This window comes from Bdellovibrio sp. CKG001 (assembly GCF_055397465.1).
Genome location: NZ_AP029173.1, coordinates 1,893,493 through 1,950,188, shown reverse-complemented (window position 1 = coordinate 1,950,188; position 56,696 = coordinate 1,893,493). Strand labels below are relative to the sequence as shown.

Annotated in this window: 55 protein-coding genes and 1 riboswitch (2 of these 56 only partly in view); of the genes, 41 read left to right on the top strand and 14 right to left on the bottom strand. The window is 48.8% G+C overall.

Features of this window, described 5'->3' with window-relative positions; genetic code table 11:
- Both ACZ50P_RS09410 and ACZ50P_RS09405 read left to right on the top strand, forming a co-directional pair.
- A protein-coding gene (locus tag ACZ50P_RS09410) for an ABC transporter permease (RefSeq protein ID WP_464130773.1) crosses the window boundary here: on the top strand, positions 1-642 show its 3' portion. Its footprint begins 132 nt before the window's first position; only the last 642 of its 774 coding nucleotides appear in the window; its start codon lies beyond the left edge, outside the window; it ends in the stop codon at positions 640-642.
- Between the two features lie 4 nt (positions 643-646).
- Positions 647-901, top strand: coding sequence for a hypervirulence associated TUDOR domain-containing protein (locus tag ACZ50P_RS09405; RefSeq protein WP_464130772.1), 255 nt, complete (start codon positions 647-649; stop codon positions 899-901).
- 48 nt (positions 902-949) lie between these two features.
- Here ACZ50P_RS09405 and ACZ50P_RS09400 read toward each other — a convergent pair whose 3' ends face one another.
- Both ACZ50P_RS09400 and ACZ50P_RS09395 read right to left on the bottom strand, forming a co-directional pair.
- Positions 950-1,183 (bottom strand): hypothetical protein, encoded by a 234-nt coding sequence (locus tag ACZ50P_RS09400; protein ID WP_464130771.1) that lies wholly within the window; start codon positions 1,181-1,183, stop codon positions 950-952.
- 209 nt (positions 1,184-1,392) lie between these two features.
- Entirely contained in the window at positions 1,393-1,665 is a 273-nt protein-coding gene (locus tag ACZ50P_RS09395; protein ID WP_464130769.1) for a hypothetical protein, read from the bottom strand.
- Positions 1,666-1,808: 143 nt separating this feature from the next.
- Between ACZ50P_RS09395 and ffh the strand changes: the two genes are divergently transcribed.
- The 10 genes from ffh to ACZ50P_RS09345 all read left to right on the top strand — a co-directional run bounded on the left by ffh (position 1,809) and on the right by ACZ50P_RS09345 (position 7,736).
- A complete protein-coding gene (ffh, locus tag ACZ50P_RS09390; protein WP_464130768.1) occupies positions 1,809-3,140 on the top strand; it encodes a signal recognition particle protein in 1,332 nt (443 codons plus the stop codon).
- Positions 3,141-3,208: 68 nt separating this feature from the next.
- Positions 3,209-3,457: a 30S ribosomal protein S16 gene (gene rpsP / locus ACZ50P_RS09385; RefSeq protein WP_262551976.1), complete on the top strand. Its 249-nt coding sequence runs from the start codon at positions 3,209-3,211 to the stop codon at positions 3,455-3,457.
- Between the two features lie 62 nt (positions 3,458-3,519).
- On the top strand, positions 3,520-3,759 hold the full coding sequence (locus tag ACZ50P_RS09380; protein ID WP_038446499.1) for a KH domain-containing protein: 240 nt from the start codon (positions 3,520-3,522) through the stop codon (positions 3,757-3,759).
- Between the two features lie 141 nt (positions 3,760-3,900).
- Positions 3,901-4,419 carry a ribosome maturation factor RimM gene (rimM, locus tag ACZ50P_RS09375; protein WP_464130767.1) on the top strand — a complete coding sequence of 173 codons (519 nt, stop codon included), beginning with the start codon at positions 3,901-3,903 and terminating at the stop codon, positions 4,417-4,419.
- The gene (gene trmD / locus ACZ50P_RS09370; RefSeq protein WP_464130765.1) at positions 4,412-5,239 is read left to right on the top strand and encodes a tRNA (guanosine(37)-N1)-methyltransferase TrmD; all 828 of its coding nucleotides are present in this window, start codon (positions 4,412-4,414) and stop codon (positions 5,237-5,239) included. Before rimM ends, trmD begins: the two co-directional genes overlap by 8 nt.
- Positions 5,232-5,816: an RNA methyltransferase gene (locus ACZ50P_RS09365; RefSeq protein ID WP_464130763.1), complete on the top strand. Its 585-nt coding sequence runs from the start codon at positions 5,232-5,234 to the stop codon at positions 5,814-5,816. Before trmD ends, ACZ50P_RS09365 begins: the two co-directional genes overlap by 8 nt.
- A 50-nt stretch (positions 5,817-5,866) precedes the next feature.
- Entirely contained in the window at positions 5,867-6,238 is a 372-nt protein-coding gene (gene rplS / locus ACZ50P_RS09360; protein WP_464121332.1) for a 50S ribosomal protein L19, read from the top strand.
- 139 nt (positions 6,239-6,377) lie between these two features.
- Positions 6,378-7,004: a ribonuclease HII gene (locus tag ACZ50P_RS09355; protein WP_464130761.1), complete on the top strand. Its 627-nt coding sequence runs from the start codon at positions 6,378-6,380 to the stop codon at positions 7,002-7,004.
- Positions 7,005-7,020: 16 nt separating this feature from the next.
- Positions 7,021-7,365, top strand: coding sequence for a YraN family protein (locus ACZ50P_RS09350; RefSeq protein ID WP_464130759.1), 345 nt, complete (start codon positions 7,021-7,023; stop codon positions 7,363-7,365).
- A 32-nt stretch (positions 7,366-7,397) separates the two neighbouring features.
- Positions 7,398-7,736, top strand: coding sequence for a hypothetical protein (locus ACZ50P_RS09345; RefSeq protein ID WP_464130758.1), 339 nt, complete (start codon positions 7,398-7,400; stop codon positions 7,734-7,736).
- A 49-nt stretch (positions 7,737-7,785) separates the two neighbouring features.
- On the opposite strand, the gene ACZ50P_RS09340 is transcribed toward ACZ50P_RS09345, so the two are convergent.
- On the bottom strand, positions 7,786-10,194 hold the full coding sequence (locus tag ACZ50P_RS09340) for an LPS-assembly protein LptD (protein ID WP_464121328.1): 2,409 nt from the start codon (positions 10,192-10,194) through the stop codon (positions 7,786-7,788).
- A 123-nt stretch (positions 10,195-10,317) separates the two neighbouring features.
- Here ACZ50P_RS09340 and ACZ50P_RS09335 point away from each other — a divergent pair, with 123 nt between their 5' ends.
- Complete coding sequence (locus tag ACZ50P_RS09335; RefSeq protein WP_464121327.1) at positions 10,318-10,644, top strand: STAS domain-containing protein; 327 nt, start codon at positions 10,318-10,320, stop codon at positions 10,642-10,644.
- On the opposite strand, the gene ACZ50P_RS09330 is transcribed toward ACZ50P_RS09335, so the two are convergent.
- Complete coding sequence (locus tag ACZ50P_RS09330) at positions 10,641-11,774, bottom strand: hypothetical protein (protein WP_464121326.1); 1,134 nt, start codon at positions 11,772-11,774, stop codon at positions 10,641-10,643. The two genes, ACZ50P_RS09335 and ACZ50P_RS09330, sit on opposite strands and share 4 nt — an antisense overlap.
- Before the next feature lie 142 nt (positions 11,775-11,916).
- Between ACZ50P_RS09330 and ACZ50P_RS09325 the strand changes: the two genes are divergently transcribed.
- Positions 11,917-12,507 carry a hypothetical protein gene (locus ACZ50P_RS09325; protein ID WP_464130756.1) on the top strand — a complete coding sequence of 197 codons (591 nt, stop codon included), beginning with the start codon at positions 11,917-11,919 and terminating at the stop codon, positions 12,505-12,507.
- A 117-nt stretch (positions 12,508-12,624) separates the two neighbouring features.
- Here ACZ50P_RS09325 and ACZ50P_RS09320 read toward each other — a convergent pair whose 3' ends face one another.
- Positions 12,625-13,830, bottom strand: coding sequence for a vitamin K epoxide reductase/DsbA family protein (locus ACZ50P_RS09320; protein WP_464130755.1), 1,206 nt, complete (start codon positions 13,828-13,830; stop codon positions 12,625-12,627).
- An 81-nt stretch (positions 13,831-13,911) separates the two neighbouring features.
- Here ACZ50P_RS09320 and ACZ50P_RS09315 point away from each other — a divergent pair, with 81 nt between their 5' ends.
- Both ACZ50P_RS09315 and ACZ50P_RS09310 read left to right on the top strand, forming a co-directional pair.
- Positions 13,912-15,546, top strand: a complete 1,635-nt coding sequence (locus ACZ50P_RS09315; protein WP_464130753.1) for a ChaN family lipoprotein — start codon at positions 13,912-13,914, stop codon at positions 15,544-15,546.
- Positions 15,543-15,950, top strand: coding sequence for a DUF4339 domain-containing protein (locus ACZ50P_RS09310; protein ID WP_464121322.1), 408 nt, complete (start codon positions 15,543-15,545; stop codon positions 15,948-15,950). Before ACZ50P_RS09315 ends, ACZ50P_RS09310 begins: the two co-directional genes overlap by 4 nt.
- Here the strand turns inward: ACZ50P_RS09310 and ACZ50P_RS09305 are convergent.
- Positions 15,947-16,219 carry an HU family DNA-binding protein gene (locus ACZ50P_RS09305; RefSeq protein ID WP_347356264.1) on the bottom strand — a complete coding sequence of 91 codons (273 nt, stop codon included), beginning with the start codon at positions 16,217-16,219 and terminating at the stop codon, positions 15,947-15,949. The genes ACZ50P_RS09310 and ACZ50P_RS09305 overlap by 4 nt on opposite strands.
- A gap of 178 nt (positions 16,220-16,397) precedes the next feature.
- Between ACZ50P_RS09305 and ACZ50P_RS09300 the strand changes: the two genes are divergently transcribed.
- The 5 genes from ACZ50P_RS09300 to pyk all read left to right on the top strand — a co-directional run bounded on the left by ACZ50P_RS09300 (position 16,398) and on the right by pyk (position 21,820).
- The gene (locus tag ACZ50P_RS09300) at positions 16,398-17,108 is read left to right on the top strand and encodes a hypothetical protein (protein ID WP_464135202.1); all 711 of its coding nucleotides are present in this window, start codon (positions 16,398-16,400) and stop codon (positions 17,106-17,108) included.
- A 41-nt stretch (positions 17,109-17,149) separates the two neighbouring features.
- Entirely contained in the window at positions 17,150-17,824 is a 675-nt protein-coding gene (locus ACZ50P_RS09295) for a tetratricopeptide repeat protein (RefSeq protein WP_464130752.1), read from the top strand.
- A 2-nt stretch (positions 17,825-17,826) separates the two neighbouring features.
- Complete coding sequence (locus ACZ50P_RS09290; protein ID WP_464130750.1) at positions 17,827-18,564, top strand: hypothetical protein; 738 nt, start codon at positions 17,827-17,829, stop codon at positions 18,562-18,564.
- Between the two features lie 86 nt (positions 18,565-18,650).
- The gene (locus ACZ50P_RS09285; protein ID WP_464130749.1) at positions 18,651-20,327 is read left to right on the top strand and encodes a hypothetical protein; all 1,677 of its coding nucleotides are present in this window, start codon (positions 18,651-18,653) and stop codon (positions 20,325-20,327) included.
- A 5-nt stretch (positions 20,328-20,332) separates the two neighbouring features.
- Complete coding sequence (gene pyk / locus ACZ50P_RS09280) at positions 20,333-21,820, top strand: pyruvate kinase (protein WP_464130748.1); 1,488 nt, start codon at positions 20,333-20,335, stop codon at positions 21,818-21,820.
- 63 nt (positions 21,821-21,883) lie between these two features.
- Here the strand turns inward: pyk and ACZ50P_RS09275 are convergent, their stop codons facing one another.
- The 4 genes from ACZ50P_RS09275 to ACZ50P_RS09260 all read right to left on the bottom strand — a co-directional run bounded on the left by ACZ50P_RS09275 (position 21,884) and on the right by ACZ50P_RS09260 (position 25,557).
- Positions 21,884-22,867, bottom strand: coding sequence for a cyclic nucleotide-binding domain-containing protein (locus tag ACZ50P_RS09275; protein WP_464121315.1), 984 nt, complete (start codon positions 22,865-22,867; stop codon positions 21,884-21,886).
- 148 nt (positions 22,868-23,015) lie between these two features.
- Positions 23,016-23,672 carry a CoA transferase subunit B gene (locus ACZ50P_RS09270; RefSeq protein WP_464130746.1) on the bottom strand — a complete coding sequence of 219 codons (657 nt, stop codon included), beginning with the start codon at positions 23,670-23,672 and terminating at the stop codon, positions 23,016-23,018.
- Positions 23,673-23,680: 8 nt separating this feature from the next.
- Complete coding sequence (locus ACZ50P_RS09265) at positions 23,681-24,379, bottom strand: CoA transferase subunit A (protein ID WP_464130745.1); 699 nt, start codon at positions 24,377-24,379, stop codon at positions 23,681-23,683.
- 2 nt (positions 24,380-24,381) lie between these two features.
- The gene (locus tag ACZ50P_RS09260; RefSeq protein ID WP_464121312.1) at positions 24,382-25,557 is read right to left on the bottom strand and encodes a thiolase family protein; all 1,176 of its coding nucleotides are present in this window, start codon (positions 25,555-25,557) and stop codon (positions 24,382-24,384) included.
- 132 nt (positions 25,558-25,689) lie between these two features.
- Here ACZ50P_RS09260 and ACZ50P_RS09255 point away from each other — a divergent pair, with 132 nt between their 5' ends.
- From ACZ50P_RS09255 to ACZ50P_RS09245, 3 genes are all read left to right on the top strand, one after another.
- The gene (locus tag ACZ50P_RS09255) at positions 25,690-26,670 is read left to right on the top strand and encodes a DUF4097 family beta strand repeat-containing protein (RefSeq protein WP_464130744.1); all 981 of its coding nucleotides are present in this window, start codon (positions 25,690-25,692) and stop codon (positions 26,668-26,670) included.
- A gap of 65 nt (positions 26,671-26,735) precedes the next feature.
- The gene (locus ACZ50P_RS09250) at positions 26,736-27,635 is read left to right on the top strand and encodes a hypothetical protein (RefSeq protein ID WP_464130742.1); all 900 of its coding nucleotides are present in this window, start codon (positions 26,736-26,738) and stop codon (positions 27,633-27,635) included.
- Between the two features lie 267 nt (positions 27,636-27,902).
- Positions 27,903-28,000: riboswitch (purine riboswitch) on the top strand.
- On the top strand, positions 27,993-28,472 hold the full coding sequence (locus tag ACZ50P_RS09245; RefSeq protein WP_464121309.1) for a hypothetical protein: 480 nt from the start codon (positions 27,993-27,995) through the stop codon (positions 28,470-28,472). (Overlaps the previous riboswitch by 8 nt.)
- A 66-nt stretch (positions 28,473-28,538) precedes the next feature.
- On the opposite strand, the gene ACZ50P_RS09240 is transcribed toward ACZ50P_RS09245, so the two are convergent.
- On the bottom strand, positions 28,539-29,300 hold the full coding sequence (locus ACZ50P_RS09240; RefSeq protein WP_464130741.1) for a substrate-binding periplasmic protein: 762 nt from the start codon (positions 29,298-29,300) through the stop codon (positions 28,539-28,541).
- Between the two features lie 103 nt (positions 29,301-29,403).
- On the bottom strand, positions 29,404-30,033 hold the full coding sequence (locus ACZ50P_RS09235) for a hypothetical protein (RefSeq protein ID WP_464130740.1): 630 nt from the start codon (positions 30,031-30,033) through the stop codon (positions 29,404-29,406).
- Between the two features lie 90 nt (positions 30,034-30,123).
- On the opposite strand from ACZ50P_RS09235, the gene miaB reads away from it, so the two are divergent.
- The 12 genes from miaB (at position 30,124) to ACZ50P_RS09175 (ending at position 47,941) form a co-directional block, all read left to right on the top strand.
- Positions 30,124-31,485, top strand: coding sequence for a tRNA (N6-isopentenyl adenosine(37)-C2)-methylthiotransferase MiaB (miaB, locus tag ACZ50P_RS09230; protein WP_464121306.1), 1,362 nt, complete (start codon positions 30,124-30,126; stop codon positions 31,483-31,485).
- A gap of 2 nt (positions 31,486-31,487) precedes the next feature.
- Positions 31,488-32,045 carry a bifunctional nuclease family protein gene (locus ACZ50P_RS09225; RefSeq protein WP_464130738.1) on the top strand — a complete coding sequence of 186 codons (558 nt, stop codon included), beginning with the start codon at positions 31,488-31,490 and terminating at the stop codon, positions 32,043-32,045.
- Between the two features lie 19 nt (positions 32,046-32,064).
- On the top strand, positions 32,065-34,305 hold the full coding sequence (locus ACZ50P_RS09220; RefSeq protein ID WP_464130737.1) for a cation:proton antiporter domain-containing protein: 2,241 nt from the start codon (positions 32,065-32,067) through the stop codon (positions 34,303-34,305).
- Between the two features lie 57 nt (positions 34,306-34,362).
- Positions 34,363-35,538 carry a patatin-like phospholipase family protein gene (locus ACZ50P_RS09215; protein WP_464130735.1) on the top strand — a complete coding sequence of 392 codons (1,176 nt, stop codon included), beginning with the start codon at positions 34,363-34,365 and terminating at the stop codon, positions 35,536-35,538.
- Positions 35,539-35,589: 51 nt separating this feature from the next.
- Complete coding sequence (locus tag ACZ50P_RS09210; protein WP_464130734.1) at positions 35,590-36,099, top strand: gamma carbonic anhydrase family protein; 510 nt, start codon at positions 35,590-35,592, stop codon at positions 36,097-36,099.
- Between the two features lie 77 nt (positions 36,100-36,176).
- Positions 36,177-37,640: an IMP dehydrogenase gene (guaB, locus tag ACZ50P_RS09205; RefSeq protein ID WP_464130732.1), complete on the top strand. Its 1,464-nt coding sequence runs from the start codon at positions 36,177-36,179 to the stop codon at positions 37,638-37,640.
- A 3-nt stretch (positions 37,641-37,643) separates the two neighbouring features.
- Entirely contained in the window at positions 37,644-39,164 is a 1,521-nt protein-coding gene (gene guaA, locus ACZ50P_RS09200; protein ID WP_464130731.1) for a glutamine-hydrolyzing GMP synthase, read from the top strand.
- Positions 39,165-39,363: 199 nt separating this feature from the next.
- Positions 39,364-40,332: a hypothetical protein gene (locus tag ACZ50P_RS09195; RefSeq protein ID WP_464130730.1), complete on the top strand. Its 969-nt coding sequence runs from the start codon at positions 39,364-39,366 to the stop codon at positions 40,330-40,332.
- A 71-nt stretch (positions 40,333-40,403) separates the two neighbouring features.
- Positions 40,404-43,943: a DNA polymerase III subunit alpha gene (dnaE, locus tag ACZ50P_RS09190; protein ID WP_464121297.1), complete on the top strand. Its 3,540-nt coding sequence runs from the start codon at positions 40,404-40,406 to the stop codon at positions 43,941-43,943.
- A gap of 2 nt (positions 43,944-43,945) precedes the next feature.
- Complete coding sequence (locus ACZ50P_RS09185; protein ID WP_464130728.1) at positions 43,946-45,121, top strand: hypothetical protein; 1,176 nt, start codon at positions 43,946-43,948, stop codon at positions 45,119-45,121.
- A 13-nt stretch (positions 45,122-45,134) separates the two neighbouring features.
- The gene (locus tag ACZ50P_RS09180) at positions 45,135-46,061 is read left to right on the top strand and encodes a hypothetical protein (protein ID WP_464130727.1); all 927 of its coding nucleotides are present in this window, start codon (positions 45,135-45,137) and stop codon (positions 46,059-46,061) included.
- 212 nt (positions 46,062-46,273) lie between these two features.
- On the top strand, positions 46,274-47,941 hold the full coding sequence (locus ACZ50P_RS09175) for a substrate-binding domain-containing protein (protein WP_464130726.1): 1,668 nt from the start codon (positions 46,274-46,276) through the stop codon (positions 47,939-47,941).
- 95 nt (positions 47,942-48,036) lie between these two features.
- On the opposite strand, the gene ACZ50P_RS09170 is transcribed toward ACZ50P_RS09175, so the two are convergent.
- Complete coding sequence (locus ACZ50P_RS09170; protein ID WP_464130725.1) at positions 48,037-48,597, bottom strand: TetR/AcrR family transcriptional regulator; 561 nt, start codon at positions 48,595-48,597, stop codon at positions 48,037-48,039.
- Between the two features lie 83 nt (positions 48,598-48,680).
- Here ACZ50P_RS09170 and ACZ50P_RS09165 point away from each other — a divergent pair, with 83 nt between their 5' ends.
- The 3 genes from ACZ50P_RS09165 (at position 48,681) to ACZ50P_RS09155 (ending at position 51,346) form a co-directional block, all read left to right on the top strand.
- Positions 48,681-49,964, top strand: a complete 1,284-nt coding sequence (locus tag ACZ50P_RS09165; RefSeq protein ID WP_464130723.1) for an acetyl-CoA C-acetyltransferase — start codon at positions 48,681-48,683, stop codon at positions 49,962-49,964.
- Between the two features lie 3 nt (positions 49,965-49,967).
- Entirely contained in the window at positions 49,968-50,795 is an 828-nt protein-coding gene (locus ACZ50P_RS09160; RefSeq protein ID WP_464130722.1) for an alpha/beta hydrolase, read from the top strand.
- A 149-nt stretch (positions 50,796-50,944) separates the two neighbouring features.
- On the top strand, positions 50,945-51,346 hold the full coding sequence (locus ACZ50P_RS09155) for a hypothetical protein (protein ID WP_464130720.1): 402 nt from the start codon (positions 50,945-50,947) through the stop codon (positions 51,344-51,346).
- Positions 51,347-51,383: 37 nt separating this feature from the next.
- On the opposite strand, the gene ACZ50P_RS09150 is transcribed toward ACZ50P_RS09155, so the two are convergent.
- Positions 51,384-51,836: a hypothetical protein gene (locus tag ACZ50P_RS09150; RefSeq protein ID WP_464130719.1), complete on the bottom strand. Its 453-nt coding sequence runs from the start codon at positions 51,834-51,836 to the stop codon at positions 51,384-51,386.
- A 370-nt stretch (positions 51,837-52,206) separates the two neighbouring features.
- On the opposite strand from ACZ50P_RS09150, the gene ACZ50P_RS09145 reads away from it, so the two are divergent.
- Together ACZ50P_RS09145 and ACZ50P_RS09140 are read left to right on the top strand one after the other, a co-directional pair.
- On the top strand, positions 52,207-53,895 hold the full coding sequence (locus tag ACZ50P_RS09145; protein ID WP_464130718.1) for a hypothetical protein: 1,689 nt from the start codon (positions 52,207-52,209) through the stop codon (positions 53,893-53,895).
- A gap of 214 nt (positions 53,896-54,109) precedes the next feature.
- A protein-coding gene (locus tag ACZ50P_RS09140) for a hypothetical protein (protein WP_464130717.1) crosses the window boundary here: on the top strand, positions 54,110-56,696 show its 5' portion. 3,206 nt of this gene lie beyond the right edge of the window; only the first 2,587 of its 5,793 coding nucleotides appear in the window; it begins with the start codon at positions 54,110-54,112; its stop codon lies off the right edge, out of view.

Here is a 56,696-nt window from a genome sequence, read left to right as displayed (position 1 = left end):
ATGCAGGCTCACCAGGGTGTCAGTTATTTAAGTTTTTTGATTCCCGGTTTGATGATGATGGGGCTTATTAACAACGCGTTTCAGAATTCATCGTCTTCTGTGGTGTCTTCAAAGTTTTCCGGTGATCTGGAGGACTTGCGAGTGGCGCCAGTGACAGATCATGAAATTATCTGGGCGATGAGTTTGGCATCATTGGTGCGCGGAACGATTGTGGCCTTGATCACTTATATTGTGGGTGCACTTTTCATGTACTATCAACAGGGCGAGTGGCTGATGATAGCTCATCCTTTGATCACCCTGTTCTTCGTTGTGATGGCGGGTTTGATCTTCGGTATGATCGGTATCAGTATTGCCTTCTGGGCGACGACCTTTGATCAGCTTTCGGCTTTTTCGGCGTTCATTTTACTTCCTCTGACTTACCTGGGTGGGGTGTTTTTATCTATCGAACATCTGCATCCGTTCTGGCAGGCGGTGTCCAAAGCGAATCCGTTGCTGTACCTGATCAACGGTCTGCGCTATGGCATTTTAGGCGTCAGCGACGTCAATGTCTGGACGGCGGCGATCATTTCCATGATTGGTTTTGCGGTGTTCTTTGCAGTGGCTAAATTCAGTCTGAAAAAAGGCTCTTTCCAGCGTTGGTGATTTAATGAAAGCATTTCGTAAGAATCAGAAAGTGCAGTGGAAGTGGTTGGGTCGCCCTATTTCCGGAGTGGTTGAAGAAATATATTTGGAATCCGTGACTCAAACGATCAAAGGAAAACAGATCACCCGTCACGGCTCTCCCGAAAAGCCCGCTTATCTGGTGAAGTCCGATGCCGGAAATCTGGCTTTAAAACTGCACAGCGAGCTTCAGACCGCGTCAGCCCCAGGGAAGCAGTTCAAAATCTTCTCTGACGACTGAGCTTTGACTTTGGCATCCTGGTCTTCCGCTCCTGTGTTAAGGATTTCATCATAAAGTCAGCTTGATATGACGGGGCCCTGGATGGATCCACAAAGACTCCTGTCTTTTTTGGATGGATTCTTCGATTGCGCCCGCACGATCATCGCTGGATGGCAGCAGGGATTTGAGTTCTGAGGTGTGGGCTGACTTAAGCTGACTGGAACTCGTGGTATTGCTCCCGGGGCTTGCGGCTGCGGAAGAAAGTGCGGTAAGTAAAATAGCGGCTGTTAAAAGTGGTTTCATTTGTACCTCTAGGTTTGTTGTTTGCGAAACCTTAGAGCAAAATACGGGACCGCTTTTTGAGTGTGTCAGAGTGCGATAAATTTGAGCTGAGATGATTTTTTCTTAAAACAAGGAATAGACGGGTCTGCGTTCTTGGAAATCGGACGGAGACGGGCAAGTGCCGGACATCCGGCGGTTCAGGGCCACCGGATCGTATTTGAAGGCGGGAATTAGAATGACGCCGGAGCAGGGGACTGGGAAGTTTGAGTTCCGTCGTTCACCACGCTGAAATTCAAAGATTCGAATTCCTTGTAACGTCTTCTCTCGTCTTCCAGGCGCTGAGCTTCGATTTTTTCCAGAATTGTGTTTTCAGTTTGGACTTCCATTTGTTTACGAGCGTCTCTCAGGCTGTCCATGGTGGTGGAGTGAGACGTTCTTAGGCCCGTTTGCGCAGATGCAACAGCCGCAGCTCCCAGAACAGAAACAAGTACAAATTTTTTCATAAAGTGCCCCTTTGTGAGTCCTCATACCGGGAAATAACTCATAAAGAATGCCTTGACGCACTGCCGGAGTATATTATTCTCAGTCCCTGCTTCTTTGTCATTCCGGTGGGGATGGGGTAAAGAAGATCCTTCAGGAGTTTCACATGTTTGAGAATTTATCAGATAAAATCATGACAAGCCTTAAGAAGGTCCGCGGTCAGCACAAGATCAGCGAGGCCAATATTGAGGAAGTGATCAAGGAAATCCGTCTGAGTCTTCTTGAAGCGGACGTGAACTTCAAAGTCGTTAAAACCTTCATCGACAAGGTCAAAGAAAAAGCTCTGGGGCAGGATGTTCTAACCAACGTTAACCCGGGCCAGATGTTCGTTAAGATCGTTCACGACGAGTTGGTGAACGTTTTGGGTGGCGGCGCGGTTGAAATCAACGTGCGCGAAAACCCCAGCGTGATCTTCTTGGTGGGTTTGCAGGGCGCGGGTAAAACCACGTCGGCTGCAAAATTGTCTCTGTACATTCGCCAGAAGCTCAATAAAAAACCAGGTCTGGTTCCGGCCGACATTTACCGTCCGGCGGCGATCGATCAGTTGCAGACTTTGGGTAAGCAAAACAACATTCCGACCTTCCCAACCCAAGTGGGCATGAAGCCGGAAGAGATTCTGGAAAAAGCCAAACAATGGGCCCGCGACAACATGGTCGAAGTGGTCATTGTCGATACGGCAGGCCGCCTGCAAATTGACGAAGACCTGATGGGCGAGCTGGGCCGCTTGAAAGAAATCTGGACGCCGCAGGAAATTCTTCTGGTGGCGGACGCGATGCTAGGTCAGCAGTCCGTGAATGTCGCTGAGGGCTTCCATAAGCGTTTAAATCTGACGGGCCTTGTGTTGACCAAGGTGGACGGGGATGCGCGCGGTGGTGCGGCCTTGTCCATTCGCGAAGTGACAGGGATTCCTATTAAGTTCCTCGGTGTGGGTGAAAAAGTCTCTGCCTTGGAAGTCTTCCATCCGGATCGTCTTGCGGGACGTATTTTGGATATGGGGGATGTGCTTTCTTTGGTCGAGAAAGCGCAGGAAGTGATCGATGAAAAGGCGGCTCGTGATTCAGCCAAAAAGCTGATGAAAAACGAGTTCACCCTTGAAGACTTCCTGACTCAGATCCAGCAGCTCAAAAAAATGGGCGGCTTTGAAAGTATTTTGAAATTTTTACCGGGCATGGGGGAGTTGAGCAAACAGCTTAAAAACATGACCCCTCCGGATGCAGAAATGAAGAAAATTGAGGCGATCATTCGCTCGATGACTATCCAGGAACGGCAAAACCATAAGATCTTAAATGCGTCGCGTCGCATGAGGATCGCTCAAGGGAGCGGAACTCAGGTTCAAGACGTGAACAAGCTGATAAAGCAGTTTGAGGACGCTAAAAAGATGATGGGCGGGCTGATGAAAATGGGTATGGGTCGAGGCGGAATGAAGTTTCCATTTTAGGGCTTGATATTTAACCATGAACCAAGTACAAACTTGGACTTACTGTTTTTGATACATGAGGTTTAGAAATGGCAGTTGTAATTCGTTTGGCTCGTATGGGCGCTAAGCATGATCCTAAATACCGCGTAACTGTAGCGGATTCTCGTCGTTATGTGACTGGTAAATTCCTTGATATCCTTGGAACTTACATTCCTTCTCCAAAAGGTAACGACAAAAAGGTTGAACTTGATCTGGCTAAAGTTGAAGAGTGGATCAAAAAAGGTGCTCAACCTACAGATCGCGTAAAACACGTGATCAAATTGGCTCAAGCTAAATAAGTTGTTGGCTTCCTATTTGGTTTTGTTAAACTACCAGATAGGTACTATCTGTGGGGGTAAATATGGATAGCTTGAAAGACCTCGTTGAGTTCATGGCAAAATCCCTAGTGGACAAGCCAGAAAATGTCGAAGTTGATGAAATCCCTGGGCAGCAAACCACACTTCTTGCTTTAAAGGTTGATAAAGAAGACCTTGGTAAAGTGATTGGTAAGCAAGGTAAAACTGCTGCGGCAATGAGAACCATCATCCGCGCGGCTGGTACAAAGCTGAACAAACGTTATCACTTGGATATCGTTGAATAATTTAGCTCGATAAAATTTAGAGATAATTCTCAAGGAAGGGGTTGCCAATACGGTAACCCCTTTCTTTTTTGCGATGCCGGTGAATAAGAAACGGCATCAGGGAAGACGGCGCGTCTTCCCAGTATGATACGGAGACGGAAAATGAAGTTAGTAGGTAAGATTCGCGAAGCTCACGGACTTAAAGGTGATCTTTATGTTTTAGTTTTTTCGGGTGATATTTCCTGGGCAAAGCGCATGAAGTCCTTCGGTTTGAAGGCAAAAGACTCTGATGAGATCAAATCCTTCACGGTCGAGCGCACGAAGCCTTTTAAAAAAGGTCTGATTGTGAAAGCCGGCGAAGTTACAGATCGCACTATGGCAGAAGGTCTGGAGCACATGGAGTTCTATATCGACGATGAACTTTTAGTGTCCAAGCCGGGCGAAACTATCTATCTGGAAGAAATTAAAAACTTCAAATTGAAGAATCCGGAACAAACTGTTTTGGGCGAAATCGTTGGTTTCTCCTCGAACGGCGTTCAGGATCTTTTGGTTGTTGAGACGACCACAGGCAAGCAAGCTGAAATTCCGTTCGTGGATCAGTTCATTAAAAAGATTGATTTCAAGCACCAGGCTGTGGTGATGGACCTTCCAGAAGGTCTGCTTGATCTGGAAAATGCTTAAGATAGACGTGATCACTCTTTTTCCTGAGATGATTGAAAACGCCGTGTCCCACGGTGTTTTGGGTCAGGCTTTGAAGGGTGATCTGCTCTCTGTTCATGCGCACACGCCGCGCGAATTTGCCACGGACAAGCATAAGACTGTTGATGATCGCCCTTTCGGGGGCGGTGACGGCATGATCATGCTTTCGGAAACTTTGGAAAAAAGCCTTCTTAAGGTGAAACATAATACTTCCAGAGTCATCTATCTTTCCCCTCAAGGTTCGGTGCTAACCGACGAAAAGGCCCGACAGCTGTCCCAGGCAGAGCATCTGGTTTTGATCTGTGGGCGCTATGGTGGGATCGACCAAAGAATCATCAACACCTATGTGGATGAGGAAATCTCCATCGGAGATTACGTGCTTTCCGGTGGGGAGCTGGGCGCGCTGGTCGTGATTGATGCGCTTTCCAGATTTATTCCGGGTGTATTAGGTCATGCAGACTCTGCGGATCAGGATAGCTTTTCTCAAGGACTGCTTGAACATCCCAACTACACCCGGCCTCGTCAGTATCTGGATCAGGAAGTGCCTGAGGTTTTGCTGAGTGGAAATCACAAGTTGATCGTGGAATGGAAAGAAAAGGTTTCGGCCTTGGTCACTTTAAAAAAGCGACCGGATTTATTTAAAGAATATATTAAAGTGGAGCGTGAGAAGTATCACGCCCTGAAAAAAAAGAAGACTGCCGAGCCATTGAAGGAACTCTTGAAGTTTTGGCAGCAAATGTCCCTGCAAGATCGCAAAGTTTTGGGGCTGCAGGGGTTGAATGAGGAAGACTTCCATGACTGAAGAAACACCTTACGTGCCTCGTCTGGCGATTGGTCTGGTTCACTATCCAGTCCGGGATCGTCTGCAAAAAACCGTGGCGACGAACATCACCAATTTCGATATTCACGACATCGCCAGAGCGGCCACGGTTTATGGGGTGGAAAAATATTACATCATCCATCCCATGAAAGAGCAGCTCATGTTCGTAGACCGGGTTCTGGATCACTGGCGCACGGGGCAGGGGGCGAAGTTCAACCCCATGAGAAAGACCGCTCTAGGCAACGTTATGGCGGTTGAGAGCGTAGAGCAGGCTATGGCTGATTGGAACGTCCCAGAGGCATTGACGATCGCCACCACGGCCCGTACAGAGTGGGCGAAGCATAAGTATAGTTTTGCTGAGCTGCGTAATGAAATGCATGTGGCCAAAAAGCCAGTTTTTATGCTATTTGGTACGGGCTTCGGTTTGACAGAAGACCTCATCAGATCCTGCTCAGGGGTTCTGGAGAGCATTAGGGGTGCTCCCCCCAAAGATTATCGGCATCTTTCCGTAAGATCTGCCGTAAGTATCTGTCTTGACCGTGTCATGGGTCCATGGTAGACCCTTGTTTTACTTTTTGTGAAAATTGACTGCTATAAGGATTTTAAGCAATGGCTAAAGAAACAAACCTCGTTCGTCGCGTTAGTGTTAAAGCTGCTAATAAAAACATCCAATCCTTCAACTCTGGTGACACTGTTAACGTATTCGTTAAAGTAAAAGAGGGTGAGAAAGAGCGTGTTCAGCTTTACAAAGGTATCGTAACTAAGATCCAAGGATCTGGTGCAGGCAAGTCCTTCACAGTTCGTAAAATGTCTGCGGGTGTTGGTGTGGAAAGAACTTTCCCGTTTGCATCTCCAGCTATCGATAAAGTTGAGATCGTAAACATGGGTAAAGTACGTCGTTCAAGACTTTACTACCTTCGTGATCTTAAAGGTAAAGCAGCGAAAATCGAATCTGAATTGGTTACTGTAAAAGCAGACTAGTTCAGCGATTGCAAAAGCTTTAAAAATAGAAAACCTGGAGTTCAACAACTCCGGGTTTTTTAGTTTCTGACGCAGTTTAATCTCAGTGACCTTTTTGGATCTTTCTCTATATGATCACGGCCTTACATCGAGGCACCGCTTGGCTAAAGCTAAAAAAGAAAAAATCGAATTCCCTAAAATCGAATGGCGCGAATTTTCCCCGGCTCCCATTATTGGTGTGGACGAGGTGGGTCGTGGTTGTTTGGCGGGGCCGGTTTATGCGGCGGCAGTGATCTTCAAGTCAGAGGCGCTCAGTGATCTGGTGACGGACTCGAAGCTGATATCCGAAAAACGTCGCGATGAAATGGCGGAGTTGATTTTGCAGGAACACCATGTGGGCATCGGTTTCGCAACGGTGGAGGAAATCGACGAGTTGAATATTCTTAACGCCTCACTGCTGGCGATGAAGCGAGCGGTTGAAAAGCTGGGTGTTAAGAGTGGTCATGTGCTGGTGGATGGAAATAAGAAAATTCCAAATCTGCGCGGATTCGAACAGACCACGGTTGTAAAAGGGGATCTGCGTGTGGCGCCGATTTCTGCAGCCTCCATTGTGGCTAAAGTGACTCGTGATCGATTGATGAAAGATCTGGGGGCGCAGTATCCGCACTATGGATTCGAAGTTCACAAAGGCTACTCCACGCCAATCCACAAACAAAGTATCGTCACGCACGGTCCGTGCGTTGCCCATCGCCGCTCCTTTGCCGGCGTCAAAGAATACGTCCGCTAAATCCTCATCGTCACAGGTGTGCGCCCCGTATTGGGCGCATGAGCGCGGACTGCTATCTGAAAATCACGTTGTAAAACACTATCAGCTTCAGCATTTTCATTTGCTTGGACAGAGGGTGAAAACACCTTTTGCTGAAGTGGATCTGCTTTTTCGCGCTCCCCAGGGGCATCTTCTGATGGTTGAAGTCAAAACGACGAACCTGATGGACTTTCAGCCATTTCGAGTTTCGCAGAAGCAGAAGGCGCGTCTTCTGCGGGCGATGCAGTTTTTGGCAGCCCGTTGGGATGTGTTGGTGGAGATTCACTGGGCCTTTGTCACAAAAGAAGGTGAGATCACGGTCTTTGAGGACATCAGTGGTTGACTCAAACTGAGGTTTTCAGGGGACAATGATGTATGAAGAAAATCCTGACCGTCTTAATCCTGGTGATGATGCAAACTCAAAGTGCTCAAGCGCAGTCTTTGCGAAGCTTTCTGGCTACATGCGGTTGGGGAGTCGTCGGAGGAGCTGCGCTGGGAGTGGTCAGTCTGGCCTTTGAAGACAAACCCAGTGAAAGCTGGAACAATGTGGCTCGTGGGGCTTCGTTGGGATTGTATGCCGGGATCGGTTACGGTCTTTATGCCATGAACAAACAACCTGCGACCTATCAGCAACCGGACTTCGCGATCATGCCGACTTTTGAAAAGGGGCAAATTGATGGGGTTCGTGTCACCAAGACCCTCTTTGACTTCTAAAAGAACAAAATATCAAGCCTGAGCGAAGCGGATTCGGCTTAACACAGAATTAGAAGCCGTAAGAATCCAAAGCCTCTGGTGGCAGAGCCGGTTTTGGATTTCCGTCAAACGTAAACTCAAAGTTCAGTTTGAAGTTAGTGTCACCACCAGTGACCTGATCATGGATGAAGGTGATCATCATGCAATCGCCCGGCGGTTTGAATTGGGCAATATAGGCCCAGGACTTCACCTTGTCCTGTGTGGTGGACTCGGCCCAGTTGGCGTCATAAACGAATTTCCCCATCAAGTTGATGAAGCGCGAGGTGAAGCCCGCAGAGAAAGTGTAATCTTCCTGGCGATCGCTGGTGTTGACGGCTTGTCCCGGAGTGATCTTGTACTGACGGGTTAACTGCACCTGGAAGAATTGGCCCATATCGTTCAGCAAGCGCACGCGGGAAGAGGCGTTGGTCACGTTCTGATAAGGGAAGTAATTGAAGATGGAGTAGGTCTGGAAGCGATCCAGGCGCACGTCCAAAGTGGCCGTCACATCCGACCAGGGCTCTTTGACGCCCACTTTGTTTTCCTGGGTGCCGTCATACGATTGAGCCAGCTTTAAATAGCCCACCTGACGGTATTCAGGGCGATCACCAATCCAGCGTTTTTCCGTGATTTTGTTAATCAAAGCCAGGGTCACAAGGTTGCGGTCATAGACGCGGTCATAGTAGTCAAACTGCACGCCATAATCGCTGGCAATATCCAGATCAGTGATACTGTCACGAGCCGTGTACGGCGCATCTGAAATGGATCCAGTTCCAAAGAACGGGCTGTCGTCCTGAGACACCCATGGCAGGCGCGAATAGACAACCTCTGGAATGATCTCGTGCTTGTAGCGGGTGGCCTTTGAGTTGACGGTGTCGCCATAAATGCGGCTCAGATTCGTGCGGGCTCCAAGCTCAGTGCGAACATAGCGACGGGCAAGGTATTGATCTTCATCAACGTTAAAGCCGTAATGGGTTTCGCGATAGCTGATCACCGGAATCACATCCAGACCGTCACCAAACTTAATCGGATAATAAAGGGCCGGCATCACGTCCAGACGTTGTCCGGTGCGGATCTGATCCACGGCGGGATCGAAAGAGCCATCATAGATTCTTCTGCAAGTGGGGTCGTCCTGCCATTTGGGATCGTTGCAGGTGTTTTTAGGGAAGCGAAGTTTATTCCCGCCAACCATCTGCTCGGTCATGTCGTCATAAGCCTGACCCGAGCGCGTGAAGTTCACATAGGACACATTGACTGAGTAAATAAAGTTCGTGTCACCGATGTTTTCCTGTGTCTGGGAAAAACGCAGTTCGGGAATGCGATGAACCGCATCGTCATTGCCAGACAGGGGATTTCCCTGAAGCATGTTCACATAGTAGGACGTATCCACGCTGTAGTGTTGATCCAGGGTGTTTTTCGTGAAGGAGGTGCGATTTTCCATGGCCGAGTCGCCGTGGTTCATCGTTTCGTTCGGGAAGTCCTTTGGGTATTGCAGGTCGCTGGCCAGATTCAACTGGGCTCGGTGAACGATTCCATCAGGCATTTCATAATAGTGATCATAGCGCAGGAACCAGCGCTCCAGTGGATCGTTTTTTTCATCCGGCGTGCGATACAGATTCAGTCTGTCATCTTCAGCAAAGGCCTTGTCGAAGATGGTTCCAAAGTTCAAAGTACCGCTGGAGTTTTCGCTCAGCAAATAGCGATACTCCACCAAACCTTTAAGACCCCTCTTGGTGTAGTCTTTAAGTTCAATGGTGGCATCTGTGCTGCGAGAAATAGCCCAGAAGTAGGGTTGAGAGATGGCGATCCCCCCTTTGTCGGACAATTCAAAACCAGGGGTGAGCAGTCCGGACTGACGATCACTCTTCAGCGGAACGATCAGGTAAGGCAACCAGAAGAACGGAACCGGGCCAAGGCGTAGCACGGCATTCTTGATATATGCATAGCCCCCCAGCTCGGCGCGAATGGTGGATCCCGAAAAACTCCAGGTCGCGGGGCAATTCGTGCAGGCGGTGTAGTCTGCTGAACTGACAATGAATTCCGATTCTCCGGTTTTCTGCAGGAGTTCACCCGAGAAGCTGACCGGGCCGGACTGCACATAGCCGTTATAGATCAGGCCGGTGTTGTTTTCGTAATCCAGGAAGATCTGATCCCCGGCAATGGTGTTCTTGGCATCCATGATCTCCACATTGCCGTAAAGTTCCACCTGGCGGGATCTTAAAGAGACGCGGGCCTTGTCGGCCTTGATGTGCTGTCCCTGATAGACCAGCTGAATGTTGCCTTCCAGATCCACCAACTCCTTTTCGTTGTCACGGAACATGTGATCGGCATTGATCAGAATGCCATGGATCTTCGCTGCAGGCTCTGCGGCCCACAGGGGAGACTCTGTCACCAGGGAAAGGAATAAGAATGAAAGCAAGACGATCCAGCGATGAAGCACCAAAGTATTCTAGGGATGGTTTAGGGCCTTTGTCGAGGTGAAACTGGCCTCTTTTTGGACTCAAAATGTCATGAATTCTGTCCGTTAAGATAAGGCACATAACTTAATCCAAGAGGTTTACACATGGAAGTCAAACTCCTGCTCGACGGTGATATCACTGTTGTGTCTTTGAGTGGTCGTATTGAGATTGAAAAAACACAATCCTTTAAGAAAGCCTGCCTGCAAAACTTTTCTGACAGAAAAGTCGTGTTTTGTATGAAAAACCTGCATTTTGTGGGGTCTTCCGGGATTCAGTCTTTCTTCGGTGTGCTGAATGATTTGAACATGGGTAAACAAATGAGCGTGAAAATCGCGGGTTTGACCCCGGATTTTCAACGCCTTTTCTCTTTTTCTGAATGTTCAAGTTTAGAAGTGCATGAAAGTATCGAAGGGGCTCTGCAAAGCTTTTAAGCAGTAGGCCCTTCCTGTTTGCGCAATTCGTTTAGTTTCTGACTGAGCTCAAGGTTAAGGCGCTCCAAAGCCGCCGCAGCGACCTTGAGCTTTTCGTTTTCCTCATTCTTGGCAGTCCACATGTAACGCAGGCTTTCGAGTTGTTCTTGGGCCTGATAATTGTCTTTCTCAAGCTTCTGAATCTTCTCCTGATCCTCCATCACACGAACCTGCAAGTCTGCATGTTCAACCCCCAGCTTTTGATTTTGGCGGGACAGTTCGCTGATGCGTTCTTGCTGGCGTTCGATCTCTTTCTCCAGGCGATCCTTGATCTCCTCTTTGGTGCGGCGAAGTGTCACAACTTCGTTTTCCAATGTGTCCTGTCGCTCCAGGGCCGCGTGAAGCTTTATGGACTTCACTTCAAGTTCTTCTTGAGTTTGGTGCAGCATCGCCAGCTCTTTATTCATGCGTTCAATCTGTTCTTCATAGAACTGAACCATTTCTTGAGCTTTTTTCTCGGAGGCTTCCACTTGGTAGCGGGAGTTTTTTGTGACTTCGATGATCTGGTGACGAAGGTCACGCAGAAGAGCTTCTTTGTGGGCGTAATCGCTTTCAAGTTCCTGCAGACGCAGATCCTGAGTGCGAGAATATTCTTTCAACTGAGAGATGTAAGGCTTCACCTGTGTTTTGATGCGCTCATGGTATTTTGCATGGCGAGCCAGTTCCGTTGTCATATTACGGACTTTTTCAGTCAGGGCGCGCACTTTTTCGCCTTGAACTTCTTTTTCACGCTCGAGCTGATCAACTTTCTGGCGCCAGATATTGTCTTTTTCTTTCCACACCAGGATTTGATCTGCGACAGAAGATTGGGACAGGCGGGCTTTGTTGGCCTCTTCGCTGAAACGTTGATTTTCCGTTTCCAGCAATGAAAGGCGGCGCAACGTCACTTTCAGACGGGCCATCAGGTCTTCATTCTGAGAGATTAAGTTTTCAACGGTGGAAGATTTCAGGATCTCTTTGGGAAGATGACTGAAATCATTCTGACGAGGCATCTCGTCAGGCAAAGGAATCTGACCCACAGATTTTTGATCCCGGGTTGAGTCAAAGTCTAAATGTCCCAATTTCGCGGTCTGGAAAGAATCGGTTTCCATAGCCCTCCTCCATGAAGTCTAGGTCGCCCTTCGTCCATTTTCTCAGAATGATTCGACTTTAGTCAAACCAACCCACTAAGACTGGACCAAGGTATTAACAAAAGGGCTCAATATCGAAGTTAAACTGCCGAAAAGAAAGGATATGTCAGTACCAGCGCTTAAAGATTCTACCGCCCTTGTTGAAGAAGTGAAGAAGAAGGAAGAAGGTGCCTTCTTTGATATGAGCGTGGATAAAGCTGATCTTGGTCGGCCGGACTCATTGCGCTACAACATTCTGACCTGGGTTTTAGATGAGCGCTACGACAAGGCCATCGACGAACTTAAAGACTTCCTTGAAAAGCCTTCTGAATATCCCAATTTTAAATCCAAAATTACACGTTTCATTAATCATTCCATCGATTTAATTTACGCAATTAAAGCCAAAAGAAGCTTTCCGGGCATTAACTCACTGACTCGGGCCAAACAGCAGGAATTGCGGGAGAAGTTTAAAGAACACTTCCGCGAATTGCAGTATGTTCTGAAGGTTGTTGAGAAAATCCAAAGTGATCTGCGAGTGCAGGATGTTCGCTCGACTATATATGTGGTGAAAGCGGCCTGGTTTGCCAGTTTGGCAGTGATCATTCTGGCATTCTGGTTGGATATCGTAAACGGTCTGGCAAAGACCAGCGTTTTGGTCTTCGACGATGCTTTTGGTAAGTTGGCCAACTTCTTGGCCGAAACAATCGGCTTCTAGGGTGCGCCGGATATTCATTTTTAGCTGCGTTACTGCGTCGGCGGCGTACTATTAGTACGCCTTTTTTCCTTGCGCCTTGTAAAAATGAATATTGCGGCGTGCTTGGGTAATCCTGGTTTATTTTTTTAGAGTTTTATAGGCGGCTTCCAGCACTGGGATCGACTGGGCGCCGTTAAGGACTTTGCCATTGATGAAGATGGCTGGGGTCCCCTGGATCTGAGCCACTTCGCCTTCTTTGGCGTTCTTTCTGACAATTTCAGGAATTTCAGTGCCTTTTACGCAAGCTTTCAAATCATCCAGTTTGATACCCGTTTTAGTGGCAATGGATTCCAGATTTTTATCCAAATTCATAGTGCGGATGATTTCATCCTGATTCTCAAAGATATGGTCGTGAGCCTCCCAGCCTTTTTGTGCCAACTTTTCAGAGCACAATGCAGCTGCTGCCAGTCCACAGGAAATACCATCACCACCACCTTTGATAGCTTCGTTGCAGGTGCCATCCAGAGGGAAAGGTTTGTAGATCAAGCGCACATCCGGATGATTTTTAGCAAAACTATGTAAGACCGGCGCGGCGTGTTTGCAGTGAGAGCAACGGAAATCGGCAAACTCTACAATCGTCATCACGGGTTCGCCCGAACCTTTTTGGAAGCTGAGGCCCGTGGTTAGGTCGAAGTTCTGCTGCGGCGCCACCTGCCAGTAGGCAACGCGTTCTTTGGCCATTTTTTCGATGTCAGAAAGGCCATGGCTTTCAAGGTACATAATATTTGCCAGGAAAGCGAAGGCCGGGATCGCGATCAGGAAGCCCAGAACCCACTTTTCGGTCGAGAAAACATCTTTGATGTCGTTGCTGATATTTTCAGCAGAAACATCGCGAGCTCCCATCCACGTAAAGATGAAACCCAGGATGGACAGGATGTAAGTGGCAATGCAGAAGATGCAAAGGTTGCTCATCGCGGTGATGGAAATCGTACCCATTACGATGGAAGCCAAAACTGTTCCGGCAGAAAGCAAAAGTGCATAGCGGGATGTGCGTTCTTGGTCCTCAACTAAGTTGAAGCGCGTGACTGCCAGGAAGTAGAGCAGAACCAGGTTGGTCATGACTCCCCAAAGCGCAATAGGCACTCCCAGCAGAGATGAGAACTTGCTGGCACTAACGGCATCACAGTTCAGAACTTCATTAATGTTGCAGAAGGATTCTCCACCAGAAAGGCCGAACTTCACGTCATAGTAATGAAGAGTCAGGTAGATGTGCACACCGACACCGATCAGGGTGACGATCATAGCTAGAAGCAGGGAAGTGTTTTTGCTGGCTGTGTTTTTCATGCTTTCATTGAATCTTAGATTCGTGTTTGAAATCAATGGAAATTATGCAAAAATCTTTGCAGCGCTATCAAGGAAGACAGCTTGAACGACCTACAAAAATGGATTCGCATTAGAAAAGACCTTTACCTGCAGATGGAAAAGCAGGTTCGCCATCGCTTGGGGCAGGACACCCCTGAGTTGATGCGTTATCATAAGGTTTACGAAAAAGAGTTCTCCAAAAAATGGACCGTTTCAACCAAAGAGGCCCTTTGGGAACAAATGGCTGCATCCCAGGTCGTTATGATTGGGGACTTCCATGCCCTTCATCAATCGCAAAAGGCCCAGGCGCGCATTTTGCGGAATATGCCTACGGACCGTAAAGTTATTCTGGCGGTGGAGTTCTTTGAAGCGGCAGATCAGGAAAGGATAGATCGCTATCTGTCTGGCAAGATGTCAGAAAAGGACTTTCTAAAGGCCACTCAGTGGCAGTCCAAGTGGGGATTTCCTTGGGAGCACTATCGTCCCTTGTTGCGGTGGGCGCAAAAACACAAGGTGCCAGTTTATGGTATTAATCGCACCTACAAAAAACGCAATGCAGCCACTTTGAAGTCCCGGGATGTTTTCGCGGGAAGAAAGATTGCTGATCTGGTCAAGGCGCACCCTGAGGCTCTGGTGGTTGTGATCTATGGGGATCTGCATTTGGCCGCGGAGCATATTCCGGCAGAAGTTGTGAAGATTCTAGGGCCCGCCTTTGCAAAGAAGATACTGCGGGTGTTTCAAAACTCTGAAAAAATATACTTCCAGCTTCTTAATAAGGAGCTGGAGTCCTCAACCGACTTGGTCCGTCTTTCACGCAACATCTTCTGTCTTATGAGTGTGCCTCCGTGGGTGAAGTGGCAGAATTATCTGATGTATCTTGAGCAGACCTATGATCTGGGGTTGCACGACGACGACGATGATGATGAGGATGATGATCTTTTGGATTACACTGATCACGTCGGACGTTATGTGAAGATCATTGCTGATGAGCTGGGTGTTGCCGTTTCCACCTCGGGGCTTTCTGTTTATACCGCGCGGGACAGTGCTTTTTGGAGCCAGGTGAGAGAGCACTATGATGCAAAAAAACTGCGCTGGATTGAAATGTTGATCGCAGATGAAAGTTCTTTTTATTTGCCAGAAATTGGAGCGGCCTATTTGGCGCGGGGAACTGTGAATCACGCGGCTTCTTTGGCCATGCACTTTGTGCATGCTCAGATCAGTGAAGAAAAGCAACTTTATGTGGATGTCCCGGCTGATTTTCTGCGCCTGATCTGGAAAGAGGCTGTGGCGTACTTTGGCTCCAAGATGATTAATCATAAGCGCAAAGCCGATACAGTGGCAGATATCAAAGCCAGCTTGTCGGTGCGGGGGCCCTCGGATATCGGAAAAGAGGCATTGCAGCTTGCTCTAGCACAGAAGATGCATGAGTTGATGGTGATCACCGGAGTTCCGGGGCATCGTTTGCAGGCTCGCCCTAAAAAGAAGTGGAGCTATGTTTTGGCGGCCACATTGTTGGGGGGGATGATGGGAGAGCGTTTGTTTGGTGGCTACCGAAAGAAGCTGGTGAATCCTGCCACATTGGTTAGTTTTTTGAGGAAGCCTTTGGCAAGTCCTCATTTCAATGTCGTCTATTATGAAGTGCTGGAAGTGATAGAGTCCTTACCAGCCCCCTTCCTGAGTAAAAAGGAAAAGCTATGAATAAAGACTCGTGGTTCTATAATAAAAATCTGAAACCCCAAGGCCCGGTGTCTTTGGAGGAAATGCGTCTGCGAATCTACAAAGGTGAGATCGGCCCTCACGATTTAGTCTGTCATGACAAAACAGGGGAGTGGAAGCCGGCCTGTGAGTGGGGTGTATTTGAGCAGACCTTATTTCCTGCGGCTCAGAAATTCATTCCTGGGAGCGATGTTGCCGTGGATGAAAAAGAGTGGGTTCTGCTGGTGCCTTCCGAGGATGGCAAGAGTCTGGTTCAAGAAGGGCCTTATTCGGTTCGCGACATCAAAGACTTCGTGAGACAGCAAAGAGTGTCCCAGGAAAGTCATGTCTGGAAGTCGGGCTTAAGTGGCTGGTGTAAAATTCAGGATCGACCTGAATTCATTTAGTTCAGAGCGTCCTTAAGGTCTTTGCCCGGCTTGAATTTTGGGATGTAGGCACTGGGAATTTTAACGGTTTCGCCAGTTTTGGGATTTCGCCCCTGGCGAGCCTTGCGGGATGTTCTGGTGAAAGTGCCAAAGCCCACAAGTTTGACCTCTTCGCCGTCTTTTAAGGCCTCTTGAATGGCCTCTAATGTGGCATCAAGGATCTGTTCGGATTGAGTTTTGGTTGTCTTTGTTTTTTCAGCGACCAGTTCCACCAATTGAGCTTTATTCATTGCGTTTCAATCCTTGTCTCGAAGACCGCTAACCTAAGATTCGCTGAAAAAATGGTCAAGTGAAATGAGTGAGTCGGGTCCAGGATGTGATGCGGTAAAACGAGTTCTGTTAAGTGTCATCCTTTAAATTTTCGATGTTTCGTTGGATACTAGGGAACTTCATTGAGGGGGGGCTGTGATGCTTTTCGTGGCGTTATTATTTCCGGTGTTTGGTTTTGCTCAGCAAACATTGAATGCCAATCTTTATGATTTGAAATCCAATCAACAGAAAAAACTCTTTACCTTGGACATTGCGGTCACGCCCACTGACGTCGGCGCATTCAGTACGCAGGCACAGTACCGGGATCTTGAAGGGAAAGTGGCTGTGACCGAAACAGGTTACGTCAAAGAGGCCGAGATTCAAAGGTACGAAATTCAACAGAATCAGACGGGCGAAGTGGGGCGCTTCCGCGTTGAAAATGGCCGGATCTATTTTGAATATGAAGGCAAGGGTAAGAAAAAAACTTCTGATGAAAAGGTCAGTGGGTTCGTTCTGAGCACCTCTAATTTCAATGCTTTTGTGGCAAAAAATTGGGAGCCGTTAAGTCAGGGGAAGGCCTTGGATGTTCGCTTTGCTGTGTGGGATCGGCTGGAGACCGTCGGGTTCACCTTGCAAAAGCGCGGTGAAATGGAAAAAGACGGAGAAAAGTGGATGGAGTTGCGCATGAAGCCCACAAGTTTTGTGATCGCGGCCCTGGTGGACCCTATTCACTTGTGGTATTCACATGCCGACAAACAACTGCGCCTGATGAAGGGGCGAGTTGCGCCGAAGCAGTTGCATAACGGGAAGTGGAAGGATCTGGACGCAGAAGTGATCTACACCAAAGCCCAGAAGACAGTCTCAAAATAAAACAGTCTCAATTCTTATCGGTTTTTGCCGATAAGTGAGACATGAAAAATCAGAACTCTTTATTCGTTGTTTTTTGTTTGTGTCTGACGGTGGGGATGATGGGCGGATACGCCGTCCTTGTTGGGCATTTCAATGGGCATGAAGAGTATGAAATGCGCCTGGCAAATCTGCAGAAACAGGTGGAAAAGGAAAAATTTAACAACTCTCTTTTGAGTTACCAGTTAAAGGATTTCCAGCAAACGGTGGCGCAGGTGCTGCCGGACAATAAAACACTTCAAGCAAAGTATGAACTTAAGAATTTGGCGGCCGTTGTTCGTGCGCCGGCCAGCGAGGATTCGCTGGATCTGTCCGGAGCTCTTTATGAAAAGGGCAAGCGTTACTTTAATGGTCAAGAGTATGATCGCGCCATTCGTGAATTTAATAAGCTGATCGAAACCTACCCATTGTCTCAGCACAATGTGGAGGCGCGTTTCTTTATCGCTGAAAGCTATTTCCTTAAAAAGGACTATCGCAGCAGTCTGGGGCAGATCGATGAGATGGTGACCCAGTATCCACAGCACGATCTGACAGGCTTTATTCTTCTGCGCATGGGGCAGATCAGTGAGATGAACAGTCAGACGGAAGAGGCCGCGGAGATCTATAAAACAGTCGCTAAAAACTTCAAAAACGAAAACCTCAAGAAGCAGGCGCGCAAGCTTGCGCAAAGTGTTGAATAGTCATGAAAAAGGTCGTCCGGGTTCTTATTTTTTTGATGGCTTTCCAGATGGAGATTCGAGTGCGTGCCGCAGGCGATGTGATGGAGCAGCCGTCGAAGTGCCTTAATGAGGCCTTAAATTGCGCCCTGCAAGTGACCGGAAATTCTTTTCATTTTGAAAAAGGTGAACAAAAACTTCATGCCTCCGGCGGGTCAACTCTGGTGATGAGCAACCCGCAACAGTGGCGCCTGGTCAAAGGGGTCCTGTGGGTTGAAAATGGGCAAGGTCTGGAGGTGGAAACTTTGTTTGCCTCTTTTAAGGCGAGTTTTGGTGAGTATTGGGTGCTGCATTCAGAGTCCCGGGTGTTGGTGCGAAATATGTCGGCTTCTTTGAAAGTGACCCTAAGAGACGGAAAGACGCTGGAGATTCCTGAAGGCTTTGAGGTCTGGGTGTCTTCGGTAAACTCTCAGGGGAAATCTGATTATGGAATGATTGAGCCGATCAATATGAAAGAGCACCTGCCTTTGTGGAACTCCCTTTATCGGGGAAATAAAGAGTCCTTTGTGAAAGAGGTTCGTCACTACCGCGAAAACTGGGGTGATTTGGTGCAAAAGAGCAGTCGCCTGTACCGCCAGCTGACAGAGAGGGAGATTGCCTCGGTCGCGGCGAGGGAGCAGGCTGAAGAAGCGCGTCGTCAGCGCAAGGCCGCGGAAGACCGCAGGGTCAAAGAACTCTATCGTCAGCGCGTGTTTGAGCGCTAGATAAAGGTCCTGATTTTAATTTACGATCCATGTCAGTTGCAGTTTCTGCCTGGTCCTCATGTTAATCTGAGGTCTGGGAGGATAGGATGTCTTCTATTTCATCATCGGATCGTGCACGCCAGGACGAAAAGATTCGTAAGACTCGGGAAGAGTATGAGAATCGCGAAAGCGAAAATGCCAAACGAAAGAGCGCCGAAGTCAAACGTTTGGAGCAGCGTCACCACGACGAAATCAAGAATATCACTGATGAATATGAAACTCGCATCGCCGAGCTCAAAGAGCGCAATCGCGAGACGCTAAATCAGCGCGACTATGAAAATAGCAAAAAAATTGATGAAGTTCGCCAAACCTACCGCGAATCGCTCCGCAATAAAATGGAGGATTCTTATAATGCCCGCGAACAGCAGAGAGCCAGCTATGAAGGGGCTCTGAAGAAGCAGAAAGAAATCAATGAGGCCCAGAAACAGAATTTGGTGGGACAACTGAATACTGAAATTTCAGGTCGTGATGAGCGTTTTGTTGAGGCAATTCAGGAGAATCGTCAGAAATCCCAGGAAGCAATTCACAAAAACTCACGCCGCTTGAATGAGGCGCATGAAAAAGAACGTGATGCTCTGTTGAGCAGTCATGACGAGACCTTGCGATCAAAAGATCGCAATAGTAAAGAAATGCGCAAATCCTACGAGGCTCGCTTGAAGCAGAGCGAGCGCCAGCGTGAGGCGGACAATTCCCGTTGGTCTCAGAAATACGGGGACTATGTCGTCAATAGCAAGCAGGAATATGGCGAAAATCTGGATATGAAGCAAATGATCATGAATCAGGAGCGTGAATCGATTCGTGATAAATACGAAAATGCACTGGAAAACAAGTCGGCTCAGATGGACTCGCAGAATCAGGATTTCCGTGATTCCGTCAATGGTCGCATCAACAGTCAGATCCGTTCCCGTGACAGCCAGATTCAGCGTCTGAATGGTCGACTGAACAATGAAATCTCCAAGAACGAAAGGCTGCGGGGCATTGAGCGTCGCAATCTGACTCAGGCCTATGAAAAACGTTTGGCTTTGTCTGAAGATCAGCGTGAAGGTGCTGTGGATCAGATGAAGGAGATTAACAATGAGCGCATCGATCGAGTGCTGACGGAGAATCAAAAGCTATTGAGAAATGCGGACCGCGAGAATAAATCTCAGGTCAACATCATGAACACCCGTCATCGTGAAGAACGCGAGAACCTGATCATACAGCACAAAGATCAGGTGACTCAAGTGGCGAACAATGCGGAGTCCCGTGTTAACAAAGTCATTGATTTGACTAATAAGAATCAAGCCCAGTTGGAGCGTTACTATGCGGACTCTTTGGATGTGATGAAGTCCAACTATCAGGACCGTATGGATGTGGTTCGTGAAAAGAACTCGGCAGATCATGCAGCGCTGAATAAGGCTATGACGGAGCGCTTCAGAACAATGGAAGCCTCTTTTAATTCAAAGCTGGAAGAAACCATCAAGCGTTACGAGGACCGTATCGCCGCCATCCAGGACAGCCAATCCCGCGAGTTGAAGCGACTTGAGAATCTGCATTCAACTCGATCTGGAGAGCAGGAAAAGGCCAGCAAAATGGAAAAAGAGTCTTTGCAGATGAAGTACGAGGCCAAGATTGCCCAACTGAATCAGTCGCACCAAGATCAACTTGATAGAATGAATAGACGTCACCAGGAAGATATGCAAAACTTGTCTGTGAAGATGAGTTCATACAGCAGGAAGGCGTAGATTCAATGTTAGCAGATCGTCGTGCAAAAATTGTGGCCACTATCGGGCCGGCGACTCGTGACGAAAAAAATCTGGAAAAAGCAATCAAGGCGGGCATGAATGTGGCTCGCCTTAACTTTTCCCACGGCAGTCATGAAGATCACCTTAAAGTTATCAAATCCTTGCGTAAATTATCCCAGGAGCTTCAGGCTCCGGTGGCGATTCTTCAGGACTTACAGGGACCTAAAATTCGCGTTGGAAAATTTGAAAACGGTTCCATTGAAATCAAACCCGGGGATCGTCTGGTTGTCACCACCGCTGCAGTGCTGGGTAAGCCGGGGCTGATTCCGTCGGACTTTAAAGAGCTTCCGTTGGCCTGTGTGCCGGGAACCCGTATTCTTTTGGATGACGGTCTGATGGAAATCAAAGTCCTTCAGGTGCGTGGTGAAGAGCTTGATGTGGAAGTCATCTATGGCGGCATCTTGAAAGACCGCAAAGGGATGAATCTGCCGGGAGTGAATCTGCCGGTGGAATGCATGACTCCGAAGGACATTGAGGACCTTGAGTTCGGCCTTGAAAACAAGGTTGATTATGTGGCCCTGAGTTTTGTTCGTCATGCGCGCGACATTCGACAGTTGCGTGAAAGAATTGAAGCTAAGAACTCCAGCGCAAAGATTGTCGCAAAGATTGAAATGGTTGAAGCCATTGAAAATCTGGAAGAAATCTGTCGCTTGAGTGACGCCGTTATGGTCGCGCGCGGAGATCTGGCTGTGGAAGTCGGGCAAAGTCGTTTGCCAGGATATCAAAAGCGTATCATTCAGGTCTGCAACCTTCTGGGTAAGCCGGTGATCACGGCAACGCAGATGCTGGATAGCATGGTTGAAAATCCGCGACCCACTCGTGCGGAAATCACAGATGTGGCCAATGCCGTGTTGGATGGTTCTGATGCATTGATGCTTTCGGCGGAATCCGCCAGCGGGAAGTATCCTTTCCGTTGTATCCGCACCATGCATGAAATTATCACTGAAGTTGAGCGCAACGAAGAGGAATACTATAAGATCTCTTTGGAGAATGAGTTCCTGAGCACGCCGGCGGCGATTGCTGCAAGTGCTTCTTTGAGTGCTTTGAAACTCAATGCGACGGCGATCATCTGTCTGACGACATCAGGTAAGACGGCCAATATTATTTCAGCCTTCCGTCCGAAGGCGCGCATTATTTCCGTGACTCAGCATCTGGATGTTCTTAATGGCATGGAACTTGGTTGGGGTATTCAGACCCATGCGATCAAGCCCTATAAAACCATGGAGGATATTCTTCGTGAAGTGGATCAGTTGTTGGTTTCTCATGGCCTGGGTAAAACCGGAGATCGTGTGATTTTGACTCTGGGCCAGCCGATTGCCTGCGGAGCAAAAACCAACTCTATCTATGTTCACACGGTGGGTGGCGAGAGTGTGGCGAAGCTGCCAAATGAAAAGCTGCCACTGCGTTGTCAGGAAATTCCAGATATCGAGTAGATTTTTTCTGAAGAAAAGAGAATAAAAAAAAGCCAGGTTCCCTCAGGTTCCTGGCTTTTTGTTTTAGCGCAGTTTGCGTTTTAGATTATTCACAATCGTCCAGTTGCGTGCCAGTGGCTCCACGTAAGGCAGTTCCACCATGATGTAGACACCTTTTTCATCCATGATTTTCTCAGTCAGATACTTCTTTTCGATCAAGGAATTCACGTCGTCAGCTCGGATCAGTTGTCCTAACTCTTTCATGGATTCATTTTGAACATCGGTCAGATCCACCTTGTACAGGCCTTTGTTGTTTGGCTCCACACGGCGGGCAAACAGTAAAATGCCATTCAGAATGCTGACCTCCTGATCCGACAGGGCTGGCAGACGGTCTTTGTCTTGTTTGAACAGCCACTCGTTGTACCAGTCGACGAACGAGAAAAGCTCCTGAGGTTTTAGATTGGTGACTTTCTGCGTTCCATCCCCGCGGTCTTCCTGAGTCAAGTAGCCAAGTTCGGTCAGAGCATTCACCACGCTCTGCATTTTGTTGGTGGCTTCCTGGAAGATCTGAATCGTGTAATTGCGAATCAGAACCGAAGAAAAACTTAAAGCCCCGTTGTCTTCGGGTTTACCATACTTATTGCCGACCAGATTTAAAATTGAAATATATTTGTTCACGATGTGAGGCGGGAAGCGCTCTTCATCAGGATTGGTGTTTTCCAGCAGACGGATTTTTTGATTCGCATCACGCAGTTTTTCATTCAGCGTTTTCATGATTGCGCGAACCCACACCGGCAACTGATCCATTTGTTTGTTCAAAGAGTCGTAGGGAAGTGCGATGACTTCGGAGTCTTTGGTGGCCTTCACATTCGCGCTGCGTGGCTTTTTATCAAACAACGCCATTTCGCCAACCATGGCACCGGGTTGAATTTCCGCGATAACAACTTCAGTGTTGCCTTTGCTTTTGGTGATAGCGAAACCACCTGTTTTAACGATATACATGGCATCTGGAGCGTCCCCATCTCTGAATAGATAGGTGTCTTTTGCCACTTTCTTTGCCTCTGCCACGAAAACCCCACTCTCAATTACGTGAATTTTTATTATCTATGGGAATCTTAGACAGGGCAATGCGGTGCTGGACTTAGGTGGGTTGGGTCGGGGTGGGCGTTTCAGATTAAAACGGCCTTCCTTTGGGGGAAAGCCGTTGAGCACAAAACTAGAATGTCATGGGCTTGCAGTCAGGGGCTATTTTCATTTTGCCCTCTGTGGCTGCCATTACCTTTTCTGGAGACAGATCCGGGGCGTATTCTTTCAAAACAAACCCTTCAGGGGTGATTTCGATCACGCCGAAATCACTGACGATTTTCTTGATGCATCTTACGCCGGTCAAAGGAAGCGTGCACTTGCTGCGCAGTTTGGAGTTTCCTTCTTTGTCGGTGTGTTGCATGGCTACGATCACGTTGCGAGCACCGGCAACAAGATCCATCGCGCCCCCCATGCCTTTGACCATCTTGCCTGGAACCATCCAGTTGGCGATGCTGCCGGTTTCATCAACCTCCATCGCACCCAAAACCGTCAGGTCCACATGACCCCCGCGGATCATCGCAAAGCTGTCAGCACTGGAAAAGAAGCTTGCTCCCGGCAAAGCCGTCACAGTTTGTTTTCCGGCGTTGATCAGATCCGCATCGACATCGGCTTCTTTGGGGAAAGGACCCATGCCCAAAAGACCATTTTCGCTCTGTAACATAACGAATTTGTCTTTTGGGATGTAGTTGGCGACCAATGTAGGAATCCCGATTCCCAAATTTACGCAGTAACCATCTTCAACTTCTTGAGCGATACGTTGTGCAATTTGCTCTCTTGTTAATGGCATAAACTTTCCTAACCTTTGGCAATCGTTTTTTGTTCAATGCGCTTTTGGTAGTTCGTACCTTGGAAGATACGCTGAACATACACGCCTGGAGTGTGAATCTGATCCGGATCCAGTTCGCCAATTTCCACCAGCTCCTCGACCTCGGCCACTGTGATTTTTCCAGCAGTCGCTGCCATCGGATTGAAATTGCGTGCAGTTTTGCGGAAGATCAGATTTCCGAACTTGTCGCCCTTCCAGGCTTTCACAAAGGCAAAGTCACCGACGATGCCTCTTTCCAGAACATAGTCACGGCCGTCAAAGTTTTTAATCTCTTTGCCTTCAGCCACCAAAGTTCCCACTCCTGTCGGTGTGTAGAACCCGGCGATACCCGCACCACCGGCGCGGATTCTTTCGGCTAAGGTTCCCTGAGGGCAGAACTCAAGCTCCAGTTCGCCACTCATGTAAAGCTTTTCGAACAAAGCGTTTTCACCCACATAAGAGGAGATCATTTTTTTGATCTGGCGCTTTTGCAAAAGCAGACCCAGACCGAAGTCATCCACACCTGCGTTGTTGGAAACGCAGGTCAGATTTTTCACGCCCATTTCATTCAGGACCGTGATGCAGTTCTCCGGGATGCCGCAAAGGCCGAAGCCGCCCAAGACCAGAGTCATGTTGTCCTTGACGTCAAAGAGCGCACTCTTGGCGTCCTTAAAAACTTTTTTGCTCATGACTAAGCCTTCTCGATGATCAAAGCCACCGCTTCGCCGCCGCCGATGCACAAAGTAGCCAAGCCATAGCGCTTGTTGTGTGTGTGCAAAGCGTGAACCAAAGTTGTCAGAATGCGCGCGCCCGAAGCTCCGATCGGGTGACCGATAGCCACCGCACCACCGTGAACGTTGACTTTGGCAGCCGGGATTTCAAGTTCTTTCATCGCCACCTGAGTGACAACAGCAAAGGCTTCGTTGATCTCCCAAAGATCAATGTCGCCCACCTTCAAATTGGCTTTTGCCAATGCGCCCTTGATCGCGCCCACAGGAGCTGTGGTGAAGTATTTTGGATCATGAGCGAAAGTGCCATGCGCCACGATTTTCGCCAAAGGTTTGATGCCACGTTTTTTGGCTTCAGATTCAGACATCAAAACGTGCGCCGCTGCACCGTCGTTGATTTTGGAAGCATTAGCCGCAGTGATGGTGCCAGTTTTGTCGAAGGCAGGTTTCAAGCCTGGGATTTTGTCGAAGTTGGTGTTGAACGGTTCTTCGTCCTTATCCACAGTCACAGCGCCTTTGCGACCTTCAACAGTCACAGGAGCGATTTCGTTTTTGAACAGATTCTTAGCCCAGGCATCCTGAGCTTTTTTGTAGGATTCAACTGCGAAAGCATCTTGTTCTTCACGAGTGAAGTTGTGCTCTTTCACGCAGATTTCCGCCGCATTTCCCATGTGGAAGTTATTGTATGGATCCCACAGGCCGTCTTTGATCATGGAGTCTGTCATTTGTGTTGGACCCATGCGGTAACCAGAACGGGAGTTTTCAAGCAAGTGCGGCGCCAAAGTCATGTTTTCCTGGCCGCCGGCAACAGCGATTTTTGTGTGCCCCAAAGCGATGGAGTCGGCCGCCAGCATCACAGATTTCAAACCGGAGCCACAGACTTTGTTGATGGTCAGACATGGAGTGGAATTTTTAAGCCCGGCGAAAAGAGCTGCCTGACGAGCTGGAGCCTGACCCACGCCTGCAGTCAGCACTTCACCCATGATGCATTCGTCAATTTCGTCAGCAGAAACACCTGCGCGAGTGATGGCTTCTTTGATGGCCACAGCGCCCAGTTTGGGTGCTGGTACGGAAGCAAAACCACCTTGGAAGGAGGCTACCGGAGTTCTCACACTGCTCACAATTACGACATTTTCCATTTTTTACCTCTTTAGCTTTTTGTCCAAGCTTTTCTCTTGGGCTTGGGGGCCCTTGCAAATTTATTGTAAATGCCCGCATACTTTTTTATATTTTAAAGACAGAGTCAAATGCCAGGGTTAAGGAGTCAACGCATGTCAGCGATCAGTTTCATTCTTGTCCACCTCGTTTTTCAGCCACTGATGGCCGCCACATTTGAAGTTCCCGTCTCTGAAGGAGATCGCCTGGTCCTGAAAGGTCTGGAGGCGCAAGTTCAGATGGTGGGGCAACCCGGCACTGCGCTGCGTGTCTCTGGGGTGGAGCAATCCAGTGCGGAAGGTTTATTCACGATCGAAAAGAAGAATAATATCATCGAAGTCCGTATGAATGAATACGACGGAAAAAGAACCTGGCTGAACATCTTGCCGAAGGCCGCTTCACAAATGAAAAAAATCGAAATTATCGGCCCGGCGCTTCCTGCGGACGTTCAATTGCGCGGTGGGTCTGTGGTGGCGCAGAAGTGGAACAAAGACTTGAAAGTGAGCCTGACTCAAGGGCGTGTGGCCTCCATGAATGGCGCGGGGTCTTTGCAGGTCTATGTGCAAAAAGGGGATGTGTCCGTGGTGGATCACCTGGGGAAAGTCAGTGCAGACTCCTATTCTGGTTCCATGACTTTGAAGAACGTTCAGGGGGATGTTGAGGCGTCCCTTTTCTCGGGGCAGATGAACGTTGAAAAAGTGCGCGGCTTCCTGACTGTTTCAGCCCAGCAGTCCACGGCGAAGGTCAATCAAAGCAACGGAACCATTCAGTTTGAAAGTGGCAAGGGCAGCCTGAATATTCAGGGCTTCCAAGGACGCATCGAGGGCCAGAATCAGGACGGCGCTGTGACGATTGGCATGGCGTTGGATTCGGAAGTGGATGTGAAGTCCAAGTCGGGTCGCGTGAGCATTCAGACGCCGCCGGGTTCAGGAGCCAGTCTGAATCTGATGACGGTGGAAGGTGAAATTGTCGTTCCGCCAGAAGTTCGCGTGACGAAGTTGAGCGCGGAGAAAACAGCACGTGGTCGTTTGCGTGGCGACGCGCCGAGAGGAAGCATTTTTGTTCGCAGTCAAGAAGGCACTATTTCAGTGAAATGAGTTGACAGCTTTTCTCAAATGTCTGACAGATGGAATGATCTCTAAAGCACTATCTAGGTAGAACTATGGCAAAAATCGTAAAAAAGAAGCCCGCAGCCAAGGCTGCAGCAAAACCAGCTAAAAAAGCGCCCGCAAAAGCGGCGGCCAAGCCAGCTCCAAAAAAGCCAGCTCCTAAGGCCGTTGTGAAAAAGAAGGCTGATAAGGCCCCTGTAAAGGTGGCAAAAAAGCCTGAGGCGAAGAAAAAACCGGAAGTGAAGCCTGCGAAGGCCCCGGTGAAAGCTGTAAAAGAGACCAAGGAAATTAAAGAAACCAAGGTCGAAGCGGCGAAAAAGCTGGAAAAAAAGGTTACGCCACAGCCGGTTCCTGAAAAAGCGGCGCCTAAAAAAGAGGCGAAAGCCCCTAAAAAAGGCAAAGCGAAAAAGGAAAAGGAAGAGGAAGAGCTGGAAGACGATTTTATCGCCGATGACGACCTGATGGGTGATGAAATCGGTGAATACGAAGAAGAGCTCAAAGCCGTCGAGGAATCCGAAGAGGAAATCGAAGTCGACGAAGAGTGGGTTTCTGAAGAAAAGGTCAAAAACGACGAAGAAGTGGTTTTGACTGACGCAGAGGGTCGTAGATACTGCCGCGCTCGCGATTGCGATCAAATCGCTGTCGTGGATGCTTATTGCCGTTACCACTACCTGATGTTCTGGAAGAAGATCCAAGTTCGTAAGAAGATCCTTCAAGATGGCAAGCTTGAGCGCTACGTGGAAGAACTGACGTCCCGTTATCCAGACAAGTTCCTGGAAATGATCCGTCGTGATTTGCGCACGGAAAAAGACTTCTTGGCTGCTATCCAAGAGCTGGAGATCGATGAATCTGCAGTGGATAATGAGTTTGAAGAGGATAATAGCGCATTTATTGAAGAAGTGCGTGGGATGGGAGAGGGTTCCGGTTCCGGCGTAGAAGACGACGAATACTAGGTCGGCCGTTGAAAAGGGCCCATCCGACTGCGTTGTCGGCCCCTTTTCTTCACTCCGACGTGCTTGGAGCACGCCTCCGTTTCGAAAAGGGGCCTCCGCCTTGCGGATGAACCCTTTTGAACGGCCTTAGCTCTCGGTTATTGGGGATAAATATAAAGATTTTGGGAAGACCTGCCTGAAGAGGGTGGGTCTTTTTTTGCTTTTTTTTGATGTGCTTAGGTGCGTTAATGGATTTGAATTTTATTGCAAATGGGAAATCTCAACATTACTACTAACCCCGGTTACTCAAATATAAGTCAGAGATAGGGTCTGACGTTTCTACCTGCCACCGTAAAGGGCAGTCTATTTGGAGCGGATATGTTTAAGCGCGCAGCTTTATTTGTTGTGGTTTTGTTCTTTGCAACCTTGTCTCAAGCATTTGAGGCATTTCCTAAAGGGCCGGACGAAGCGTTGACACCGGGCGCCCTTTGTAACCGTCCTAGCGAATACCGATATCCTGAAAAAATCAAATACTGCGAACGTGATGTGTCCACATCTCAAAAAGCAGCTATCTTCCAAAAGTACGATCAACTTGGTTACAGAACTCGCTCTATGAAGCGTCAGGCTTTCAAGATCGATCACTACATTCCGTTGTGTGCAGGTGGCAGCAATGACTCCAGAAACTTGTGGCCTCAGCATGAAAGTGTCTATGAGATCACGGACAAGTTGGAAGCTTTGATCTGTGAGAAAATGGCAGCGGGCCGTTTGTTGCAAAAAGATGCCGTGGAAATCATCATTCAGGCTAAACATCACCTGGATGAGGTTCCGACGATTGAAGCTCGTGTAAGAGCTCTCTAATTTACAAGAATATTCTCTCTGTCGAGGGGGCGCCCATGTCTGACGAAGGCATGGGCATTTTTGTTTTTAAGGTCTTTGATTTGCAGATTGAACCGCATTGAACTGCGCAGTGATCCGAGCGTAGGTTCCGTTGCTGATGATGGTTTGTAAGCCTTTTTCCAGGATGGCGGCGTACTTGCTTCCGTCTTTGTGTTTCTTTGAAAAGCTAAGGTACAGGCCTGTGCGGGAGATGACTCCCAAGGGTTTGACCTTTTTGCTTAAGGCAGGGTTGTTCCGCAATAGATGGGCCGCTGTCAGGCCCCAAAGAACGGCATAGTGAACGCGTCCGCTGGCCAGCTTTTCCAGCTGGGATCTTTCAGTGGGACCGGGTGAGTGGGTGATGCGTTTGTTCTGCAGAAACTCTGTAGGATAAGTGTAGCCGTTGGTGGTTCCGACAATTTTTCCTTCCAGATCATTAAAGTTCGTCGGGCGTTTGGTTTCATTCAGCGCTCCGTAAACAACCATGTCTGCTTCAAAAATAGGTGTCGAATGAAAGATGTACTTCCCTTGGGTTTCGATACTGATCACGGTGTCAAAGCAGCCCAGAGCCTTGCCTTCGTCCACCTCATGCAGACAACGGGCAAAGGGCACGGGGCGGGTGATGACTCGAACTCCTTGTGATTTAAAGGCGGCTTTTACTATATCGGGTGCAAGACCGATGACGTCTTTATAGTCTGGCGAGGCTGATGCGTAGGGAGCCCAGTCGTCCTCACCATTGATGATGACAGTCTCAGATCGAGCGGCAAAGGTCGTGCAGAATAGAAGCAAAAAGAGGGCATTTTGAATCATGATAGATTCTCATTATCTCTTGTTCGTGAGAATGAACCAAGTGAAAAAGAATCTTGTTCAAGAAAGCGCAACTATTCTGTTCTGCGGAATTTTGGGAAGCTTTTTAGTGCAAAGACTTCTTCCCTTTTCCGCCAAACATTTTGGGGCCTTTGTCTTCCTCTGAGTCGTCCTCGCTCTCGGTTTCTGAGTCTTCGTCGGTGAAGTCATCTTCATCGCGAGGAGGAGAAAGCTCTTCGCTGTGTTCTGCGCGGCTTAAGGCATCTTCGTCCATTTCATTTTCGTCATCATGAAGCATTTCGTCTTCATTCAAACCTAAAAGTTTGTTGGCCTCGGCCTCCAAAGATGAATTTTCAGTTGAGAAGCGCAGATAGATTTTTTTGCCTTGAAAAGGAACTTCTTTCCAAGTGTAGGGGAAATCGACTTCGCCGTTGTTTTCAAGATACTCCATCATCATGCTGGCTGCGGCATCGACACAGTTGTGGATGCGTGTGATGGCGTCTTGCTGTTCCTGAGAATAGTTCATGGAAACTTCGAAGTTCGCCTGAGCCAAACGACCTTCTTCCAGATAGCCAACGCGTAGCGCTATTTCTTCCTGGTAAATGCGGCCTTCGATAAGAAGTTCGGCGTTGCCAAGATACTGGGCAAAGTTTTCTTTGAAAACTCCCAAAATCTGATCTGAGTACTCTTTAGGGAAGGCGGTCCATTTTTTTGAGCTTTTCAGTCTTGGGTTCATGAGCAGATCTCCATCGAACTTCATTTTTTGACATTTCTAAGACGCTCCTCTATAACTCAACTTTTTTGATGACACAAGAGGTAAGAACTCGTGGATAACATCACTCAAAATCCTGAAAGCGTTGAGAAAAATACGGACATCGGTATGGGCCGAGGTGTCTATATTTCCACTTACGGTTGTCAGATGAACGTGAATGACACGGAACGAATGTACGCCCTCTTGGAGATGCAGAACTTCGTTCCTGTGCGCGATCCGAAAGAGGCGTCGCTGATCATTATCAATTCCTGCAGTGTGCGTGAAAAGCCGGTGCACAAGGTCTATTCCGAGGTCGGCACTTACAAACACATGAAGCGTAAGAATCCGAATCTGAAAATCGGAGTCGGTGGCTGCGTGGGGCAGCAGGAAAAAGAGAATCTGATCAAGACTCAGCCCATGATCGACTTTGTCTTCGGAACCGATCAGATCGACAACCTTCCTCAACTGGTGGCGCAATCGTTCGCCGGCGAAAAGAAACTGGTCAACTCCCGCTTCCAGCACAGGACGCCTTATCATATTGAAACTCTGGTGCGAAATCCCGGTGTGGCGACCTATGTGAATATCACCAAAGGGTGTGACAACTTCTGCACTTTCTGTGTTGTACCCTATACGCGCGGACGTGAAAAGTCCCGCCCGGTTCAGCACATTCTGACCGACATTCGTCATCTGGTGAAGCGTGGTGTGAAAGAAGTCACGCTTCTCGGTCAGAATGTAAACTCTTATAAAGGTGAAGAGGGCGTTGATTTTGCGGATCTGCTGGCCTTGGTGGCCAAAGAAACCGACATTGAGCGCATTCGCTACACGACGTCTCATCCCAAGGACTTCAATCAGAAGTTGGTGGATGTGATGGCAGAGCATTCTGATAAGATCATGGAATACATCCATCTGCCATTCCAGGCGGGCAGTACCAAGGTGTTGGAGCGCATGAATCGCAACTACACCAGGGAAGAGTATCTGCAGCGGATTGCCATGATTAAAAAGGGTCTGCCAAATGTCTGCTTTTCGACCGATATCATCGTGGGTTTCCCTGGCGAAACGGAAGAGGATTTCCAAGACACTTTGAATATGGTGACGGAAGTCGGATTTGAAACGATCTTCGCTTTCGCCTATTCCCCACGTCCGTTCACAAAAGCGGCGAAGTTCGAGGATCAGGTGCCTGAAGACGTCAAAAACGAACGACTGAATCGTCTTTTTGATGTTCATGAGGCCATGGCCTTTGAGGCTGTGAAAAAGTACGAGGGCACCACTATGAAAGTTCTGGTGGAAAGTGTGGATCGGGATCACGGAAAAATTCAGGGACGCAGCACCAGCAATAAGCTTGTGCACTTCCTGGGGACGGCGGATTTGATCGGTAAAACGGTCGATGTGAAAATCACCAAAGCCTTCCCTGCGGTGTTTAGAGGAGAGATGGTTTAATCATGAAAGAAGTTTTGGATTTTGAGAATTTCAAAGCGCAAATCGTCTTTGCAAATGAGACTCAGGAAGAGGAAATCTTCCATCAAAATGAGCTGGTGCAACTTTTTCCTTACGGGCTTTCCGTGACCACAGATGCGACTCGCCCTTTTTTGCTTTTAAAGGACGAAGGGCATCAGTACACACTTCCGGTGGCGGTCAGTGCGATTGATGCAGGGGTTGCGTTGTCTCAAAGCAATCGTATGATTCTGGAATCATCCCCGCACAAGTTCACGGCGATGCTTTTGAATTCTTTGGGAATTGAAATCAAACAGGCTGTCTTTGTTGAAATTAAAGGAGCCCATCAGTATCTGCGTCTTTATATCAGCGGCCATCCGCAGATGAATTCGGTGAAGCTGCGTGCGGATGAGGCCATGTCGTTGTGCTTGTATCTGCAAGTGCCTCTATTTGCGACAAAAAGCTTTATCGGTCGTTCTCGTGTGATGAGTGCTGAGACTGAGGGCGCTGCACAAAAGTTGCAAAATTTTGGTCTGTTGGACAAAGGATCTGGATATTTGAACTAGTTTTTGTAATCATTGAGGCATGCATCATCTGCCTCATTTGATTACGGATCTTGGTTTTATCCTGATGATTGCAGCGTTGTCGACGCTGTTGTTTAAAAAGCTCGGCCAGCCTCAGGTTCTGGGCTATCTGATTGCGGGCTTTTTGGTTAGTCCCCATGTGCCCTTTCTTCCGACGGTTGTAGACAAGGCGAGTATTCAAGTCTGGTCAGAGATCGGCGTGATCTTTCTTTTGTTCAGTTTGGGTCTGGAGTTCAGCTTCAAGAAGCTTTTCAAGGTCGGGGGATCTGCGGCCTTCACGGCCGTCTTTGAAATTATCTTTATGATCGGCTTTGGTTATCTGGTCGGGCGCATGCTGGGCTGGAACAACATTGACAGTTTGTTCTTCGGAGCCATTCTGTCAATGTCCTCAACCACGATTATTGTCAGGGCCTTCCATGAATTGGGAATGAAAGGGCAGAAATTTGTAGAGCTGGTGTTCGGGATTTTGGTTGTTGAAGACATTGTTGCGATATTGCTTCTGGTGCTATTGGCGGCCATTGCCGGTTCTGGCGCGGTCTCCGGATCGGAGCTGGCCTTTTCAGGTCTGCGTCTTTTGTTCTATATCGCCTTGTGGTTTGTTGTCGGTATTTTCCTGATTCCGATCTTCTTAAGAAAGATACGTCGGCTTCTGGAAGAGGAAACCCTGCTTCTGGTGTCCATAGGTCTTTGCTTTATGATGGTGATTATTGCCGCGGGTGTGGGGTTTTCACCGGCCCTGGGAGCTTTTGTGATGGGATCCCTGCTGGCTGAAACCCCCGAAGGTCATAAAATGGAGCATGTCCTGACTCCGGTGAAAAATCTTTTTGCCGCCATCTTCTTTGTGTCCGTGGGCATGATGATTGACCCCAAGATCCTGATTGAGCGTTGGGATTTGGTGATCCTTGTGACCTTGGTGACGATTGTCGGTAAGTTCATCAGCACCTTCCTGGGGGCGATACTTTCCGGACAAAGCCGAAAGAAGTCTTTCCAGGCGGGGATGAGTCTGGCGCAGATCGGAGAATTTTCATTTATCATAGCGTCTTTGGGCGTGACGCTGAAAGTGACCAGCGACTTTCTTTATCCTTTGGCGATCGCCGTTTCGGCGGTGACCACGTTCACAACACCTTACCTGACAAAAGTGGCGGAACCCGTGTATCGCTGGGTTGAGGCTCGGCTTCCCGAGGGGATTAAAAATATGCTGGACCGTTATCAGGCTTCTTTCAATCGGGAAGGTTCCAACGGTGTGGGCTCTTTGATTCTGAAAACCTATGGCATCAAGATTCTGCTAAATACCGTTATGGTCATTGCCATTCTGGGGGCGTACAAAGCCTTGCTGAACGCAGAGGTTCAACGTTACATGGAGCAAAGTCCCTGGGCTGGCGGCATTTCATTGTTCATCTGCTTGGTCTTGATGGCTCCTTTCTTCTGGGGCTTGGTGATGGGAGGACCTGCTTTAAAAGCGCAGCGCGAATTTGAAGAGCTGGAAAAGCTGCGAGGTCTTCAATTTGGAATTTTTGTAGGGCGTATTGTTCTGGCATTGTTGCTATTAAATGCTGTCGTCATTCAGTTTGTGACTTTGAAGATGGCTTTGGGGCTGATCGTGGCAGTGATTGCGATTGCTGCGCTGGCCGGACAGTTCTGGGTTCGCCGTTTGTATCAGTTTATTGAAAAAAACTTCCTCAAGAATCTGACTGAAAAAGAGAGGAAAGAACTGATTTCTTCCGACGTGGCGAAACATTTTCTTCCTTGGGATGCGAGCTTGGGAAGTTACGATCTTTCAGCAGAGTCGGTGCTGGTGGGTCAGAATCTGCGCAGTCTTTCATTCAAAGAAAAGTACGGTGTGAATGTGGCAGCAGTGTATCGTGGTTCCAAGCGTTATTTTGCGCCAGATGGCGAGTTTGTCCTTTGGCCCTATGATAAGTTGATTTGTTTTGGCAGTGAAGAAGAGCTGCAAAGTTTCCATATGTTCCTTGAGCAGGAAAAGGCGGCGCAGATTCTGAATCCCGAAGCAGTCACGCGGCAGGAAGATTATCGTTTGTCGTCCTTTGTGGTGAATGAGACTTCCAAGTGCAAAGATAAAACTATTCGCGACAGCGGGATTCGAGAGGCCTACCACGGCATGGTCGTGGGGATTGAGCGAGGTCCGCAGCGGATTTTGGGCCCGCGGGCCAGTTTTGTATTACAAGAGGGGGATCTGATATGGCTGGTCTCTGACAAAAAGCAAAGTCAGGTGACAGTTTAAAACTCTTTTCATTGCTTCAGGCCTCTTCCGCTACCTAAAATTTTAGCAGGAGGGGCTATGCCGACCCTGGGCCTTGTTTTATCTGGTGGTGGTGCCCGTGGGGCTTATCAGGCCGGTGTTATTGCGGCGATAGCCCATATCTGCTCGCGCCAGAAAATTGAAAATCCTTTTCAAATTTATTCCGGAGTCAGTGCCGGGGCTATCAACGTGGCCTTGCTAGCGGCACAAGCTTCCAACTTTGTTCCCAGCAGTAAAAATTTGGTCAACCTCTGGAGTAAAATCGACAGTGACAATGTTTTCTACGCCGATTTGATGGCGCTGTCCCGCGGGGGCTTGCAGTGGATGACGGAACTTTCTCTGGGAAGTCGGGGCAAAGATGGCATGGCCTTGAGATCGCTGCTGAGCACTCATCCATTGAGTACCTTTCTGACGGAAGCCTGCAAGTTTCAGGAAATTCAGAAAAAGATCAATGCGGGACAACTGCAAGCGGTGTCAGTGTCAGCATTGGATTATGAGAGTATCGCCACGGTGACATTTTTTCAGGGGCAATCTGATTTGCCGACCTGGGAGCGTGGAATGCATCGAAGTGAAAAGGCGATTTTGGGGGTGGAACATGTCATGGCCTCCTCGGCTATTCCACTGCTGTTTCCTCCTATTCAGATTCAGGGGCGTTACTATGGCGACGGCTGTATTCGCAATCAGTCGCCTTGTGGTCCGGCCATTTATCTTGGGGCCGAGCGGGTGATTGCCATCGGTGTGCGTCGTCGGCAGGATACGTTCTACAGTTATCACAATAAAGGCGACTCGGAGGTTCCTACGGTGGCTCGCGTGGCTAATGTTTTAATGAACGCGGTGATGATGGATGGGCTGGAGTCCGATATTCAAAGAATCAATCAGGTTAATGACAGCTTGAGTGCTTTGTCTGAGGAAGAAAAGGCTCGGGTTGCTATGCGTAAAGTCGATGCTTTGTGGATTGCGCCCTCAGTTGATTTTTCGGAATTGGCAAAAAAAAGGGAAAATGAGCTGCCACGAATCATTCGTTATATTTTGCGGGGGCCGGGATCTTTGGATGAGTCCAGTGAGATGTTCAGCTATCTTATGTTTACGCCCCAATACTGCCGTCAATTGATCGAAATCGGGTTTTCAGACGGAATGAAAGAACAAGATCGGATCACGGAGTTCCTGACGCAGAATAACCAGGAATCTGTCAGGAAACCGTCAAGATCCGCATAGTACAGGTTGCCTCCTGAGACTTAAGACTTTAGCCTTAAAGTTGAGGTGTCTATGAGTGAATTAGTACGTGCCCGTGGCAAATCCCCGGTTATTGCTGAAAGAGTTTTTATTGCTGATAACGCCCGAATCATCAGTGATGTGGAAATTGGTGAAGGGTCCTCCATTTGGTACAATGTGGTGGTTCGTGGTGATGTGATGCCTATCCGAATTGGCAGAGAGGTCAATGTTCAGGATGGCAGCGTCTTGCATGGTACCTATGGGAAATGGGGAACAACGCTTCATGATCGTGTGACGATTGGGCATCTGGTGATGTTGCATGGTTGCGAGATTGGTCGAGGCACCCTGGTGGGAATGGGTTCCATTGTGATGGATGGCTGTAAAGTCGGCGAACATTGTTTGATTGGTGCCGGAACGTTGTTGGTCGAAGGCACTGAAATTCCGCCACGCAGTCTGGTCGTGGGGCGACCCGGAAAAGTGAAAAGGTCTCTGACGGATGAAGAAGTGGCGTTGCTGGAAAAATCAGCCGATAACTACCTTCTCTACAAGACCTGGTACGAATAAATTATTGTCCCGGTTTTTCTTGAACTGAAGGGGATTTCCGCACAAAATAACAAAAACCTGCCTCTAGGAGCTTTGTTATGGATCGTGAAGTCCCTTACGCATTGACGTTCGACGATATTCTTCTTCTTCCCCAATATTCTGAGATCACCCCCACGGATGTGGTGCCTCGCTCGCTGTTTGCTCGCGGAAAGTACCTGAATACGCCCATTATTTCTGCGGCGATGGATACGGTGACAGAAAACCGCATTGCGCGTGTGATGGCTCAGCACGGTGGCCTGGGGATTATTCATAAAAATATGGACATCGAAAAGCAGGCCTTGGAAGTCGAGAAGGTTAAAAAGTACGAAAGTGGAATGATCATGGATCCGATCACACTGGGGCCTGATCACCTTGTCGAAGAAGCCGTGGCATTGATGGAGAAGTATTCCATCAGCGGTGTTCCGGTGACGGTGAACGGCGAGTTGGTGGGGATTTTGACCAATCGCGATCTGCGCTTTGAGGAAAACTTTAATCAGCCCATTCGTAATCTGATGACTAAAGAAAATCTGGTCACAGCGAAAATGGGAACCACGTTGGATGAAGCAAAAAAGATCCTGCAAAAACACCGCATCGAAAAATTGCCGGTGGTGGACTCCAAAGGAAAGCTCAAAGGACTGATTACGATCAAGGATATTGAAAAAGCCAAGAATTATCCACAGGCGACCAAGGACGAGCACGGACGTCTGTTCGTCGGCGCCGCAGTGGGCGTGGGGGCGGATTCTCGCGACCGCGTGGAGGCTTTGGTGGCCGCCGACGTGGATGTGTTGTGTGTGGATACAGCGCATGGACATTCTAAAAACGTGATTGAGATGGTGAAATATATTTCTCAAAAGCACAAAGACGTGATTGTTGTCGCTGGTAATGTGGTGACCGCCGAAGGGACTCAGGCCCTGCTGGATGCTGGTGCGGAAGTCGTGAAGGTCGGTGTCGGCCCGGGAAGTATCTGTACAACCCGCGTGGTGGCCGGAGTCGGTATGCCGCAGATCTCTGCGGTGATCGAGTGCGCCAAGGTGGCGCGCGCTCGTGGTAAAACCATTATCGCAGACGGAGGCATCAAGTTCTCGGGTGATATCACCAAAGCCCTGGCCTTGGGGGCTAATTCAGTGATGATCGGAAATCTTCTGGCCGGGGCGGAGGAATCTCCGGGAGAGACCATCTTGTTCCAGGGGCGAACTTATAAGGTTTATCGCGGCATGGGCAGTTTGGGTGCCATGTCCAAAGGCTCCAAAGATCGTTATGGTCAGATGGATGTGGAAGAAAATGACAAGCTTGTCCCGGAGGGCATTGAGGGCAAAGTGGCTTACAAGGGTTCCGCTTCCGGTGTGATCCATCAGCTTGTTGGTGGTTTGAAGTCCGGTATGGGATATGTGGGCGCACGCAATATCGATGAACTGCAAAGCAAGGCGAAGTTTGTGCAGATCTCTGCCATGGGGCTGCGCGAGTCTCACGTTCACGATGTCAGTATCACCAAAGAAGCTCCTAACTACAGAAGTGAGTCGTAAGTTATGCGTGGTTTTGTTATTCTTGATTTCGGTTCCCAGTTCACACAGCTCATCGCCCGCCGCTTGCGCGAACTGGGTTTTTATTCAGAAATTCATTCTTTCGAATATCCTACGGCAGAGATTCGCAAAAAAAATCCCTATGGAATCATCCTTAGCGGTGGTCCGAACTCGGTTTATGAAAAAGGTTCTCCGCAAAGAGACGTCGCAGAGCTTCGTAACATAAGTCCTGTGATGGGTGTTTGTTATGGGATGCAGCTTTTGACTCATCAGTTGGGTGGAAAAGTCACGAAGGCGGATCATCGTGAGTACGGCTTGAATTATGTAACATGGTCCAGTCCGGTTCCAGGGGTTCCGCAAAAACAAAAAGTTTGGATGAGCCACGGCGACGTGGTTGAGAAGGTTCCGGAAGGTTTTTCGATCATTGGTATGTCAGACGGTCATCATCCTGCGGCGATGCAGGGGCCAGGTGTTCTGGCTGTGCAATTCCATCCTGAAGTGGCGCACACGGATCATGGTTTGGATCTTCTGAAATATTTTGCCTCAGGCATGTGTCAGGCTCCAGCCGACTGGGATGCACCTCATATTAAAGATATATTGATCAAGGAAGTTCAGGAAAAAGTGGGTCCGACAGATCATGTTCTGGTGGGCTTAAGTGGTGGGGTGGATTCCACCGTGGTGGCGACACTGCTGACCAAGGCTTTGGGGGCAGAGCGGGTTCATTGTGTGTTCGTTGATAATGGATTGCTTCGAAAAAATGAATTTGAAAGTGTCTTGGAATCCTATCGCGGCATCGGTTTGAATGTGAAGGGCGTGGATGCCTCGGAAGAGTTTTTGTCTGAGTTAAAAGGCAAGGAGGATCCGGAGGACAAACGCAAGACCATCGGTCGTGTTTTTATCGAGGTTTTTGATAAGAGCTACGATCACAGTTTGCCGATCAAGTGGCTGGCCCAGGGGACGCTGTATCCGGACGTGATTGAAAGTGTGTCTTCGATCGGCGGCAGTGTGACGATTAAATCGCATCACAACGTAGGTGGTCTGCCAGAGAAGATGAAGCTTGGTTTGGTCGAGCCGGTGCGTGAACTGTTTAAGGATGAGGTGCGTGCGCTGGGGGCGCAGTTGGGTTTGCCTCAGGAAATGTTGTGGCGTCACCCCTTCCCGGGACCTGGCTTGGCCATTCGAGTGTTGGGTGAGGTCACGAAAGAGAAATTGAAAATTCTTAAAGAGGCGGATGAAGTTTATATTTCAGAGCTTCGTCGGCGCGGTCTTTATGAGAAAATTTGGCAGGCTTTCTGTGTGCTCTTGCCGGTAAAGACCGTGGGTGTTCAAGGGGACTCCAGGACCTATGATCACGTGCTGGCGTTGCGTGCTGTGACCTCCAGCGATGGTATGACCGCCGACTGGTATCCCTTTGAATTCCAGTTTTTGCGTGAGGTGTCCAATCTGATCACCAACAAAGTCAAAGGTGTCAACCGCGTCGTCTACGACATCACCAGTAAACCCCCCGGCACCATCGAGTGGGAATAATCCAAGGTACCTGCTCACTTTTGCAGAAGCAGCAAGTCATCATGCTGCCTTATTGAGGTTTGATTCCTATTAGACTTTTCAAGGTCCGCGAATCGGCCCTTGACGCCAAGCTTCTGCAAAAGTGAGCAGGTACCTTTTATGTTTTTAATGATGTTTCTGTAACTGCTTTTGTTGGTGGGGCTTTGTTAGCCTCGATGAAATGAAAACAAAAGCACTTCAGAAATTTTCTAAAGGTATTACATTATTGATCGTTCTTTCCTGTGTGGCGGCCTTGGCTGCTGCCGGGCAGATTCTTTTTGAAAGTTCGGGGATTTCTAGTTTTAAGTTAAAACAGACTGAAGAGGGAATGCGGGTTATTCAGCGGGCCTCGCAGGACTATCAGACCTACCGTCGTTATACGGAAGAGGGCGGGGATGAACTGTTCCTTGTTTCCAGTGCAAAGACTTCAGAGCAGTACCTGGATGCAGAGGGCATTTCGGGCAGTATTTCCTGGAGTGTGCGCAAGGGGGATCGCTTGCAGCAGGTGCTCTGGGGGAAAACAGAAACTGTGACGGAACTCACCGTGCATGACAGTTATCCTGTATTGGTGTCAGGGCAGGTGGGATGTTGTGCGGAAATGACGGGGTATCGACTGTTTAATCTGGAAACAGGTCGTTTGCTTATGTCGTTCAATGATTTCAACTATCGCCAGAAAGTAACTCAGCCTTTCTCTTTGGAAGTTCCTAACTCGCCTCTGGCGATTCGGTTTATCGGTGTGATTTCTCAAGACAGCACGCGCGATCGTGACTTTGTTGATCCGGTGGCAGGTAAACAAGCCACGTTGTTGATCAAATATGCCAATGAAATGCTTCGTCAGAAAATCCAGGTGGATATGGAAGTTCAAGAAGGTTATGCGCCCAGTGTATTAGAGGTTCGCTTGGAAAAGGATCCGACAGCTCCTAACAGTGATAAGATCGAATTCCGTGAAGATCAGGCGACCTTGTGGAATGTCGACGGAACAACCCTTCCCAATCATATTTCCGGAGTGCTTCTTAAAGTCGTCTTGGATGCGGGTCTAGGTCAGAAAGTCATCAAAATTCCAGTAAAAAACGACAGATTGGATCTGAATTCGGCCCAAATTCCTGAGGGAGTTTCTATTCATCCCATCGTGCAGCTCCGAACAATGTAACGCAGTGTGAAAGTTGCACTGGAATACCCCCTTTTATTGAATCAAAAAGGGGGCTAAGATATGAAATTGTCATGTCTTTTGTTCATTTACACGTCCATTCAGAATACTCCCTTTTGGAAGCCGCCTGCCGGGTTAAAGCCATTGCTAAAAAAGCAGCTGCGATGCAGATGCCGGCCGTGGCTCTTACTGACAACGGCAATATGTTCGGTGCTGTTGAATTTTTCTTTGCCTGCAAGGACAACAACGTAAAACCGATTCTGGGGCTGGATGCCTATATTGCTCCCGGATCACGTTTAGAGAAAAAGCAAGATCGTGATCAAGTCAGTTCCGGTCCAAGGCGATTGGTGCTGTTGGCGCAAAATAACGAAGGCTATCGCAATCTGTGCAAACTTTCCTCGATAGGTTATCAGGAGGGTTTTTACTGGAAGCCGCGTATCGATTACGAGGTTATTCAGCAGTACAATGAAAACCTGATCTGCCTGACAGGGGGGTTGCGGGGGGAAGTGGCGGAAGCCTTCTTGCGGGAAGGTCCTGATGCGGCCTTGGCAAAAATTCGTCAGTTGAAGGAGATTTTCAACGACCGCCTGTATTTGGAAATGTGTCGCACCGGAGTTTCCGAGTGGGATCGCATTAATCCCTTCCTGCTGGAGGCTTCCAAGATCGTGGGTGTGCCAGTAGTGGCGTCCAATGACGTTCATTACATGACCCAGGATGATCAGATGGCTCAGGAAGTATTGATCTGCATTGGATCAAATAAAACCCTGAGTGATGAGTCCCGCTTCCGTTTGGGGACGGATGAGTTCTATCTGAAAAAGCCTGAGCAAATGCAGGAGCTTTTTGCTGATATCCCCGAGGCCATTTCCAATACTTTGGAAATTGCTGAACGCTGTGATGTAAAATTCAAATTGAAAGACGATCAAGGCAAGCCGATCTATCACCTGCCAACGTTCCCGACGGAAGATGGTTTGTCGCTGAAAGAGGATATTGCCCGCAAGGCAAAGGCCGGATTGTTGGTGCGTTTTGAAGAGGCGGCTGCGCGCGGTGAAGCGGTGCCAGAGGATAAAAAGCCTGAGTACGACAAACGCCTTGAGTACGAACTGGGCATCATCGATCGTATGGGCTTTAATGGTTACTTCCTGATCGTTCAAGACTTCATTAACTGGGCCAAGTCCAATGATATCCCGGTGGGCCCGGGACGGGGATCGGGTGCAGGGTCTTTGGTTGCCTATGTTTTGCGTATCACCGATTTGGATCCAATTCCGAACTTCCTTCTTTTTGAGCGTTTCCTGAATCCGGAACGTATCTCGATGCCCGACTTCGATATCGACTTCTGTCAGGATCGTCGTCAGGAAGTGATTCAGTATGTAACCCGCAAGTATGGTCAGGAATCCGTATCGCAGATCATCACTTATGGAAAATTGCAGGCCCGTGCCGCCATCAAGGACGTGGGCCGAGTTCTGGGAATGACGTTCCCGGAAGTTGATGCCGTGACAAAGTTGATTCCGGAAAAACTCGGCATCAACCTGAAAGAGGCCATGGAAATGGAGCCTCGTATCGGTGAAATGATGGAGATGAATCCGACCGTCAACACGCTGATGGATCTGGCGCAAAGAGTGGAAGGGATGGTTCGCCATGCCGGTATCCACGCCGCGGGGGTTATCATCGCCGATGGACAACTGGTTCGTCATGCTCCGCTTTACAAGGGTGCTGATGGCGAGCAGGTTGTTCAGTACGACATGAAGCACGCCGAAAAAATCGGTTTGATCAAGTTCGACTTCCTGGGGTTGAAGACCCTGACTCATATCAATCACGCCTTGAAACTGATTGTGAAAAATCGCGGCAAAAAAATACTGTCGCAGATGATTCCGATGAATGATCCGGCCACCTTTGAAATGATGTCCCGCGGGGACACCGCCGGGGTGTTCCAGTTTGAGGGTGAGGGCATCACCGATGCCACCCGTAAAATCAGACCTTCTTCATTTGCCGATATCACCGCGATCACATCTTTGTATCGTCCGGGTCCAATGGCGAACATTCCGGACTTTACCGATCGTAAGCACGGAAAAGCCCCGGTGGAATACCTGCTGGAAGACACCCGTGAGGTTCTGTCCGAGACCTACGGGATCATGGTCTATCAGGAACAGGTTATGGGTATCGCCTCTCGCATTGCCGGGTATTCCCTGGGTGAAGCGGATATGCTTCGTCGTGCGATGGGTAAGAAGATCAAAGAGGAAATGGACAAGCACCGTGAACGCTTCATGCAAGGGGCGATCGAACGCGGGCATGACAAACAGCGCTCGAACGATCTGTTTGATTTGATGTATAAGTTTGCCGACTACGGATTCAATAAATCCCACGCGGCCGCTTATTCAGTTGTTACCTTGCAAACGGCCTGGTTGAAGTGTCACTATCCGGCAGAGTTTTTCGCGGCTCTTCTGAGTACCGAACTTTCCGATACAGATAAAATCGTAAAGTACTCCAAGGATGCGACCAAGCGCGGTTTGATCGTGCGTTCACCCAGCGTGAATTATTCTGACTATCTTTTCGACGTTCATGGTGATGAAATTTATTTCGGCCTGGGGGCGATTAAGGGAGTCGGTCAGAATGCGGTGGAGGCTATTATCGAGGCCCGCAACAATCTGCCGGATAAGAAGTTCACTTCTTTGGATGAGTTCTTTAATTCCATCGATACTCGTCGTGTGAATAAGAAAGTGATTGAGTGTCTGATCAAGGCCGGAGCTTTTGATGGTTTCGGGGCTCATCGTGCTCAGTTGATGGCCGGTTATCAGAAGTATCTGGACCGCGCGATTGGCTTGCAAAAAGATCGCGAGATGGGTCAATCTTCCCTATTTGATCTGGGGCCTTCCACCGAGACTAAAGTGACTCTGGAGGATGTGAAGCCCTGGGCTCGTACCGCGTCTTTGACCTATGAAAAAGAGGTCCTGGGCTTTTACCTCAGTGATCACCCGTTGAAGGGTTTTGACACTCTTTCAGAGCTTTGGACGACATGCAAAGTGATCGACCTGCCGGCACAGATGCCAGCCCCGGGAAGTCCGGAGGCGGAAGCGCTGAAGGCGGCCAAAAAAGACTGGAAAAACCGGGACGCTGGAAAGAAGCGTGTGGTTGTGGCGGGGCTGATCACGGAGCTTCGTGAGTTGATTACGAAAAAAGGAACACGTATGGCTTTCGGCAAGGTCGAGGATCTGACCGGAAGCTGCGAGTTGGTGATTTTCCCGGATTCTTACGCTCGTTTTGAGGCGCAGCTTCGCGATGAACGACCTGTTCTGGTGGGCGGTGGTCTGGAAGTAGAGGAAGGGGCCGCTAAAATCATGGTCGATACCGTGTCCCCGTTGGAAGATATTCTTAAAAAAACCAAGCGAATGGTTTTAAGATTGGATAAGATAGATCCTGATGACTATCCTCGATTGCAGTCTTTGATGAAGGAGTTCCCCGGAACAACTTCAGTCAGCCTGGAAATCGAGATGGCCGAGCTCAATCGCCGTGTTTTGATGGAGATGGAGGAAGCTCAAGGGATCAATGTGAACAATGAATTCTTTGAAGGCGTTCATTCTCTGTTTGGAAGAACTGACTTTATTGAATTGAGGAGCTAGGAATGCGTTTAGCAAGTGTAGTGGCAGCAGCAGGTATGATCTTCGCTTTGGGCTTCGGCGCAAAGGCACAGCAAACGGAACTGATCGACAGAACTTACTCAGGGGTGTCCAAGGAAACCAACCCTCAGGTCGCCAAAAAGGTGATCCAGGATGAGGCTTTTCAGAAGGTCTCTGAGGAAATTATTCAGGAACTCATCGGCAGCGATCGATTTCTTAAAAACAAATCCCTGATTCAGAGCAAGATTATCAGAAACTCTGCCCGATATATTCCCTTCACCAAACCGTCAGCAATGACCCAGGCCGGTGAGGAATTTAAAATGTCTGTGGCGATGAAGGTGTCGCTGAAAGACCTGAAGCAGATGCTTCAGGACAATTCCCTGTTGAATGAAAACGATGCGGCTCCGGTGGTGCTTCCAATGATCAGCTGGCAGGATCGGGTCGAGGGGCGCAGCTACCGCTGGTGGTTGTCCCTGGATAAAAATCCGGCGGGCTTCCTTTTGAAGGAAGGCCGCTTGTTGGAAGAGGCTTTGCGCGGAGCTTTCCAGAAAAATAATTTTTACCTGATTAAGCCTCAGGAGGCAGGGCTTGCGGCCAATGTGCCTGCAGACTTTCAGAATGAAAAGGTCGGTGGTGAAGACGCACAGTTCTTTGCTCAGTTTTTCAATGCACCGGTGATTGTCGATGGGCAAGTGAATTTGACGAAGGGAGAGACTAAGAACTATCGCATTGAACTTCGTCTGACCGCGATTCAGGTCAGCAATGGTCGTGCTATCGCGGACGTGTCCCGTCGCTTTGATACGGATGGTGGTTCTTTTGAAAGTGCCGTGGATAAAAAGCTGCGTGAGGTTTTGGAAGGCACTGCCAATGATCTTGCTGCACAAGTGATGGAAGCCTGGCAGCGGGGCTCGGTTGGCACCTCTGTGATTCGCCTGACGATCAAAGGGCGTCAGGCGCTTCCAGTCTGGGAAGGGGTTAAGGAAAAGATCCGTTCTCAATTGACTCAAGTGAAAAACATCCGTGAACGCCTGGTCAGTGCGGACTCTGTCAGCTTTGAGGTGGATACATCGGTTCCGGCGGCAGAATTGATTGGGAAGCTGGAAGCCCTGGATCTGGACGGCAAAAAGCTGTCTCGTGTTTCTGAAGGGCAAAATGAAATTGTTTTGAAGTGGGCACAGTAAAAAGGAGTTGGCTGTGAAGAATTTCCTGTTGGCAGTTGTAGTACTTTGTTTGGGGGCCTGTACGACTTTTGATCGCACCAACCCGACTTTGCGACGTGAAATCAAGGATGTGAATTATGAAGCTCGTCGTGATGATTCTGCGCCTCGCAAGCGAATCATGGTGCTGCCTTTTTTGGATGCCGGGGATAAAAGACCCCAGGAGCTTCGCGATCAGGCCCGCAGTGCCTTTATCGCAGATCTGAATCGCACAGGCGAAGTGATCGCCCTGGACAGTCGTGAATTGAAGGTGGATCTGGCCAAGAACATTCAAAATGGTCAGTACAAGCTTCAAGAGATCGCCAAAGAAGCCCAGGCTTTGGGGGTCAGCACGGTCCTGGAGGGAAAGATCATTGATATTCGAATCAAGCGCAAAGCGGACAACGTCGGTGTGGTCCGTCACCTGACCACGGCTTTTGAAGTGGTTGCGCAGGTTCGAGTTGTCACGGGACGTGCCGGGCGCGAAGTATTCAACACGATCAAGACCGTCACCGTTGAAGAACAAGGTGTGCGTGTCGGCGAGCGTGTGGAGACAGACAAGTTCCTGGCCAACAATCCCGAGATGATTACCGTGATTGTGAAGGATGCTTTTTTGGACTTCACCCCTCAGGTGCTGGCTTCCCTGGATAAGGTCACTTGGGAAGGTCGTATTGCTGCTATCAACGGGGACCGCATTTATCTGAATGTTGGCAGAGTTTCCGGAATTCAGGTCGGGGATCTGTTGAAAGTGACCGAGGATGGTGATGACATCTATGACCCTGAAAGCGGGGGGCATATTGGTCGCGTGCCCGGACGACTGAAGGGGACTTTGGAAGTGATCAGTTATTTTGGAAATGATGGGGCTATTGCCGTGATTCACTCAGGCTCAGGCTTCCGCGAAAATGACCGTGTTGAATTATACTAGATTGTTTTGTTCCTAAGTATATCCTGGAGTGTGACGGAGCACCGACGAAATATTAACAGATAGTAATCATGGATTGCCTGTTTGGAGTCGGTGCCGTACTCGGGTACAATCCCTGCGTGGGACTATTTCTATTTATTTTTTGTACTGCATTTTTTTTCTTTCAATCCTCAGTTGCTGAAACTAATTGGAATGTTCCGGTCTTGTACTGGAGTATGAAGATCGAGGGCCAGATGGCCATGCGCAAGGGCTTTGAAGAGGAGATTCACAAGTTCAACTCTTCAGGTGCTGACAAGATCAATCTGCAAAGTTATGTGGCCGGAGAAGGGCGACGTGGTGTTCTGAACCAGATTCAGCAGATGGATGAAGCCCTCAAAGGAAACCCTCATGTAATTGTGATTCAACCCACCGACAATTCGGCCTTGGCGCGGGGGCTGCAGCAGGCCAACACGAAGGGCATTCCGATCATTGCCTATGATCAGTACATCGTAAATGGGAATCTGGCCTCGTTTCTTTCCAGTGATAATTATCAGGGGGGACGGGACAATGGGGACTATGTCGACAGTTTTTTTGAAAAAGGAAAAACCATCCGGATTGTGGTGTTTGAGTATCCGCGGGTCTCTTCCACAATGGATCGAGTCGATGGGTTCTTTGACTCTTTAAGATCGCGCGATCGTAACTTCAAGGTTCTTAAAAGATACGAGGCGGTGGATCCCGGTTCCGGCGAGGCAGCGGCGAAAGAGTTCCTGAAAGACTTTCCGGATAAAGGAAGTGTGGATTTGATTGTGACGGTCAATGACGGTGGCGGCCTTTCCATCGTCAAATCCCTTTGGGACAAGAAAAGGACTGAGATCAAACATGCGACCTTTGACGGTGATCCGGCTTCTGTGGAGAACATAAAGAACAAACGTCTGACCATCATCGATTCCGCGCAGTTTTGCGCCGAATTGGGACGGGAAACTGCGCGGGCCTTGATTTCCTACCTTAAGAAGAAACGTGTGGCACCCAAGGTGCTGGTGCCGACCTATCCGGTCACGGCGCAAAGTCTAAAAGATTATCCCGGGTGGATGGGGCGACCGACTCCAGCGCCCAAGGCGCCCCCGGCGATCCTTAAACCCGCCACCACCACCAGTAAGGTTGTTGAGAGTCCCCGTTCCTCGAATCGTTTGATCGTTAAAATCGGCGCGGCTCCGCTTTGCCCGTATCTTTGCGAAAAAGGTCCGGGTGTTTGGGGTGGCTATATTTATGATATTTTGAAAGAGGTCTCGTTAGAGCAGGGATTCATTCTGCAAATAGAGAGCATCTCTAACACCCGGGCGGTGGCAAGTCTTCAGGCACGAAAGTTTAACTATGTTATCGTTCCGGCCTATCTTGTTCGCTATCTGCCGGATATCCGGATCGTGGGACCGTCTTTAGGGATGAGCTACCTGGGGGCGCTTGTTCCCAACGCATTTAAAGAATCCCTGATTGATGTGGATGAGCTTGTTTCGCGCAAGGTCGTCTATGCCGATGTTGGCAGCGGCGAAGGACCGGAGTTTTTGTCTGAAAGCCGCTCCAGTAAAGTGATCAAGCTGACAGGATCGGATGTTGTCGATCGTATGGTAAAGATGCTGACTGATCGAAGGGTTGATATGGCTTTGGGAGATTATAATCTTCTGAGTTATTCCATGGGTCGCAAGTCGGGTGTCAGTTTGAAGTTGGTACCTACTTCGGTGGCGGGATTTAGTTCGTTGGTAATGGTAAGTGTTCCCAAGGAGCCTGAATTTGGCTCTGTGCCTCAGCATTTGAACAACTGGTTTATGCGTGCTCGGAGTTCTGGCGAGCTTGAAAAGATCCTGGGACGTTACAGTCTGAAGGACTGGCACCTTTTGTCTCACGATTAGTTTTTGTGAATTTCGGAGATCGATTCAGATGTTTCCGCCTCCAGTTATATCACGATGTAAAGCGTGCATGGTCTGTCGATTCGCTCCGAGTGATGCTAAGTCGCTGTTATACTCTTTAACAGGTTCTTGCAAAGATCTTTGAAGACTTTTGGATCATTGCGCAGGCGAGCCATCAGTAATCCGCCTTGAATACTGGACAGGAATAGTTCTGCGGTGGCTTCAATATCCAGATCTTTGCGCAAGGATTTCTGTTCAAGTCCTTCTTTAAATGTTCTGATCAGCCAGGCACGTTGTCCCAGGTGAAATTCCAAAATCTTTTTCTTAAGTGGTTTGGACAGGCTGTTAAAGTCGGCAGTTAGAACTCCCACGGGGCATATTTTGTGTTCGTCCGACGCAATTTTGTTAAACATGACAAACAGCAATTCAAGTTTTTCAAGCGCAGGCAAAGAAGCGTTCTTGCGCGCCCAGTTTTCGTAGTGCGTGCGATAGTCCTCAATCAATGCCATGCCCAGGTCTTCTTTTGATGCAAAATAGTAATGAAGACTCGCTTTACGAATGCCCAGAGCGTCAGCTACCGTTTGAAAGCTAAACCCATTGAATCCAAGGGTTTGCAGGTAGTGACGAGCCAAGTCCAGGGCGCGTGTTCGTGTATCCATTCTCAGTCCTTGCTTTGTTTATCACTCTGACCTATTATCTACCTATCGGTAGGTAGGTAGCAAGAAAAAAAGGAAAGGTAGATATGACTCGCAATAAGACACTTCGACCCGTGGCAATTCTGGCCGGATCTCGCACCCCTTTTACAAAGTCCTTTACGAATTATTCCCGCACTTCGAATCGGGAGCTTATGACCGCTACGCTGAAGAATTTGGTTGATAAAACCAATCTGCGCGGGGCTCGTCTGGGGGATGTGGCTCTCGGGGCGGTGATGAAAAATGCTTCGGACTGGAATCTGTCGCGCGAATCCCTGCTGGGGGCCGGGCTGGACCCTCACACTCCGGGATATGATGTGCAGCGAGCTTGTGGGACCGGACTGGAAACAGCCGCACACATTGCTTTAAAAATTGCGGCAGGTCAGATTGAAAGTGGTATTGCTGGTGGTACGGACACCAACAGTGACATTGCGGGCGTCTTGCCGCATGAATTTTCCTGGATCATGATGGAAGCGCAAAAGGAAAAATCACTGTCTGCGCGCTTGAAGAAATTTTCTGAATTAAAGCTGAGCTATTTAAAACCCCGATTTCCCAATGTGCAGGAGCCGCGCACAGGGTTATCCATGGGACAGCATTGTGAAATGATGGTCAAAGACTGGATGATCAGTCGCGAGGCGCAGGATGAGTTGGCATATCACAGTCATCAGAACGCGGCGAAGGCTTACGAGTCTGGATTCTATAAGGACCTGGTGTTTGAATTCAAAGGTCTTGATAAAGACACCTTTGTGCGGGCTGATACCACAATGGAGAAGCTGGCTAAACTCAAACCCGCTTTCGATTTCAGCGGGACTGGGACGCTGACAGCCGGAAACAGCACGCCTTTGACTGATGGAGCCTCTGCCGTGCTTTTGGGTAGCGAAGACTTTGCAAAGAAGCATGATCTTCCGGTATTGGCCTATCTGGTGGATGCTGAATATGCGGCGGTGGACTACGTAAATGGTGAAGGTTTACTGATGGCGCCAGCTCATGCGGTTGCGCGCATGTTACGCCGAAACAATCTGAAGCTTCAGGATTTTGATTTCTATGAAATTCACGAGGCTTTTGCAGGTCAGGTCTTATGCACTTTGAAAGCATGGGAATCTGATGATTACTGCCGTAAGTTGGGTGAAGAAAAGGCTCTGGGTTCAATTGATCGCACCAAGATGAATGTCAAAGGCGGAAGTCTTGCTTTGGGACATCCATTTGCCGCCACTGGTGGAAGAATTCTGGCAAGTCTTGCGAAGATGTTGGCAGAAAAAGGCTCTGGCCGTGGTTTGATTTCCATCTGTACTGCAGGCGGGATGGGTGTGACGGCGATCGTAGAAAGACCGTGATTTATGAAGATGTCCCTCAGGCAGAAAATGTGGATCGGCTCGTGGCGGTATCTTTCCTGGATGCTGCCACGGCAGACGGCTTTGTGGGCAGAGGAATTATTCTTAACTCCGACCCGGGTGCCGCGTCCTTCTTCTGAAGAAGGGTTTTATCAGACTTCAGAGAAAACGACATTACCTGGTGGAATCGCTGCTTATTCCTGGGGATCGATGAATCGCCCGGTGGTTCTGCTGGTGCATGGTTGGAGCGGACGGGGAACACAGATGGGCGCCTTTGCCCAACCTTTGGTTGAGAAAGGTTTCCGCGTGGTTGCTGTGGACGGCCCGGCGCATGGGTCCTCGGACGGCTTAAGAACCAATGTGGGTGATTATGCCCGTTTTATGATTGAGGTGCAAAGAGCGCTGGGGCCGTTAAAGGCCGTGGTGGCCCATTCATTTGGTGCGGGCTGTTCGGTGCTGGCAGTTCAGCGCGGTATGAAGGCTGAAAAGCTGGTGCTAGTGGCAGGGCCGTCGCATTACGAACTGGTTGTAAAAAACTATCTTCGATCGATCGGCATAAGTTCATTGGCGCAGAAGCACTTCTTGCGCAGTCTTGAGCTGAAGGTTGGTATGCCAGCTTCAGCTATGAATGTGGGGCGTCTTGGAAAAGACCTGAGTGTTCCGGCGTTGATCGTGCATGATGAAGGTGACAAGGAAGTTCGATTTAAAGCGGCGCTTGAAATCCACGAAGCGTGGCCTGGCACCGAACTTTTGGTCACTCAAGGTTTGGGGCACCGGCGGATTCTGAAGGATGACAGGGTGACTCAGAAAGTGGCTGATTTTATATCGCGATAGGAGTGTGCGTTTCCGGGTTGTTGAGTTTGTTTACAAGTCGGAAGTTCTTACATGCACTTCATTTATTAAATTCAAATAATTCGAATAAATTGTTGGCCTTGGTTTATTGTGGTCAAGTTTTATCCTTTTTAAATAAAACGGAGACTGCGATGATTAAAAATATACTAATACTTGTTGTGATGAGTTTTTTGTCCATTACCGCGAATGCCCAAAGCAAGACTCTGATCTGTCGCATGGGTGATATTGCTGATATGGATATTAAGGTTGAGTCCTTGGATAAGAATCATGAAAAACTATCCGTTATCGTTTATGCGATGGATGGTGAAACTTCGACGACTTATGTGAACTCTCATTTTGCTGACGGACTTTTGTCAAAGAAATTAGCCGCTGGTCAGCTGGATGCGATCGTGTCTGTCAGTGATCTGCAGGCTGTATTTGGTGGCGCTTATCTGAATGCGGGCCGCCTGACGATGAACTACAACACGCTGGAAGGTCACTACGACGTTGTGTTTGCCGCGCAGAATGTGGTGTTTCAGGCTTCCTGTAAATAGACTTATCGAAGTCTAACTTTTCAGTGGGCTTGGTCGCTCAGCGTGAGCTGCCAGGCTTGTATTGTAAAGTCACCTCATAGATCTGCTTTTTTGCAGGATTCATTTCTGCTTCCAGAGACTTTCGGTGCATTTGGATAAGCATATCCTTGATCTGCTCCAGATCTTTTCGATCCAATGAAAAGTGAAGACTCAATGCCTCACGTCCCCCCGGAGCTGTGGAATGTGGGCGCAGTTTTTGCGTCGCAGGTCCTGTTGCACTCTCGATAAACAGTCTACGCTGTTCAGAGGTGAGTCCCAATTTATCACACGCAGTCAGGCAGGCTTTAGCAGGCAGACGTCGTTTCCCTTCAAGAATATGTGATAGAGAGCCCGAATTCATTCCGAGCATTTTGGCGTAGGCCCGCAGGGAATACTGTGGGTTTCGCTTTCTTCGTTCAGCAAGTTCTTTTTGCAGAATTTGGAGATAAAAGGGGTTGCGGGTGACAGACATAACATCAAGTTAACAAGGAGCATGGGAAAGTCAAATTGCCTCACGCCCATTTCTGTTCTTCGGTTGTGACATCAGAAATATGATCATGAATTTTTCTTTCAAAAGTGAAGCGGACTGAAGTGCTGCGCGAATTGTGAGAATGCAGCACTTTATTCAGAGGTGTTCCACACATTTTCCTTATGAATCGGGGGTGGAGAAAACTGCCGTGGCAAATTACCAACAATTTTTAGAAATCGTTTTCACGCGAGTATAAACACAGAATGCGAGTTAACTCTGAAATTTGGGAATTTTCGACTGTGATGTAAGAATTTAGCATTTAAGATCAAATCAAGACTTAAAATTCAGACTCTTCGTTCCGATGGGGCAGGCTATGAACGTGGGTCCACTGCAAAAAAAGATCACGACTAAACTAATAATGGGTTTATCCTTGCTGGGGTTGATCTTTGTGGGTGCGTATTTGCTTGGGCCAGAGCAAGCTAACATCAGCCCTGTGGATATCGAGCTTTTGCAACCAACGCCTGAACAGATTGTGTGGGGGCGGGAACGTGATGTCTCATTTGCCTGGAAATTTAAAGGTAATCCGGACCAGATGCCATCGACTTTTGAAGTTGAGGTTTCAAGCGATCCTCAATTCTCTAAAATCGTGGCCAAGAGCCAGGCCGGAACTTCTTCGGCCTCTTTGAGTTTAAACACCCCTGGCGTCTATTATTGGCGCGTGCGTGGGGAGGGCATTGAACCGGCCGGTAATCCTGTTTCGTCATTCTCACTTTATCCATTGCTGGCACCAATGGTGTTTGCAGATGCCACTGTTGAAATAGATCCGGACGAGCGTGGGCACATGAAGAACCCGATGATCTTTGTCTGGACCGATCCGTCGTTGAGCTCAAGTTATGATTTCCAGATCAGTGACGTTCAGGATTTCAGTCGAGTCGTGCACGCTGAGGAAACAACTAAGAGCCGATTGCTTCTTCCAAACCTGAAGGTGGGAACGTATTACTGGAGAGTGACTTCACGTCATCCAGAGCGTGCTGATTTGGTTTCCAAGATTGGACATCTTCATATTCGCGCCAAAGACTCGCACACGCCGGTGACTCCAGATCTGGAGAGCACAGAAATAACTCAGGCATCGAATGTGTCCACCAAAAAGAAAATTCGCACGCGGCAGGCTCCCGTGGCCTCGGTGGATCTTCCTTCTGAAGTTCCTACAGAAGTGGCAGCTTCAGCCCCTGAGGATCGCCCTGTTGAAGAGACTTTGCGTCTTCCTGAGTTGGCGGCGCCGCCAGATGTGCGGCGGGTTTATCTTTATTTGGGAACGGGTGCAAACTATCTTTCGATGGAGCAAATAAGCTCGGACAACACCGAGTCGGGGAAGTATGCAACCTTAAAAGGGCCCACGGCCATCATAGGGGCACAAATTCACTTTAACGAGCAGCATTCTTTGGAGTTGCAGTACAACTCTTGGCCGGGAGAGGTGCGGGCAGATCCAGCAATGGCGACCCTGCGGGAAAACACATTTAACTGGAACTCTTACCTCGCGGAATATCAATACCAGTTTTCCAGCCAAGGGCCTCGTCGGTACAGTCTGCTTTTAGGTTTGCAGCGGCATGAGATCCCTTTCCTGAGCACCGCAGGTGATGGCGTTGTGGATATTCTGCAAAATGATTTTATGAATGGGTCCTTGGGTTTCAAAGTGTCTCATCTTGGCGATTCCGGATGGGTTTATGAAGCGTTCTTGCGATATCAGCACCCTCTCAGTGCGCAGTCAGCCCAGGGATATGACTTTACGACTTCTCCAAAGATGATGTTTGACGGTTCATTGGGAGTGTCCCGTAAATTTGGCGAGCATCTGCGTGTGGGAGCGTATTGGTTCGGACAATACAATAGTTATGACTATACTTTTGACCGTGACGGTTCTCCGGTTTCAGGAACCCAATCCCTGTTAAACTCAAATATTCAAGTGCGATTCGGCTGGGAGTTCCTTGGCATTCTTTCTGTCGGTGTGATTCCCCTTGTGAGACGGCGTGCTCGCAAGAAAAAACCGAAAGCGAAATCACATTAATTCGAATAAGAAAATACTCAAATTCGTAATATGAGAATTGTGGTGCTGCTGCCACATTTTAGGAATGAAGCAGCACTTTTTTGCGAGTGAGTTAAGGATTGTAACGAAGGGATCCGATAAGAAGTTTCAAGTGATGGGAGATTGTACGTTGAGGAATCATCAGTTCTTAAAAAGAATATGTCAGCAGTGGAGATCTGTCGCAGGTCTTGTTGGCATGATGATCTTAACTGCTTGTACAGATCAATTTTTGGCGTGGACGCCAAAGGCTGTGGATATATCGGGAAAACTCTTGGTGCAGCCCGCGGGGACCCTGCAAAACAAAAGCGCCAATTCAGTCGCGGAAAGTTTGTCCTGCTCTGGTGCGACGGCCAAAATTTATAAACTCGACTCAAATGGTGAAGTGATAAAGCCATCCCTGGGGGAAAAAACTCTTTCTGCTGAGGGGACATACTCTTTTAACGCCGACGAAATAGGGGTGAAGATCAGTCAAGGCCGCCCTGAGTTTCCTTTGGTGGTGAACATCGAAGCTTGTGGGGATGTTCTTAGTCGTCCTGTGACGGGAATTAAAGATCAGGATGTGTCCCAGGGATCTACACTGCTGGGATATATTTTAAATACCGGCGAAAAAAAGAAACTTGTCGAAAGTCTTCTGACCAACAAAGAAAAAATCGAATCCATGATTTCGTCCCTGCAAAATGCGGGGACGGTGGAAGAAGCCTATAACAATCTGACAGCAAATTCGGATATCCGAGGCACCTTTGTGGAGATCCTTGGTGTTGAACCGATGATCCTGGCAGAGGCGTCCCCGCAGATTCTGTCTCTGGAGATTCCGACAACGTTCCGCGAGCTTCAGGCCGGTTCAATGACTGTCAGTGCCAGTCATTGGTCACCTTCGTATCAGACCGTCTATCTGTGGAAAATCGATAACACCAACCATTCCACGAACGCCAGCACCACTTACACCCCTGGGGCCAACAGTCAGGGGGCGCACACGATCCGGTTGTATATCGGTAAGGACGATGGTTTGGGTGGTTTGGATTTGACGAAACCATACAAAAGCATTTCACAGGCGATCGTGGTGGAAAACGAAGCTCCAGCCACAGCTCCGGCCTTGACTCTGGTGACCGCCTCGCCCACGAGCGTAAATAATATCCAAGTTGTGATAAACACAGGTGCGGGACTGGAGAATTGTGCCAGCTTTTCAAAGTTGGCATTGACGGTGGATGAACCGACGGCTCCGCTTGATTTGTCCCGCTACAACATCACTTGCAGTCAGGCTGGATCGCAGACCCAGGCAGTCACGCTGCCATCAGGCGATGGAAGCAAGGTGCTTCGCCTGTGGGCCCTGGACGCCAGTAATAATATCTCCGGGGTGGCAAGTTCCGCAAATATTATTCTGGAGCAGAATCCACCAGTGGTGACCCTTCAGAATCTGGCCAGTCTTATCCGCGGTGGCTCCGTACAGAATGTGGCATTTACGGCTGTGGATTTGGGAGTCGGCGTGGAACAGGTGCTACTGGAGTACGCTCCGGATGGCACCACCTTCTCTGAGTTAACCTCTTATACCAACCCTAGTGCAACCTCTTGGAATTTCTCGTGGACAGTGCCTGTTCAGAACACAACAACGGGAGCTTTAAGAGTGCGGGCCCGGGACCGAGCCGCAAACTGGAGTGAGATCAAATCTGCAGTCTTTGAAATTGATAGCACGGCTCCGAGTCTGAGTCTGACGTCTTTGAACTCGGGATCTTATCGTGGTGGCAGCACTCAGGATATCACCTGGAGTGCCAGCGATCTGCACCTGTCGGCGACGCCGATAAAGATTGAATACTCTGCGGATAACGGCAGTACATGGTCTTCTATTGTTGCGGCCACGGCCAACTCGGGAACTTATTCCTGGGCCCTGCCGACGATGAATTCATCCGTCGTGCGTATCCGTGTGACTGCGACAGACGCTGTTGGTAATGTGTCCCAGGCTTCTTCGGCGTCGGCAATAACCATTGATTCAATAGCTCCGGCTCTGCCGACGGTCAGCTTGCTCAGTGGTGTCTATTCCAACAGTGCCACTGTGAACCTCAGTCTCTCGAGTTGTTCCGATATTTCAAAGATTCTGATAAATGAATCTCTGGTGACTCCGGGAGCCGGTGCGGCGGGATGGCAGGCTTGTAGTTTAACTCCATCCTATATTGTTTCGGGTGAGGGACTTCATACTCTGCAGGTGTGGGTTCAGGATTCTGTGGGCAATGTGAACTCCAGCTCGGTCACAAAAAGTATGACATTGGACACGACCGCTCCATTGGTCTCTTTGACCTCTTTGAACTCGGGAAGCTTCCGAGGAGGAGAAGTGCAGAGCCTCACCTGGACTGCCAGCGACATCAATGTCTCTGCGACTCCGATAAAGCTTGAATATTCCAGTGACAATGGTGGTGCATGGACGGCAATTCAGACCAGTATTTCTAACAGTGGATCCTATGCGTGGACACTGCCTTCGATAAATTCCAGTCTGGTCAAGGTGCGTGTCACCATGACAGACCTGGCAGGGAACACCAACAGCGCGACGTCGTCAGGCAGTCTGGTGATTGATAGCACAGCTCCTTCGGCCTTGAGTCTGACCCGCACCTCTGGCAGCCCTAGCAATTTATCCAATGTGGAGATCTCTGTGTCGGGTTGCTCTGGCGATGCCACCCACATGATCTTTAGCGAATCAGCCAGTACTCCGGCTTTAGCATCCCCGAACTGGGAAGCTTGCGGAGCTGGAAAAACTTTTGTGGTTTCAGCAGGAGATGGAAACAAGACAGTTTATG

Excerpts from the sequence above, each read along its gene's own strand:
- ACZ50P_RS09165 (WP_464130723.1), top strand. The coding sequence starts at position 48,681 with ATGACTCGCAATAAGACACTTCGACCCGTGGCAATTCTGGCCGGATCT.
- ACZ50P_RS09220 (WP_464130737.1), top strand. The coding sequence starts at position 32,065 with ATGCATCATCTGCCTCATTTGATTACGGATCTTGGTTTTATCCTGATG.
- ACZ50P_RS09245 (WP_464121309.1), top strand. The coding sequence starts at position 27,993 with ATGTTTAAGCGCGCAGCTTTATTTGTTGTGGTTTTGTTCTTTGCAACC.
- ACZ50P_RS09225 (WP_464130738.1), top strand. The coding sequence starts at position 31,488 with ATGAAAGAAGTTTTGGATTTTGAGAATTTCAAAGCGCAAATCGTCTTT.
- rpsP (WP_262551976.1), top strand. The coding sequence starts at position 3,209 with ATGGCAGTTGTAATTCGTTTGGCTCGTATGGGCGCTAAGCATGATCCT.
- ACZ50P_RS09255 (WP_464130744.1), top strand. The coding sequence starts at position 25,690 with ATGTCAGCGATCAGTTTCATTCTTGTCCACCTCGTTTTTCAGCCACTG.
- ACZ50P_RS09195 (WP_464130730.1), top strand. The coding sequence starts at position 39,364 with ATGAAAACAAAAGCACTTCAGAAATTTTCTAAAGGTATTACATTATTG.
- ACZ50P_RS09250 (WP_464130742.1), top strand. The coding sequence starts at position 26,736 with ATGGCAAAAATCGTAAAAAAGAAGCCCGCAGCCAAGGCTGCAGCAAAA.
- ACZ50P_RS09150 (WP_464130719.1), bottom strand. The coding sequence starts at position 51,836 with ATGTCTGTCACCCGCAACCCCTTTTATCTCCAAATTCTGCAAAAAGAA.
- ACZ50P_RS09240 (WP_464130741.1), bottom strand. The coding sequence starts at position 29,300 with ATGATTCAAAATGCCCTCTTTTTGCTTCTATTCTGCACGACCTTTGCC.
- ACZ50P_RS09335 (WP_464121327.1), top strand. The coding sequence starts at position 10,318 with ATGGAAGTCAAACTCCTGCTCGACGGTGATATCACTGTTGTGTCTTTG.
- ACZ50P_RS09310 (WP_464121322.1), top strand. The coding sequence starts at position 15,543 with ATGAATAAAGACTCGTGGTTCTATAATAAAAATCTGAAACCCCAAGGC.
- guaB (WP_464130732.1), top strand. The coding sequence starts at position 36,177 with ATGGATCGTGAAGTCCCTTACGCATTGACGTTCGACGATATTCTTCTT.
- ACZ50P_RS09235 (WP_464130740.1), bottom strand. The coding sequence starts at position 30,033 with ATGAACCCAAGACTGAAAAGCTCAAAAAAATGGACCGCCTTCCCTAAA.
- ffh (WP_464130768.1), top strand. The coding sequence starts at position 1,809 with ATGTTTGAGAATTTATCAGATAAAATCATGACAAGCCTTAAGAAGGTC.
- dnaE (WP_464121297.1), top strand. The coding sequence starts at position 40,404 with ATGTCTTTTGTTCATTTACACGTCCATTCAGAATACTCCCTTTTGGAA.
- ACZ50P_RS09145 (WP_464130718.1), top strand. The coding sequence starts at position 52,207 with ATGAACGTGGGTCCACTGCAAAAAAAGATCACGACTAAACTAATAATG.
- pyk (WP_464130748.1), top strand. The coding sequence starts at position 20,333 with ATGTTAGCAGATCGTCGTGCAAAAATTGTGGCCACTATCGGGCCGGCG.
- ACZ50P_RS09170 (WP_464130725.1), bottom strand. The coding sequence starts at position 48,597 with ATGGATACACGAACACGCGCCCTGGACTTGGCTCGTCACTACCTGCAA.
- ACZ50P_RS09185 (WP_464130728.1), top strand. The coding sequence starts at position 43,946 with ATGCGTTTAGCAAGTGTAGTGGCAGCAGCAGGTATGATCTTCGCTTTG.
- ACZ50P_RS09265 (WP_464130745.1), bottom strand. The coding sequence starts at position 24,379 with ATGAGCAAAAAAGTTTTTAAGGACGCCAAGAGTGCGCTCTTTGACGTC.
- ACZ50P_RS09290 (WP_464130750.1), top strand. The coding sequence starts at position 17,827 with ATGAAAAAGGTCGTCCGGGTTCTTATTTTTTTGATGGCTTTCCAGATG.
- ACZ50P_RS09300 (WP_464135202.1), top strand. The coding sequence starts at position 16,398 with ATGCTTTTCGTGGCGTTATTATTTCCGGTGTTTGGTTTTGCTCAGCAA.
- ACZ50P_RS09305 (WP_347356264.1), bottom strand. The coding sequence starts at position 16,219 with ATGAATAAAGCTCAATTGGTGGAACTGGTCGCTGAAAAAACAAAGACA.
- ACZ50P_RS09365 (WP_464130763.1), top strand. The coding sequence starts at position 5,232 with ATGACTGAAGAAACACCTTACGTGCCTCGTCTGGCGATTGGTCTGGTT.
- ACZ50P_RS09215 (WP_464130735.1), top strand. The coding sequence starts at position 34,363 with ATGCCGACCCTGGGCCTTGTTTTATCTGGTGGTGGTGCCCGTGGGGCT.
- ACZ50P_RS09405 (WP_464130772.1), top strand. The coding sequence starts at position 647 with ATGAAAGCATTTCGTAAGAATCAGAAAGTGCAGTGGAAGTGGTTGGGT.
- ACZ50P_RS09330 (WP_464121326.1), bottom strand. The coding sequence starts at position 11,774 with ATGGAAACCGATTCTTTCCAGACCGCGAAATTGGGACATTTAGACTTT.
- rplS (WP_464121332.1), top strand. The coding sequence starts at position 5,867 with ATGGCTAAAGAAACAAACCTCGTTCGTCGCGTTAGTGTTAAAGCTGCT.
- ACZ50P_RS09345 (WP_464130758.1), top strand. The coding sequence starts at position 7,398 with ATGAAGAAAATCCTGACCGTCTTAATCCTGGTGATGATGCAAACTCAA.
- ACZ50P_RS09395 (WP_464130769.1), bottom strand. The coding sequence starts at position 1,665 with ATGAAAAAATTTGTACTTGTTTCTGTTCTGGGAGCTGCGGCTGTTGCA.
- ACZ50P_RS09325 (WP_464130756.1), top strand. The coding sequence starts at position 11,917 with ATGTCAGTACCAGCGCTTAAAGATTCTACCGCCCTTGTTGAAGAAGTG.
- ACZ50P_RS09260 (WP_464121312.1), bottom strand. The coding sequence starts at position 25,557 with ATGGAAAATGTCGTAATTGTGAGCAGTGTGAGAACTCCGGTAGCCTCC.
- ACZ50P_RS09380 (WP_038446499.1), top strand. The coding sequence starts at position 3,520 with ATGGATAGCTTGAAAGACCTCGTTGAGTTCATGGCAAAATCCCTAGTG.
- ACZ50P_RS09400 (WP_464130771.1), bottom strand. The coding sequence starts at position 1,183 with ATGAAACCACTTTTAACAGCCGCTATTTTACTTACCGCACTTTCTTCC.
- guaA (WP_464130731.1), top strand. The coding sequence starts at position 37,644 with ATGCGTGGTTTTGTTATTCTTGATTTCGGTTCCCAGTTCACACAGCTC.
- ACZ50P_RS09175 (WP_464130726.1), top strand. The coding sequence starts at position 46,274 with ATGAAGATCGAGGGCCAGATGGCCATGCGCAAGGGCTTTGAAGAGGAG.
- ACZ50P_RS09210 (WP_464130734.1), top strand. The coding sequence starts at position 35,590 with ATGAGTGAATTAGTACGTGCCCGTGGCAAATCCCCGGTTATTGCTGAA.
- ACZ50P_RS09155 (WP_464130720.1), top strand. The coding sequence starts at position 50,945 with ATGATTAAAAATATACTAATACTTGTTGTGATGAGTTTTTTGTCCATT.
- rimM (WP_464130767.1), top strand. The coding sequence starts at position 3,901 with ATGAAGTTAGTAGGTAAGATTCGCGAAGCTCACGGACTTAAAGGTGAT.
- ACZ50P_RS09320 (WP_464130755.1), bottom strand. The coding sequence starts at position 13,830 with ATGAAAAACACAGCCAGCAAAAACACTTCCCTGCTTCTAGCTATGATC.
- trmD (WP_464130765.1), top strand. The coding sequence starts at position 4,412 with ATGCTTAAGATAGACGTGATCACTCTTTTTCCTGAGATGATTGAAAAC.
- ACZ50P_RS09160 (WP_464130722.1), top strand. The coding sequence starts at position 49,968 with ATGAAGATGTCCCTCAGGCAGAAAATGTGGATCGGCTCGTGGCGGTAT.
- ACZ50P_RS09270 (WP_464130746.1), bottom strand. The coding sequence starts at position 23,672 with ATGCCATTAACAAGAGAGCAAATTGCACAACGTATCGCTCAAGAAGTT.
- ACZ50P_RS09295 (WP_464130752.1), top strand. The coding sequence starts at position 17,150 with ATGAAAAATCAGAACTCTTTATTCGTTGTTTTTTGTTTGTGTCTGACG.
- ACZ50P_RS09285 (WP_464130749.1), top strand. The coding sequence starts at position 18,651 with ATGTCTTCTATTTCATCATCGGATCGTGCACGCCAGGACGAAAAGATT.